At 68.1% G+C, this 56483-nt stretch carries 53 protein-coding genes (2 of these 53 cut by a window edge); 29 read left to right on the top strand and 24 right to left on the bottom strand.

The features are described from left to right. Positions 1-156: the 5' end (the start) of an aminotransferase class III-fold pyridoxal phosphate-dependent enzyme gene (locus KK131_RS03770; RefSeq protein WP_214555391.1), read on the bottom strand. The gene continues 1341 nt to the left of window position 1, outside the view; only the first 156 of its 1497 coding nucleotides appear in the window; the start codon lies at positions 154-156; its stop codon lies beyond the left edge, outside the window. Positions 157-446: 290 nt separating this feature from the next. On the opposite strand from KK131_RS03770, the gene KK131_RS03765 reads away from it, so the two are divergent. The 9 genes from KK131_RS03765 to secF all read left to right on the top strand — a co-directional run bounded on the left by KK131_RS03765 (position 447) and on the right by secF (position 9822). Further along, positions 447-1376 carry an ABC transporter ATP-binding protein gene (locus tag KK131_RS03765; protein ID WP_214555390.1) on the top strand — a complete coding sequence of 310 codons (930 nt, stop codon included), beginning with the start codon at positions 447-449 and terminating at the stop codon, positions 1374-1376. Position 1377: 1 nt separating this feature from the next. Continuing rightward, on the top strand, positions 1378-2169 hold the full coding sequence (locus KK131_RS03760; RefSeq protein ID WP_214555389.1) for an ABC transporter permease: 792 nt from the start codon (positions 1378-1380) through the stop codon (positions 2167-2169). Between the two features lie 43 nt (positions 2170-2212). Continuing rightward, positions 2213-3433, top strand: a complete 1221-nt coding sequence (locus tag KK131_RS03755) for a sensor histidine kinase (protein ID WP_214555388.1) — start codon at positions 2213-2215, stop codon at positions 3431-3433. 54 nt (positions 3434-3487) lie between these two features. Continuing rightward, positions 3488-4090, top strand: a complete 603-nt coding sequence (locus tag KK131_RS03750; protein WP_214555387.1) for a response regulator transcription factor — start codon at positions 3488-3490, stop codon at positions 4088-4090. Between the two features lie 67 nt (positions 4091-4157). Further along, positions 4158-5189, top strand: coding sequence for a tRNA preQ1(34) S-adenosylmethionine ribosyltransferase-isomerase QueA (gene queA / locus KK131_RS03745; RefSeq protein ID WP_214555386.1), 1032 nt, complete (start codon positions 4158-4160; stop codon positions 5187-5189). A gap of 27 nt (positions 5190-5216) precedes the next feature. After that, positions 5217-6344 carry a tRNA guanosine(34) transglycosylase Tgt gene (gene tgt, locus KK131_RS03740; protein WP_214555385.1) on the top strand — a complete coding sequence of 376 codons (1128 nt, stop codon included), beginning with the start codon at positions 5217-5219 and terminating at the stop codon, positions 6342-6344. A 179-nt stretch (positions 6345-6523) separates the two neighbouring features. After that, positions 6524-6856, top strand: a complete 333-nt coding sequence (gene yajC, locus KK131_RS03735; RefSeq protein ID WP_214555384.1) for a preprotein translocase subunit YajC — start codon at positions 6524-6526, stop codon at positions 6854-6856. Positions 6857-6966: 110 nt separating this feature from the next. Then, positions 6967-8850, top strand: coding sequence for a protein translocase subunit SecD (secD, locus tag KK131_RS03730; RefSeq protein WP_214555383.1), 1884 nt, complete (start codon positions 6967-6969; stop codon positions 8848-8850). Positions 8851-8859: 9 nt separating this feature from the next. Further along, complete coding sequence (gene secF, locus KK131_RS03725; RefSeq protein ID WP_214555382.1) at positions 8860-9822, top strand: protein translocase subunit SecF; 963 nt, start codon at positions 8860-8862, stop codon at positions 9820-9822. Positions 9823-9877: 55 nt separating this feature from the next. Here the strand turns inward: secF and murU are convergent, their stop codons facing one another. Both murU and KK131_RS03715 read right to left on the bottom strand, forming a co-directional pair. Then, entirely contained in the window at positions 9878-10600 is a 723-nt protein-coding gene (gene murU, locus KK131_RS03720) for an N-acetylmuramate alpha-1-phosphate uridylyltransferase MurU (protein WP_214555381.1), read from the bottom strand. Continuing rightward, entirely contained in the window at positions 10597-11640 is a 1044-nt protein-coding gene (locus tag KK131_RS03715; RefSeq protein ID WP_214555380.1) for a phosphotransferase, read from the bottom strand. Before KK131_RS03715 ends, murU begins: the two co-directional genes overlap by 4 nt. Positions 11641-11782: 142 nt before the next feature. Between KK131_RS03715 and KK131_RS03710 the strand changes: the two genes are divergently transcribed. The 9 genes from KK131_RS03710 to KK131_RS03670 all read left to right on the top strand — a co-directional run bounded on the left by KK131_RS03710 (position 11783) and on the right by KK131_RS03670 (position 20231). Then, positions 11783-12271 (top strand): SUF system Fe-S cluster assembly regulator, encoded by a 489-nt coding sequence (locus KK131_RS03710; RefSeq protein WP_214555379.1) that lies wholly within the window; start codon positions 11783-11785, stop codon positions 12269-12271. 8 nt (positions 12272-12279) lie between these two features. After that, positions 12280-13746 carry a Fe-S cluster assembly protein SufB gene (gene sufB, locus KK131_RS03705; RefSeq protein ID WP_214556640.1) on the top strand — a complete coding sequence of 489 codons (1467 nt, stop codon included), beginning with the start codon at positions 12280-12282 and terminating at the stop codon, positions 13744-13746. 136 nt (positions 13747-13882) lie between these two features. Continuing rightward, positions 13883-14662, top strand: coding sequence for a Fe-S cluster assembly ATPase SufC (gene sufC, locus KK131_RS03700; RefSeq protein ID WP_214555378.1), 780 nt, complete (start codon positions 13883-13885; stop codon positions 14660-14662). Further along, the gene (gene sufD, locus KK131_RS03695; RefSeq protein WP_214555377.1) at positions 14659-15978 is read left to right on the top strand and encodes a Fe-S cluster assembly protein SufD; all 1320 of its coding nucleotides are present in this window, start codon (positions 14659-14661) and stop codon (positions 15976-15978) included. Before sufC ends, sufD begins: the two co-directional genes overlap by 4 nt. A gap of 56 nt (positions 15979-16034) precedes the next feature. Next, positions 16035-17279: a cysteine desulfurase gene (locus KK131_RS03690; protein WP_214555376.1), complete on the top strand. Its 1245-nt coding sequence runs from the start codon at positions 16035-16037 to the stop codon at positions 17277-17279. Between the two features lie 83 nt (positions 17280-17362). Further along, positions 17363-18277 (top strand): acyltransferase, encoded by a 915-nt coding sequence (locus KK131_RS03685; protein WP_214555375.1) that lies wholly within the window; start codon positions 17363-17365, stop codon positions 18275-18277. 1 nt (position 18278) lies between these two features. Next, on the top strand, positions 18279-19214 hold the full coding sequence (panE, locus tag KK131_RS03680; protein WP_214555374.1) for a 2-dehydropantoate 2-reductase: 936 nt from the start codon (positions 18279-18281) through the stop codon (positions 19212-19214). 157 nt (positions 19215-19371) lie between these two features. Further along, positions 19372-19920: a GNAT family N-acetyltransferase gene (locus KK131_RS03675; RefSeq protein ID WP_214555373.1), complete on the top strand. Its 549-nt coding sequence runs from the start codon at positions 19372-19374 to the stop codon at positions 19918-19920. After that, positions 19917-20231: a non-heme iron oxygenase ferredoxin subunit gene (locus tag KK131_RS03670; RefSeq protein WP_214555372.1), complete on the top strand. Its 315-nt coding sequence runs from the start codon at positions 19917-19919 to the stop codon at positions 20229-20231. Before KK131_RS03675 ends, KK131_RS03670 begins: the two co-directional genes overlap by 4 nt. Positions 20232-20282: 51 nt before the next feature. Here the strand turns inward: KK131_RS03670 and KK131_RS03665 are convergent, their stop codons facing one another. After that, on the bottom strand, positions 20283-21065 hold the full coding sequence (locus tag KK131_RS03665) for a MipA/OmpV family protein (RefSeq protein WP_214555371.1): 783 nt from the start codon (positions 21063-21065) through the stop codon (positions 20283-20285). Between the two features lie 139 nt (positions 21066-21204). Here KK131_RS03665 and KK131_RS03660 point away from each other — a divergent pair, with 139 nt between their 5' ends. Both KK131_RS03660 and KK131_RS03655 read left to right on the top strand, forming a co-directional pair. Next, a complete protein-coding gene (locus KK131_RS03660) occupies positions 21205-21906 on the top strand; it encodes an MtnX-like HAD-IB family phosphatase (protein WP_214555370.1) in 702 nt (233 codons plus the stop codon). A gap of 46 nt (positions 21907-21952) precedes the next feature. Then, the gene (locus KK131_RS03655) at positions 21953-23356 is read left to right on the top strand and encodes an aminotransferase class III-fold pyridoxal phosphate-dependent enzyme (RefSeq protein ID WP_214555369.1); all 1404 of its coding nucleotides are present in this window, start codon (positions 21953-21955) and stop codon (positions 23354-23356) included. An 83-nt stretch (positions 23357-23439) separates the two neighbouring features. Here the strand turns inward: KK131_RS03655 and KK131_RS03650 are convergent, their stop codons facing one another. Beyond that, a complete protein-coding gene (locus KK131_RS03650) occupies positions 23440-24672 on the bottom strand; it encodes a beta-ketoacyl-[acyl-carrier-protein] synthase family protein (RefSeq protein ID WP_214555368.1) in 1233 nt (410 codons plus the stop codon). Beyond that, complete coding sequence (locus tag KK131_RS03645) at positions 24672-24944, bottom strand: acyl carrier protein (protein ID WP_214555367.1); 273 nt, start codon at positions 24942-24944, stop codon at positions 24672-24674. Before KK131_RS03645 ends, KK131_RS03650 begins: the two co-directional genes overlap by 1 nt. A gap of 68 nt (positions 24945-25012) precedes the next feature. On the opposite strand from KK131_RS03645, the gene KK131_RS03640 reads away from it, so the two are divergent. Both KK131_RS03640 and KK131_RS03635 read left to right on the top strand, forming a co-directional pair. Beyond that, entirely contained in the window at positions 25013-26083 is a 1071-nt protein-coding gene (locus KK131_RS03640) for a GNAT family N-acetyltransferase (protein WP_214555366.1), read from the top strand. Continuing rightward, complete coding sequence (locus KK131_RS03635) at positions 26076-26957, top strand: hypothetical protein (RefSeq protein ID WP_214555365.1); 882 nt, start codon at positions 26076-26078, stop codon at positions 26955-26957. Before KK131_RS03640 ends, KK131_RS03635 begins: the two co-directional genes overlap by 8 nt. A gap of 2 nt (positions 26958-26959) precedes the next feature. Here KK131_RS03635 and KK131_RS03630 read toward each other — a convergent pair whose 3' ends face one another. The 10 genes from KK131_RS03630 to KK131_RS03585 all read right to left on the bottom strand — a co-directional run bounded on the left by KK131_RS03630 (position 26960) and on the right by KK131_RS03585 (position 36536). Next, complete coding sequence (locus KK131_RS03630; protein ID WP_214555364.1) at positions 26960-28171, bottom strand: DegT/DnrJ/EryC1/StrS family aminotransferase; 1212 nt, start codon at positions 28169-28171, stop codon at positions 26960-26962. Between the two features lie 20 nt (positions 28172-28191). Continuing rightward, entirely contained in the window at positions 28192-28587 is a 396-nt protein-coding gene (locus KK131_RS03625; RefSeq protein ID WP_214555363.1) for an EamA family transporter, read from the bottom strand. Continuing rightward, a complete protein-coding gene (locus KK131_RS03620; RefSeq protein ID WP_214555362.1) occupies positions 28584-28961 on the bottom strand; it encodes an EamA family transporter in 378 nt (125 codons plus the stop codon). Before KK131_RS03620 ends, KK131_RS03625 begins: the two co-directional genes overlap by 4 nt. Positions 28962-28963: 2 nt before the next feature. Further along, entirely contained in the window at positions 28964-29800 is an 837-nt protein-coding gene (locus KK131_RS03615; protein WP_214555361.1) for an alpha/beta fold hydrolase, read from the bottom strand. A 66-nt stretch (positions 29801-29866) separates the two neighbouring features. Continuing rightward, a complete protein-coding gene (locus tag KK131_RS03610) occupies positions 29867-30859 on the bottom strand; it encodes an HlyD family efflux transporter periplasmic adaptor subunit (RefSeq protein ID WP_250887131.1) in 993 nt (330 codons plus the stop codon). Further along, positions 30856-31608 (bottom strand): ABC transporter ATP-binding protein, encoded by a 753-nt coding sequence (locus tag KK131_RS03605; RefSeq protein WP_214555360.1) that lies wholly within the window; start codon positions 31606-31608, stop codon positions 30856-30858. Before KK131_RS03605 ends, KK131_RS03610 begins: the two co-directional genes overlap by 4 nt. Positions 31609-31613: 5 nt before the next feature. After that, positions 31614-32744 (bottom strand): ABC transporter permease, encoded by a 1131-nt coding sequence (locus KK131_RS03600; protein ID WP_214555359.1) that lies wholly within the window; start codon positions 32742-32744, stop codon positions 31614-31616. Between the two features lie 133 nt (positions 32745-32877). Then, the gene (locus KK131_RS03595; RefSeq protein ID WP_345777216.1) at positions 32878-34332 is read right to left on the bottom strand and encodes an efflux transporter outer membrane subunit; all 1455 of its coding nucleotides are present in this window, start codon (positions 34330-34332) and stop codon (positions 32878-32880) included. 60 nt (positions 34333-34392) lie between these two features. After that, positions 34393-35850, bottom strand: a complete 1458-nt coding sequence (locus tag KK131_RS03590) for a sensor histidine kinase (protein WP_214555358.1) — start codon at positions 35848-35850, stop codon at positions 34393-34395. After that, entirely contained in the window at positions 35847-36536 is a 690-nt protein-coding gene (locus KK131_RS03585; RefSeq protein WP_214555357.1) for a response regulator, read from the bottom strand. The genes KK131_RS03590 and KK131_RS03585 overlap by 4 nt, the downstream gene beginning before the upstream one ends. A gap of 347 nt (positions 36537-36883) precedes the next feature. Between KK131_RS03585 and KK131_RS03580 the strand changes: the two genes are divergently transcribed. Continuing rightward, entirely contained in the window at positions 36884-39106 is a 2223-nt protein-coding gene (locus KK131_RS03580; protein WP_214555356.1) for a M1 family metallopeptidase, read from the top strand. 44 nt (positions 39107-39150) lie between these two features. Further along, a complete protein-coding gene (locus KK131_RS03575) occupies positions 39151-40026 on the top strand; it encodes a hypothetical protein (protein ID WP_345777217.1) in 876 nt (291 codons plus the stop codon). A gap of 42 nt (positions 40027-40068) precedes the next feature. Here KK131_RS03575 and KK131_RS03570 read toward each other — a convergent pair whose 3' ends face one another. From KK131_RS03570 to KK131_RS03560, 3 genes are all read right to left on the bottom strand, one after another. After that, positions 40069-40608 (bottom strand): GNAT family N-acetyltransferase, encoded by a 540-nt coding sequence (locus KK131_RS03570; RefSeq protein ID WP_214555354.1) that lies wholly within the window; start codon positions 40606-40608, stop codon positions 40069-40071. Between the two features lie 5 nt (positions 40609-40613). After that, a complete protein-coding gene (locus KK131_RS03565; RefSeq protein WP_214555353.1) occupies positions 40614-41087 on the bottom strand; it encodes an SET domain-containing protein in 474 nt (157 codons plus the stop codon). Between the two features lie 98 nt (positions 41088-41185). After that, the gene (locus KK131_RS03560; RefSeq protein WP_214555352.1) at positions 41186-41533 is read right to left on the bottom strand and encodes a helix-hairpin-helix domain-containing protein; all 348 of its coding nucleotides are present in this window, start codon (positions 41531-41533) and stop codon (positions 41186-41188) included. Positions 41534-41738: 205 nt separating this feature from the next. On the opposite strand from KK131_RS03560, the gene KK131_RS03555 reads away from it, so the two are divergent. The 5 genes from KK131_RS03555 (at position 41739) to KK131_RS03535 (ending at position 46948) form a co-directional block, all read left to right on the top strand. Beyond that, the gene (locus KK131_RS03555; protein ID WP_214555351.1) at positions 41739-43163 is read left to right on the top strand and encodes a M20 family metallopeptidase; all 1425 of its coding nucleotides are present in this window, start codon (positions 41739-41741) and stop codon (positions 43161-43163) included. A gap of 22 nt (positions 43164-43185) precedes the next feature. Continuing rightward, positions 43186-43917, top strand: coding sequence for a YggS family pyridoxal phosphate-dependent enzyme (locus tag KK131_RS03550; protein WP_214556637.1), 732 nt, complete (start codon positions 43186-43188; stop codon positions 43915-43917). Between the two features lie 181 nt (positions 43918-44098). Next, positions 44099-44806 carry a C40 family peptidase gene (locus KK131_RS03545; RefSeq protein WP_214555350.1) on the top strand — a complete coding sequence of 236 codons (708 nt, stop codon included), beginning with the start codon at positions 44099-44101 and terminating at the stop codon, positions 44804-44806. Positions 44807-44943: 137 nt separating this feature from the next. Further along, positions 44944-45561 (top strand): rhomboid family intramembrane serine protease, encoded by a 618-nt coding sequence (locus KK131_RS03540; protein WP_214555349.1) that lies wholly within the window; start codon positions 44944-44946, stop codon positions 45559-45561. A gap of 25 nt (positions 45562-45586) precedes the next feature. Further along, on the top strand, positions 45587-46948 hold the full coding sequence (locus KK131_RS03535) for an amino acid permease (RefSeq protein WP_214555348.1): 1362 nt from the start codon (positions 45587-45589) through the stop codon (positions 46946-46948). Between the two features lie 46 nt (positions 46949-46994). Here the strand turns inward: KK131_RS03535 and rapA are convergent, their stop codons facing one another. The 5 genes from rapA to KK131_RS03510 all read right to left on the bottom strand — a co-directional run. Then, on the bottom strand, positions 46995-49835 hold the full coding sequence (gene rapA / locus KK131_RS03530; protein ID WP_214555347.1) for an RNA polymerase-associated protein RapA: 2841 nt from the start codon (positions 49833-49835) through the stop codon (positions 46995-46997). A 103-nt stretch (positions 49836-49938) separates the two neighbouring features. Continuing rightward, a complete protein-coding gene (locus tag KK131_RS03525; protein WP_214555346.1) occupies positions 49939-50616 on the bottom strand; it encodes a Fe2+-dependent dioxygenase in 678 nt (225 codons plus the stop codon). A gap of 38 nt (positions 50617-50654) precedes the next feature. Next, positions 50655-52988 (bottom strand): catecholate siderophore receptor Fiu, encoded by a 2334-nt coding sequence (locus KK131_RS03520; protein WP_214555345.1) that lies wholly within the window; start codon positions 52986-52988, stop codon positions 50655-50657. A 362-nt stretch (positions 52989-53350) separates the two neighbouring features. Next, the gene (locus KK131_RS03515; protein ID WP_214555344.1) at positions 53351-55480 is read right to left on the bottom strand and encodes a M13-type metalloendopeptidase; all 2130 of its coding nucleotides are present in this window, start codon (positions 55478-55480) and stop codon (positions 53351-53353) included. 111 nt (positions 55481-55591) lie between these two features. Then, positions 55592-56483: the 3' portion of a M14 family metallopeptidase gene (locus KK131_RS03510; protein WP_250887132.1), read on the bottom strand. Its footprint extends 950 nt past the window's final position; 892 of the gene's 1842 nt are visible here — the last part of the coding sequence; its start codon lies off the right edge, out of view — the gene reads right to left on this strand; it ends in the stop codon at positions 55592-55594.

The raw sequence follows: 56483 nt of genomic DNA, 5'->3' as shown, positions 1-56483 counted from the left end.
GCGCAATTCATGGTGGCGTGCCACCGCTTCGGCGATCGCCTGGCCCAGCAGGGGATCGTTCGCCGCCATGCGCTCGATGCTGGCGTCGTCCAGGCCGGTGGTCCGCGGCTTGCCGCCGAATTCGCGCAGTTCGCGCAGCTGGTTGATCACACCCATGATGAATCCTCCGTAGCTCCGCCGGAGCGGCATGCCGTGCCGGGTGGCGGGATTGGTGAATGCGTGGCGGGAAGCGCGAAAGCGGGCGCTTCCTCAATGTTTTCAGGCGTTTCACGCCGCTGGACGAGCGCTTCCGGTGCGCCTTTATCCCTCACAGGATACCTTGCGGCGGCGATGGCCGTAACCCCGTGCCAGGGCCACGGGTGACGGCTGTCATTCCGGATGGCTGACGCCGGCGACTGCCGGCCGCGGCTGGCCACGCGCAGGATGCACGGCACCGGAGGACTCCCATGCCACATTCCCACGCCCCCATTGCCCGCCTCGATGGCGCCATCAAGCGCTACGGCCGGCTCACCGCGCTGGATGGCGCCGACCTGCGACTGCACCGCGGCGAATTGCTGGCGTTGCTCGGCCCGAATGGCGCCGGCAAGACCACTGCGATCGGCCTGCTGCTGGGGCTGATCCGTGCCGATACCGGCATCGTCGAATTGTTCGGCCAGGACCCGCAGCGGGTCGAGGCGCGCCGCCGTATCGGCGTGATGCTGCAGAACGCCGAATTGCCGCCCACGCTGCGGGTAGGCGAGCTGCTGCGGCTGACCGCCAGTTATTACCCGGCGCCGCGAGCCCTGGCCGAAAGCGCCGAACTGGCTGGCGTTGCGGATCTGCTCGGCCGGCCCTACGCGAGACTCTCCGGCGGCCAGCAGCGGCGCGTACAGTTCGCGCTGGCGCTGTGCGGCCGGCCCGAACTGCTGTTCCTGGACGAGCCGACCGTGGGCATGGACATCGAGGCGCGGCAGAAACTGTGGGCGGCGATCCGCCAGCTGGTCGCCGAGGGCTGCTCGGTGCTGCTGACCACGCATTACCTGGAAGAGGCCGAGGCGCTGGCCGATCGCGTCTGCGTGATGTCGCGCGGGCGAATGATCCACGAAGGCACCGTCGAGGAACTGCGTGCGCGGGTGGCGCTGAAGCGCGTCCGCTGCCTCAGTTCTCTGCCGATCGACACGGTGTGCGGCTGGCCCGAGGTCAGTGAGGCGCGCCGCGAAGACGGACGCCTGCATATCGGCACCGCTGCGGTCGAAGCCGTGGTGCGCCGCCTGCTCGACGCCGACCCGCAGCTGCGCGAACTGGAAGTGCAGCGCGCCGGCCTGGCCGAGGCGTTCACCGAACTCACCCGCACCGCCGACGAGGCCGCGGACACCGACCAGCGCGAGGCTGCCTGACATGCAAACCGCCATTTCCGTCTCCGCATCGGCACCTGCCATCGACATGCCGCGCCGCCGGGTGCTCGGTGCCTATCTCGAAGAGGCGCGCAGCGAATGCCTGCGCTACATGCGCGCGCCCGGCTTCATGCTGCCGATCATGCTGTTCCCGGCGATGTTCTACCTGCTGTTCGGCGTGCTGATGGCGAAGTCGAACGGTGCCGACGCGGCGCGCTACCTGCTGGCCAGCTACGGCGTGTTCGGCGTGATGAGCCCGGGCCTGTTCGGTTTCGGCGTGTCGCTGGCGCTGGAGCGCGACGGCGGGTTGCTGACCTTCAAGCGCGCGCTGCCGATGCCGCCCGGCGCCTACCTGCTGGGCAAGATGCTGATGGCGATGGTGGCTGCCGGAGTGGTGATCCTGTTGCTGCTGGCGATGGCGTTGTCGCTGGGGCATGTAACGCTGAATCCTTTCCAGGCCATCGTCTTGCTGCTCACCGGCATGCTCGGCGTGCTGCCGTTCTGCGCACTGGGCATGTTCGTCGGCACCCTGATCAAGGGCCAGGGCGCACCCGGCATGCTGCAGCTGATCTACCTGCCGATGTCGTTCATGTCCGGCCTGTGGATCCCGTTGCCGATGCTGCCGAAATTCCTGCAGCAGATCGCGCCGGTGTGGCCGAGCTACCACCTGGACATGCTGGCGCTGGCGGCAGTGGGCATGAACAAGGGGCCGCTGCCGGGCCATGTGCTGGTGCTCGTCGGTTTTGCCGCGGTGCTTGTTCTGATGGCGGCGCGGCGCCTGCGCCGGCACGGTTGAAGTAGCATGCCGTGCAGATCCGATCCCCAGTGGTGACCACGCCATGAGCCCCGCCTTCATCGCCCGATGGTTCGCGCCGGCGCCCGATTCCGCGGTGGCCGACGACCTTCGCCGGGGCAAGTCGCCGTGGGCTGACAGCGTGCACCTGCTGTGGTCGCTGTGGATCTTCATCACGCCGCTGTTCGACCATGGCCTGCGCGGCTACACCCTGACGTGGCTGCTGTGCACGCTGGGTTCGTACCCGGTGTTCCTGTTGTTGTTCGCCAGGCTGCAGCTCGCTCCGCGGCGGAGCGCACATCTCTATGCGTGGGGCATGGCAGCGCTGTGTTTCGGCCTGCTGCGCTGGTATCCCAGCGGCCTCAGCTACTTCGTGTACGCCTGCGTGATGCTGAGTCATTGCGACATACGGCACTTTCGCAGCTACGTGATCCAGGTGGTGCTGCTCAACGCCATCTACGTGGCGCTGGCCTGGTGGATCGGCTACCCGCAATCGCTGCTGGTGATCATGCCGGTCACGGTGTTCGTCATCTGCACCATCGTCACGGTCGAGCAGATCCACCAGGAGAAGGACGCAGCCCTCAGCCTCTCGCACGACGAGGTGCGCCGGCTCGCCGCCACGGCGGAGCGCGAACGGATCGGGCGCGATCTGCACGACCTGCTCGGCCATACCTTGTCGCTGATCACGCTGAAGCTGGAGCTGTCGCGCAAGCTGTTCGACCGCGACGTCGATGCGGCCAAACGCGAAGTGGAGGAGGCCGAGAAGGTCGCGCGCCACGCGCTGGCCGAGGTGCGCAGCGCGGTCACCGGCATCCGCGCCACCGACCTGGCGGCCGAACTGGCGGCGGCACGCCTGTTGCTGGAATCCTCCCACGTGCATCTGGAGTACGGTTCGCCGCCGCTCGACATGCCCGGCGAGATCGAGCGCGGCCTGTCGCTGGTGCTGCGTGAGGCGGTCACCAATGTCGCCCGTCATGCCGATGCCAGCTGCGTGCGGATCGAGCTGGCACGGGAGCACGCCGCCGTCTGCATGCAGATCAGCGACAACGGCCGCGGCGGCATCGCCGGCGACGGCAATGGCATGAGCGGCATGCGCGAGCGCGTGCGTGCCATGGGCGGCAGCCTGAGCGTCGAGTCGCCGCGCGGAAACGGCACGCGTCTGCGGGTGGTCGTGCCGGTGCCGGTGTTGCGCCTGGTGGAGGCCCCGCGGCATCCGCCGGCAGCCGCGTCGTCGGCACAGGCCACACCCGGCTATCCTGCGGCTTGAGCGGCGCGGTGCCGTCCTCCGCCAGCCTTCCTTTTTCGACGAGCAGGTGATGGCATGATTCGCGTATTGCTGGCCGAAGACCAGGCGATGGTTCGGGGGGCGCTCTCGGCCCTGCTCAAGCTTGAATCCGACATCGAGGTGCTCGGTTCGTCCGCGGACGGCGAAGCGGCGTGGCGGGACATTCAAAGGCTCAAGCCCGACGTGCTGGTCACCGACATCGAGATGCCCGGCCTGACCGGGCTGGAGCTGGCGCAGCGCATCCAGCGCCAGGAGCTGCCGATCAAGGTGGTCATCGTCACCACCTTCGCGCGGCCCGGGTTCCTGCGCCGTGCGCTGGATGCCGGCGTGTCCGGCTACCTGCTGAAGGATGCGCCCGCCGAGAACCTCGCCGAGGCCTTGCGCACGGTGCACCGCGGCGGCCGCGCGATCGATCCGCAGCTGGCGCTGGAGGCATGGTCCGAAGCCGACCCGCTGAACGACCGCGAGCGCCAGGTGTTGCGCCTGGCCGGCGAGGGCCAGTCTGCCGGCGACATCGCCGCGCAACTGAACCTGTCGCATGGCACCGTGCGCAATTACCTGTCCGAGGCGATCGGCAAACTCGGTGTGGCCAATCGCATCGAGGCTTATCGGTTGGCGCGACAGAAGGGCTGGCTGTAGGCCGCCGCGCAAGAACCGGCTCGCTGCGGGATAATGCCCCGCTTACTTGCGCTGGCCGAATACCCTCTTGAAGAAGTCCGATTTCGATTTTGAACTGCCGCCCGAGCTGATCGCGCAGGCCCCGTTGCCCGAGCGCTCGGCCAGCCGCATGCTGCTGCTCGACGTGGCGGCGCAGTCGCGGCAGGACCGCATGTTCCGCGAGCTGCCCGACTTCCTGCGCCCCGGTGACCTGCTGGTGTTCAACGACACCCGCGTGCTGCCGGCGCGGCTGTACGGGCGCAAGGACACCGGCGGCGCGGTGGAGATCCTGATCGAGCGGGTCACCGGCGCGCACGAGGCCACGGTGCAACTGGGGGTCAGCAAGAAACCGAAGGAAGGTGCACGGATCGAGCTGGCCGACGGCAGCCATGCGGTGGTGCTGGGCCGCGACGAAGGTTTCTTCCGGCTGCATTTCGAGGCGCCGGAACCGCTGGAAAAACTGCTGCTGAAGCTGGGCGAGATGCCGTTGCCGCCGTACATCGAGCGGCATGCCGACGCCAGCGACATGGAGCGCTACCAGACCGTGTTCGCGCGCGAGCCCGGTGCGGTCGCCGCGCCCACCGCCGGCCTGCATTTCGACGAGGCGATCCTGGCCAAACTGCGCGAGCGCGGCATCGAGTTCGGCTATATCACCTTGCATGTGGGCGCCGGCACGTTCCAGCCGGTGCGCGTGGACGACCTGAAGGACCACCACATGCATCGCGAGTGGCTCAATGTCGGCGCGCACCTGATCGGGCAGATCCGCCGTACCCGCGCGAACGGCGGGCGGGTGATCGCGGTCGGTACCACCGTGGTGCGTGCGCTGGAAAGCGCGAGCAAGGACGGCGAGCTGCACCCGTTCGCCGGCGAGACGCAGATCTTCATCTTCCCCGGCTACCGCTTCACCAGCATCGACGGCCTGATCACCAACTTCCACCTGCCGCAGTCGACCCTGCTGATGCTGGTGTCCGCGCTGGCCGGGCGCGAGTTCGTCCTCGACACCTACCGGCATGCGGTCGAGCAGCGCTACCGCTTCTTCTCCTACGGAGACGCGATGCTGATCCTGCCGCGGGGCGGCTGAGCGGCGGCAGCGGTTAGACTTCAGCGGATGACTGCCATGAATTTCGATCTGCACGCCACCGACGGCGCCGCCCGCCGCGGCCGCCTCACGTTTGCCCGCGGCACGGTGGAGACGCCGGCGTTCATGCCGGTGGGCACCTACGGCTCGGTCAAGGCGATGACTCCGCGCGACGTTACCGAGATCGGCGCCGAGATCATCCTGGGCAACACGTTCCACCTGTTCCTGCGGCCGGGGCTGGAGATCGTCGAACAGTTCGGCGGGCTGCATCGCTTCATCGGCTGGGACAAGCCGATCCTCACCGATTCGGGCGGCTTCCAGGTGTTCTCGCTGGCGCACAAGCGCAAGATCACCGAGGAAGGCGTGACGTTCGCCTCGCCGGTGGACGGCTCGAAGGTGTTCCTGTCGCCGGAAGTGTCGATGCGGATCCAGAAGACGCTGGATTCGGACATCGCGATGATCTTCGACGAGTGCACGCCGTATCCGGCTACCGAGAAGGTGGCGTCGGACTCGATGGAACTCTCGCTGCGCTGGGCCGGGCGCTCGCGCCAGGCTTTTGGCGACCTGAACAACCCGAACGCGCTGTTCGGCATCGTGCAGGGCAGCGTGTACGAAAATCTGCGCCGGCGTTCGGCGGCGGGCCTGGTGGACATCGGTTTCGACGGCTATGCGGTGGGCGGCCTCGCCGTGGGCGAGCCGGAGGCCGAGCGCAACCACACGCTGGACTTCACCGTGTCGCTGCTGCCGGCCGACAAGCCGCGCTACCTGATGGGCGTGGGGCGGCCGGAGGACATCGTCGAAGCCGTATGCCGCGGCATCGACATGTTCGACTGCGTGATGCCCACGCGCAACGCGCGCAACGGCTTCCTGTTCACCGCCGCGGGCACGCTGCGCATCCGCAACGCGAAGTACGCCGCCGACACCGGCGTGATCGAGGAAGGCTGCGACTGCTATGCGTGCAGCCACGGTTTCAGCCGCGCCTACCTGCGCCACCTCGACCGCTGCAACGAGATCCTCGGCAGCCAGCTCGCCACCATGCACAACCTGCGCTACTACCAGCGCCTGATGGCCGGTCTGCGCCAGGCGATCGCCGGCCGCACGCTGGAGGCGTTCGTGGCGGAGTTCTACGCCCGCCGCCAGGGCGCCGTGGTTTCGTAGGGGTGCGAGCCCCCGGGGCCTTGCATCGGACGTTGGCCGCCCTCAGTAGTGATCGGCCGGCCGGCTGCGGCGGTGCCAGGGGTACCGTGCACGGCCCGGGGGTGCATGGCATAATCGAGAATCTTTTATCGGGCGTTCAGCTGAAATCTACGGCGGCGCCATAACTTGCGAGACAAACCATGAGTTTTCCGATCTCTCCCGTGATCGCCCAGGCCGCTGCTCCGCAGCCCGCCGGCGGCGGCATGTCCATGATCATCATGATGGTGGTGCTGTTCGGCCTGATGTATTTCATGATGATCCGCCCGCAGATGAAGCGGCAGAAGGAGCATCGCGCGCTGATCGCCGGCCTGGCCAAGGGCGACGAGGTGGTCACCAACGGCGGCATCGCCGGGCGTGTGGAAGAGGTGGGCGAGACGTTCATCACGGTCGAGATCGCGGCCAACGTGAAGGTCAAGGTGCAGAAGGGCGCAGTCCAGCAGGTGTTGCCCAAGGGCTCGCTGAAGTCCGTCTGAGGACGGGTTCGGAGCGCCCCGGCAGCTTGCGGCGGTGCCCTCCCACGCGGCTATTTCCCGATTGTTGCTACCGCCGCGGCCTGCTGCCGCGGCTTTGATGGATGCAAGGCATGAGTGATTTTCCTCGCTGGAAGTACGCGCTGGTCGCGCTGGTGATGTTGTTCGGCATCATCTACGCGTTGCCGAATGCATTCCCGCCGGTGCCGGCCGTGCAGGTCACCGCCAACCGCGACGCGCCGCCGATCAACCAGGCGGTGCAGCAGAAGGTGGAGGCGGCGCTGACGGCGAAGAAGATCGCGGTCACCGACGTGTTCGTCGAAGGCGATCACCTGCTGGCCACGTTCGCCAACTCCGATGTGCAGAAGAGCGGCCTGGACGAGATCAAGGCGACGCTGGGCGACGGCTACACGGTGGCGTTCAAGCTGCAGTCCAACGTGCCGAGCTGGCTGGGTGCGATCGGCGCCCGCTCGATGCCGCTGGGCCTGGACCTGCAGGGCGGCGTGCACTTCCTGATGCAGGTCGACCAGAAGGATGCGATCGAGAAGCAGGAAAACAGCTACGCGGACGATATCCGTTCCCTGCTGCGCGACAAGAACATCCGCTATGAGTCGGTCACCCGCAGCGCGGCAAGCGGCCAGGGCATCGCGGTGATCCTGCGCTCGGACGCCGACCGCAAGACCGCGTCCGACGCGATCGCCAATGAATACACCGACCTCAACGTGGCCGATGGCGCCAGCACCGGCGACCGTTTCGTGCTGAACGTGGTGATCAAGCCGGAAAAGCTGCGCGAGCTGTCGCGCAGCGCGATCACCCAGAACCTGGGCACGCTGCGCAACCGCATCAATGCGCTGGGCGTGTCCGAGCCGCTGATCCAGCAGCAGGGCGACAGCCGCATCGTGGTCGAGCTGGCCGGCGTGCAGGACCCGACCGAGGCGAAGAAGCTGATCGGCGCGGTCGCCACCCTGCAGTACCGCCCCGGCATCGGCCAGCCCGGCGATGCCCGCGCGGTGGAAGCGGCGCGCACCGGCAACATCCCGCCGGACGCGAACCTGTACTACATGCGCGGAGACAACCGGCCGGTGCTGGTGAGCAAGCAGATCATCGTGACCGGCAACCAGCTGGTGGACGCCTCGTCGGGCATCGACCAGCAGAGCGGCACGCCGAAGGTCGACGTCACCCTGAACGCCGCCGGCGCCAAGAAGATGGGCGACTTCACCAATGCCAACGTCGGCAAGCCGATGGCGGTGCTGTACGTGGAGCAGGTCTACGAGACGAAGGTGATCGACGGCAAGGAAGTGCGTGTGCCGAAGGTGACCGAGACGGTGATCAACGACGCCACCATCCAGAGCCCCTTCAGCAAGCAGTTCCAGACCACCGGCCTGGGCAGCCCGAAGGAAGCCTCCGACCTGGCGCTGCTGCTCAAGGGCGGCGCGCTGGCCGCGCCGATGGACATCGTCGAGGAAGGCGTGATCGGCGCCAGCCTGGGCCAGGACAACATCGACAAGGGCTTCAAGGCGGTGCTGCTCGGCCTGGCCCTGGTGCTGCTGGCGGCGGCGGTCTACTACAAGCTGTTCGGCCTGGTCGCGGACATCGCGCTGTTCTTCAACCTGGTGATCCTGCTGGCGGTGATGTCGCTGATCGGCGTCACCCTGACCATGCCGGGCGTGGCCGGCATCGTGCTGACCCTGGGCATGGCGATCGACGCGAACGTGCTGATCTGCGAACGCGTGCGCGAGGAACTGCGCAACGGCTCAAGCCCGCACGCCTCGATTCGCGCCGGTTACGAGAAGGCGTGGTCCACCATTCTCGACGCCAACGTCACCCACCTGATCGCCGCCCTGGCGCTGACCACGATGGGTACCGGCGCGATCAAGGGCTTCGGCGTGACGCTGCTGATCGGCATCCTGACTTCGCTGTTCACCTCGGTGACGCTGACTCACGCATTCACTGCGGCGATCCACGGCCACCGCAAGCTCAAGACGCTGTCGGTCTAAGGAACCCCCATGGAAATTTTCAATCACGACAGCAACATCCACTTCCTGGGGATGCGCAAATACACCATTGCCATCGCTATTTTCCTGATGGTGGCCTCGATCGGGCTGATCGCGTTCAAGGGTCTCAACTACGGTCTGGATTTCACCGGCGGCGTGTCGATGGTGGTCGACTACAACCAGTCGGTGGAAATCTCCGAGGTGCGCGGCGCGCTGGAGAAGGGCGGCATCCACAATGCGATGGTGCAGAGCCTGGGTGGTACCCGCGAGGTGTCGATCCGGTTGCAGCCGAAGGACGACCCCGGCGCCGTCGACGCTGCCGGCAAGTTCAATCTCGACCGCATCGCCGCCGACGTGATCAAGGTGCTGCACGTGGCCCGTCCGGACGCGAAGTTGAAGAGCCGCGACTACGTCAGCGCTCAGGTGGGCCAGGAGCTGCGCAGCGACGGCACGGTGGCCGCGGTGTTCGTGATCCTCGGCATCATGTTCTACCTGTGGATCCGCTTCGAGCGTCGCTTCGCGATTGCCGCAGTGGCTACCGAAGTGCACGACACGCTGGTGACGCTGGGCATCCTTGCGCTGGTGCAGCGCGAGTTCGACATGACCGTGCTGGCCTCGGTGCTGGCGGTGATCGGCTACTCGATCAACGACAAGGTGGTGGTGTTCGACCGTATCCGCGAACTGTTCCGGCTGGCGCGCAAGGCCGAGCCGGAGGAGATCCTCAACCGCTCGATCAACAACACGCTGTCGCGAACCATCATCACCTCGCTGTTCACCGGCATCACCATGGGCGCGCTGTACTTCTTCGGCGGCACCGCGGTGCACGGCTTCGCCATCACCATGCTGATCGGCATCGTGGTCGGCACGCTGTCCTCGATCTTCGTGGCCAGCCCGATCCTGCTGTGGCTGGGCGTGTCGAAGAAGGACCTGATGCCGGTGACCAGGGAAAACCCGGAACTGGCGCGACGTCCGTAAGCGCACCGACTCTGTCGAAACACAGCGGCCCGGTTTGTACCGGGCCGTTTTTCGTTCAAGTCATCCGTGCGCGCCATCCGCGCAGTTCCGCTTCCAGCTGTGCCAGCCGCTGCGGCGTACCCACGTCGGTCCACGCCCCCCGGTAGTGGCTGCCGCTGACCGCGCCATTCGCCATCGCCGCGCGCAACAGCGGCGTGAGCCGGAAGCGTGGCGGCTGCATTTCCGTGCCGGCAGCGTTGCCGATCACCTCGCGCCAGCCACGCAGCAACTCCTGCCGATACACGCCGATCCCGCTGAAGGTCAGCCGCGCGTCGCCCTCGTCGTGCACGATGCCCTGCGCATCCAGCGCAAAATCGCCCAGCGGGTGCTGCGGCGGGTTGTCGACCAGCAGCAGATGGGCAAGACCGGCGGGCTCGTTGGGCAAGGCGGCAAAATCGGCGTCGCACCAGATGTCGCCGTTGACCGCGATGAACGGCGCGCTGCCCAGCAGCGGCAGCGCATTCAGCATGCCGCCGCCGGTTTCCAGCGGCGTCGGGCCCTCGTATGCATAGCGGATGCGCAGGCCCCAGCGCGAGCCGTCGCCCAGTACGTCAGGAAACTGTTCGGCCAGGTGCGAGGTGTTGATCACCACGTAATGCACGCCGGCCGCGGCGAGTTTTTCCAGGTGCCGCACGATCAGCGGCTTGCCGCCCACGCTCAACAGCGGCTTGGGCGTGCGGTCGGTCAGCGGGCGCATGCGTTCGCCGAGGCCGGCGGCGAAGATCAGCGCGTGCCTCATGCGGCCACCGGCAGGCGCAGGTCGCGTGCGCCGACATGGCGCCGCAGCAGCGCTACGAAATCGGCCAGCTCGGGGTAGCGCCCGGCCACGTCGACCACGTAGCCGTACACGCGCGGCAGGTCGTCGAGGTAGCCGTGCTTGCCGTCGCGGTAGTACAGCCGGCAGAAGATGCCGAGCACCTTGATGTGGCGCTGCAGGCCGATCAGGTCGAACCAGCGCAGGAAGCGTTCGCGGTCGACGTCCGCGGCGATCAGCCGCGTGGCCTGCAGGCGCCGACGGTAGCTTTCGGCCCAGGCTTCCACGCGGGCGCGGTCCCACACGATGTAGCAGTCGCGCAGCAGCGAGGCGAGGTCGTAGGTGATCGGGCCGAACAAGGCTCCCTGGAAGTCGATGATTCCGGGGCTCAAGAGCCCCGGCGCGATGATGCCGGGGTTGTCGCTCGCGACGATCAGCAGGTTGCGGCTGTGGTAGTCGCGATGCACGAAGCAGCGCGGTTGCTCCAGCGCGTTCTTCAGCAGCACGGTGAACGCCGACTCCAGCACGTCCCACTCCTCGCACTGGGGCGTGTAGCCCAGGTGCCGCCGCAGAAACCACTCCGGCATGATCTCCAGCTCGCGCTGGAGGAAGGCGTGGTCGTATGGCTGCATGCCGGCGGTGTCCACGTCGCGCTGCATGCGCAGCAGGGCGTCCATCGCGTCGCCGTACAGCGCATCCACCGTGTTGTCGTTCAGGGCGGGCAGGTACAACTGCGAGCCGAGATCCTCGATCAGCAGGAAACCCTGTTCGAGGTCCTGTGCCTGCACCGCCGGCACGTGCAGGCCGGCGGCGGACAGCCGGGCGCCGATTTCCAGCCAGGGCCGCGGATCCTCCTGCGCCGGCGGCGAGTCCATCACCACCCAGCTGTGTCCGGCGTGCCGGGTGCGCCAGTAGCTGCGGAAACTGGCGTCGGCCGAGGCGGATTCCAGGGTCAGGCTGGCGTCGTCCAGCACGTGGCGGGTCCAGGCGAGGCGGGCGGCGGCGCGGTCGGGGATCGGAGTCATGGCAACCATGGGCAGCGGGATGGCGCCAGCTTAGCGATCCGCCGGCGTCGTGACGAGGCGGTGAACACCGCGGCATTGACCGCGCGGCGTCGAATCAGTACCATTTTAGTCCCGATTCAAATAGCCAGCCCGAGCGCCCCCCATGCTCCGCGTCAGCCGACTGACCGATTACGCCACCGTGGTGATGACCTGCATCGCCGCGCACCCGACCGAGGTGCTCAGCACGGTGCAGATCGCCGACGAGGCGCGGCTGGAACTGCCTACGGTAAGCAAGCTCCTGAAGGCGCTCAGCCATGCCGCGCTGGTCGAGTCGTTCCGCGGCGTCAACGGCGGCTACCGGCTGGCCCGGCCGGCCGGCGAGATCTCGCTGGCCGAGATCGTCGAGGCGCTGGAAGGCCCGATCGGCATGACCGAGTGCAGCGTGGCCGAAGGCCAGTGCGATCGCGAGTCGCAATGCGGCGTGCGCGGCAGCTGGCAACTGGTCAACAACGTGCTGGACAACGCACTGCGCGCGGTCAGCCTGGCCGACATGCTCAAGCCGCAGCCGCCACGGCCATCGCGCAGGATCACCGCCGTGCCGCTGAGCGAGATCGCCATGCCGGCGAAAGCCCGCCGGATCACCACCGAATGAACGAGATCATGAACAACCAGAGCAGCACCGCCGCCACGCTGCGCGACAACGCGGGCGTGGCCGAGGTCCTTGGCCGCAGCTACAGCGCCGGTTTCATCACCGAGATCGAGATGACCGGCCTGCCGCCGGGCCTGGACGAGGGAACCATCCGCGCGCTGTCCGCGATCAAGCACGAGCCCGAGTGGATGACCGAGTGGCGGCTCGAGGCCTACCGGCACTGGCTGACCATGCCCAAGCCCGACTGGGCCAAGCTCAACATCGACCCGATCGACTACCAGGCGATCAGCTATTACGCCGCACCCAAGGTGGCGCCGAAGTCGCTGGCCGAAGTGGACCCGGCGCTGCTGGAAACCTACGAGAAGCTGGGCGTGCCGCTGCACGAGCGCGCCGCGCTGGCCGGCGTGGCGGTGGATGCGGTGTTCGACTCGGTCTCGGTCGGCACCACGTTTCGCAAGCAACTGGCCGATGCCGGCGTGCTGTTCTGCTCGATGAGCGAGGCGATCCGCGAATACCCGGACATCGTGCAGAAATACCTCGGCAGCGTGGTGCCCACCGGCGACAACTTCTTCGCCGCGCTGAACTCGGCGGTGTTCTCCGACGGCAGCTTCGTGTTCATCCCCAGGGGCGTGCGCTGCCCGATGGAACTGAGCACCTATTTCCGCATCAACGCGCAGAACACCGGCCAGTTCGAACGCACCCTGATCGTGGCCGAGGAAGGCGCCCACGTCTCCTACCTCGAAGGCTGCACCGCGCCGAAGCGCGACGAGAACCAGCTGCATGCGGCGGTGGTGGAACTGGTCGCGCTGGAAAAGGCGCAGATCAAGTACTCCACCGTGCAGAACTGGTATCCCGGCGACGAGAACGGCGTGGGCGGCATCTACAACTTCGTGACCAAGCGCGGCGACTGCCGCGGCGACGATTCCAAGATCAGCTGGACCCAGGTGGAAACCGGCTCGGCGATCACCTGGAAATACCCCAGCGTGGTGCTGCGCGGCGACCGTTCGGTCGGCGAGTTCTACTCGGTGGCGCTGACCCATCACTTCCAGCAGGCCGACACCGGCACCAAGATGATCCACCTCGGCAAGTACACCAAGTCGAAGATCGTCTCCAAGGGCATCAGCGCCGGGCGCAGCTCGAACAGCTACCGCGGCCTGGTGAAGATGGAGAAGGGCGCCGAGGGCGCGCGCAACTACACCCAGTGCGACAGCCTGCTGATCGGCAAGAAATGCGGCGCGCACACCTTCCCGTACATGGAAGTGAAGAACCCCACCGCGATCGTCGAGCACGAGGCCACCACCTCGAAGATCTCCGACGACCAGATGTTCTACTGCCGCGCGCGCGGCATACCGGAAGAGGACGCCGTGTCGATGATCGTCGACGGCTTCTGCAAGCAGGTCTTCCGCGAGCTGCCGATGGAGTTCGCGGTGGAAGCGAAGAAGCTGCTCGAGGTGTCGCTGGAAGGCGCCGTTGGTTGATGTTTTCCCTTCTCCCTCCGGGAGAAGGTGCCCGCAGGGCGGATGAGGGTACGGGCGGAGCGTGTATTCCGTTCCAGCCGAACCCTCACCCCAACCCCTCTCCCGGCGGGAGAGGGGCTCAAGACCAGGAACAAACATGCTGAAAATCGAAAACCTGCACGCCCGCGTCGAGGGCAAGGAAATCCTCAAGGGGCTCAGCCTCAGCGTGAACGCGGGCGAAGTGCACGCGATCATGGGGCCGAACGGCGCCGGCAAGTCGACGCTGGGCAACGTGCTCTCCGGTCGCGACGGTTACGAGGTAACCGCCGGCACGGTGACCTACAACGGCATCGACCTGCTGGCGCTGGCGCCGGAAGCGCGTGCCGCGGCCGGCGTGTTCCTGGCGTTCCAGTACCCGGTGGAGATTCCCGGCGTCAACAACACCTATTTCCTGCGTGCGGCCTTGAACGCGCAGCGCAAGGTGCGCGGCGAGAAGGAACTGGACTCCATGCAGTTCCTCAAGCTGGTGCGCGAGAAACTGAAGGTGATGCAGATCTCCGACGAGCTGCTGCATCGTGCCGTCAACGAAGGTTTCTCCGGCGGCGAGAAGAAGCGCAACGAGATCTTCCAGATGGCCGTGCTGGAGCCGCAGCTGGCGATCCTCGACGAGACCGATTCGGGCCTGGACATCGACGCGCTGAAGCAGGTCGCGCAGGGCGTCAACACGCTGCGTTCGCCGGGGCGCGCGTTCCTGATGATCACCCACTACCAGCGCCTGCTCGATTACGTGGTGCCGGATTTCGTGCACGTGCTGGCCGACGGCCGCATCGTCGAGAGCGGCGACAAGTCGCTGGCGCTGAAGCTGGAAGAGCACGGCTATGCCGGCATCGGCTCGAGCCATCCGGCGGGCTCGCATCAGGCGGGAGCCGTGGCATGAGCCAGCCGGCATCCCTGCCGTTGGTTGCGTCGCTGCTCGACGCCCCGCTGCCGGACAGCGGCATCGCCTGGCTGGACGCGGCGCGGCGCGAGAATCGCGCGGCGTTCGCCGCCGGCGGCCTGCCCGATACGCGGGTCGAGGCGTGGAAGTACACCGCGTTGCGCGGACTCGGCCAGCGCAGCTTCGCCGCTGGCGATGCCGCCGCCGCAACGCGTGTCGTCGATGCGGCGACGTTCGCATTGCCCGGCGTCGACGGGCCGCGGCTGGTCTTCGTCAACGGCGTGTTCCGCGCCGACCTGTCGGCGTCCGATGCGCTGCCCGACGGGCTTTCGCTGCAGCCGCTGTCGCAGGCGCTGCGCGGCGATGCGGAGCCGCTGCGCTTCGCGCTGTCGCGGCCGGCCCTGGTCGGGCATGTCCGCGAAGCCGCCGATGCGTTCGTGCGGATCAACGCCGCCAGCGCCGGCGACGGCGTGGTGCTGCGGGTCGCCGCCCACGCGAAGATCAGTGCGCCGGTGCACATGGTCTTCGTCGGTGCCGCGGCCGAAGCCGAACTGGCTTGGCATGCGCGCAACCTGATCGAGCTGGGCGAGGGCGCCTCGCTGAGCCTGGTCGAGCACTACGCGAGCAGCGGCGAACAGGCCCAACTGGCCACCCTGGTCAGCGATATCGTGCTGCGCGATGGCGCGCAGCTTCACCACGCCGTGCTGCAGAACGCCGCGCCCGGCGCGAACCTGATTCGCCGCAGCAGCCTGCGCCTGCACGCACGCGCACAGGCGTTGCTGCACGTGCTGGAGCTGGGCGGCGCGCTGGTGCGGCACGACCTGCAGGCCGAGCTGGTCGGCGACGCGGCGCAGCTGCATACCCGTGGCGCGTTCATGCCGCACGGCCGCCAGCATGTCGATACCCAGTTGGCGATCCGCCACCAGGCGCTGCACACCACCTCCACGTCCAACTGGCGCGGCGTCGCCAACGACCGCGCGCGTGGGGTATTCCGCGGCGCGATCGTGGTGGCCCCCGGCGCCGACGGCAGCGATGCCAGCCTCAACAACAAGAACCTGCTGCTGTCGCCGACCGCCGAGATCGACACCAAGCCGGAGCTGGAAATCTACGCCGACGAAGTGAAGGCCGCGCATGGCGCCACCGTGGGCCAGCTCGACGAACGCGCTCTGTTCTACCTGCGTTCGCGCGGCATCCCGTTGGCCGAGGCGCGTGCGTTGCTGACCGCCGCGTTCTGCCGTGCCGTACTGGACGACCTGCCGAACGAGGCGCTGCGCAAGCATCTGTCGGGCTTGCTGATCGCGCAATTGCCGGCTTGATCTTTTTTCTCCCTCCCGCCTGCAGGGAGAGGGAGCCACCTACGGAAACGCCGAAGATGAACGCACAAGCCAGCACGCCCACCGTCTTCGACGTCCAGCGCATCCGCGCGGATTTCCCGCTGCTGGCGCGCAGCGTGCACGACAAGCCGCTGGTCTATCTCGACAACGCCAACACCAGCCAGAAGCCGCTGTCGGTGATCGAGGCAGTGGACGCGCATTATCGCCGGCACAACGCGAACGTGGCGCGCGCGGTGCACCAGCTCGGCGAAGAGGCCACCGCCGCCTACGAAGGCGCGCGCGACAAGCTGGCGGGCTTCATCAACGCGCCGTCGCGCAACGAGGTGATCCTCACCTCCGGCACCACCCAGTCGGTCAACCTGGTTGCCTACAGCTACGCGCTGCCGCGACTGAACGCCGGCGATGCGATCCTCACCACGGTGATGGAGCATCACGCCAACATCGTGCCGTGGCAGCTGGTGGCCGCGCGCAGCGGCGCTACGGTCAAGGCCGCGCCGATCGACGAGCGCGGCGAGCTGATCGTGGAGAAGTACGTCGACATGCTGACGCCGGAGGTGAAGCTGGCCTGCGTCACCCACGTCTCCAACGTGCTGGGCACGGTCAACCCGGTGCGCGAGATCGCGCGCGAATGCAAAAAACGCGGCATCGCGCTGCTGGTGGACGGCTCGCAGGCGGCGCCGCACCGGCCGGTCGACGTGCAGGCGCTGGGCTGCGATTTCTACGCGGTCACCGGGCACAAGATGCTCGGGCCCACCGGCACCGGCGTGCTGTGGGCGAAGCGCGAACACCTGGAGGCGATGCCGCCGTTCTTCGGCGGCGGCGAGATGATCCGCGAGGTGCGCTTCAGCGGCACCACGTTCGCCGCGCCGCCGCACAAGTTCGAGGCCGGCACGCCGAACATCGCCGGCTTCGTCGGGATATCGGCGGCGATCGACTACTACGCGTCGGTGGGTTTCGCCGCGATCCACGCGTGGGAGCAGCAACTGCTGCACTACGCCACCGAGCGCCTGCGCGAGATTCCCGGCATCCGCATCTTCGGCGAGGCGGAAGAGAAGGAGCCGGTGATCTCGTTCCTGCTGGAAGGCGCCCAGGCCACCGACATGGCCACCCTGCTCGACCTGCAGGGCGTCGCCGTGCGTTCCGGCCATCACTGCGCGCATCCGCTGATGCAGTTCTACGGCGTGCCCGCCACGCTGCGCGCCTCGCTGGCGTTCTACAACACGCGCGAGGAGATCGACGCGTTCATCGTGGCCCTGCTCAAGGTGCGCAAGCTGCTGATGTGAAGCCGGCGGCGTCAACCGACCGCATCGCTCTTCCATTGCCGGCAGGGCATCATGTTCCCCAGCTTTCCACCAGTGACCGACCCATGCTCGCCACGCTGCCCCGACCGCTTCGCATCCCGTTGGCGATGCTGCTGCTTGCCCTCAACATCCTGCTGCACGTCGCGCCGCTGTTCGCGTTCACCCTGGTCAAGGTGATCGTGCCGGTGCGTGCGGTGCGGCTGGCCTGTTCGCGCGTGCTGGTGGTGATCGCGGAGAGCTGGATCGGCGTCAACAACGTCCTGTTCGGCGTGTTCACCCGCATCCGCTGGCAGGTGGAAGGGATGGACGGCCTGCGCCGCGACGGCAATTACTTGGTGCTGTGCAACCACCAGAGCTGGGTGGACATTCCGGTGCTGCAGAAGGTGTTCAACCGGCGCATCCCGTTCCTGCGTTTCTTCCTGAAGAGCCAGCTGATCTGGGTGCCCTTGCTGGGACCGGCGTGGTGGGCGCTGGATTTTCCCTTCATGAAACGCTACTCGAAGGAAACCCTGCTCCGGCATCCCGAGCTGCAGGGCAAGGACCGGGAGGCCACCCGCCGCGCCTGCGAGAAATTCCGCCACATGCCGGTCTCGGTGATGAACTTCGTCGAAGGCACCCGCTTCACGCCGGCCAAGCACGATGCGCAGTCCTCGCCCTACCGCCACCTGCTGCGGCCGAAGGCCGGCGGCCTGGCGTTCGTGCTCGACGCGATGGGCGACGCGCTGCACGCGATCCTCGACGTCACCATCGTTTACCCGCAGGGCCGCCCCACGATGATGGATCTCATCGCCGGCCGCGTGCGCGATATCCGCGTGCACGTGCGCGAGCTGCCGATCGACGCGGCACTCGTGGGCAGCTACGACGAGGACGCGGCGTTTCGCGGACGGGTCAAGCTGTGGGTGAATACGCTGTGGAGCGAGAAGGACGTCCAGGCCGGACGCATGCTGATGGCGGCGGATGCCGCACCGACAGGAGATTGACATGCGCATTCTGATCGTTGGCGCTGGCGCCACCGGTGGTTATTTCGGCGGTCGCCTGCTGCAGCACGGCCGCGACGTGACGTTCCTGGTGCGCGAAAAGCGTGCAGCGCAGCTGGCGCAGCAGGGCCTGCAGATCCGCAGCGCCACCGGCGACGCCGAGCTGCCGTCGCCGCCCACCGTGCTGGCGAGCGGCTTGCGTACTCACTACGACCTGATCCTGCTGAGCTGCAAGGCGTATGGCCTGGAGCAGGCGATGGCCGACATCGCGCCGGCGGTGGGACCGCAGACCGCGATCCTGCCGCTGCTCAACGGCATGCGCCAGCTCGATCTGCTGGACGCGCGCTTCGGTGCGCAACACGTGCTGGGCGGGCAGTGCGTGATCGCCGCTACGCTGGATGCGCAGGGCGCCGTGCGGCATCTCAACACGTCGCACAGCCTCACCTTCGGCGAGCGCGACAGCAGCGCTTCCGGGCGCATGCAGCAGCTCGCGCAGGCGCTTTCCGACGCGGGTTTCGACGCGCGTCCCAGCAGCACGGTCCTGCAGGACATGTGGGACAAGTGGATCTTCCTGGCCACGCTGGCCGGGATCACCTGCCTGATGCGCGGCTCGGTCGGCGATATCGTGGCGGCGCCCGGCGGCACTGCCGCGGCGCTGGACCTGCTGGAAGACTGCCGTGCCGTGGCGGAACGATCCGGCCACGCACCAGACGAGAAGACCCTGCAACGCGCCCGCAGCGTGCTGACCGAGGCCGGTTCCACGCTGACCGCCTCGATGCTGCGCGACCTGCAGCACGGACATCCGATCGAGGCCGACCACATCATCGGCGACCTGCTGGCCCGCGCCGACCGGTCGCGCGACGAACGCTCGCTGCTGGCGACCGTATATGCCCACCTGAAGGTCTACGAGGCGGGCAGGGCGTCGATGCCGCCGGCGTGACAGGCCCTCCGTGGGCAGGCTCCAAGAGGCTTTGCGGAACCGGCAGGCCGGGCAAGCCGGCCGCCAGACGCTCCCGGTGTCGAAGCCCATGCGCAGACGGGGTGGTGGCTGTTCCAGGTCATGGTGGGCAGAACCGGCGAAGCCTTATCATCCGCGTATGACCACACAATCTTCTCCCGCCTTCCGCGCGGCGACCCTCGCCGACGTCGATGCCATCGTGGCCCTGGTCGAGTCGGCCTACCGCGGCGAGTCCGGCCTGCGCGGCTGGACCACCGAGTCGCACCTGCTGGATGGCCAGCGCACCGACGCGGCCGATGTGCGCGCGCTGATCGAGCGGCCCGACAGCCGCGTGCTGCTGGCCGAGTCCGCCGGCCGGCTCAAGGCCAGTTGCCATGTCGAGCGGCAGGGCGAGGCCGGCTACTTCGGCATGTTCGCCGTCGACCCGGCCGAGCAGGGCAGCGGCCTGGGCAAACGGGTGCTGGCCGAAGCGGAGCGGATCGCGCGCGACGAGTGGCGTTGCCGCTGCATGCGCATGACGGTGATCGTGCAGCGCGAGGAGCTGATCGCCTGGTACGGCCGGCGCGGTTACCGGCGCACCGGCGAATACCAGCCGTTCCCGTACGGCGACGCGCGCTTCGGCATCCCGCGCCGCGACGACCTGCGTTTTGAGGTGCTGCGCAAGGATTTCGACGGGATCGCCGCATGAACGGCTGGGTCAGGGTCGGCACCCGCAGCGACTTCCTGCCGGGCGAATTCAAGGTGGTGTGGGACGGCGACACGCCGATCGCCGTGTACAACATCGACGGCGCGCTGTACGCGGTCGAGGACGCCTGCACTCACGACGGCGGCGACCTGGCCGGCGGCGAAGTGTTCGGTTTCGAGGTGGAGTGCCCGCGCCACGGCGCACGCTTCGACCTGCGCACCGGCGCGGTGACGAAACCGCCGGCGTACGAGCCGATCGCCAGCTTCCCGGTGCGCGAGGAAGACGGCGCGATCTGGACGCGCGACGACCGCTGATATCCGTCGAGCCTCGCCGTGATGACATGCCGGCCCTGCCGGCGCGCGGCTTCACAGGTGGTACATGAACGCCAATGATTCGGACAGTTGCGTGCGCGAGCCGTAACGGGTGACCAGCGGACTGTCGGCGGCACCGCCGAGCAGGCGCCCGTAGACCAGCACCAGCGCCACGCCGGTGTGCTTGCTGGTGGGCATGAACAGGTCGTACTCCAGCGAGGCCAGCTGGCTGCCGGCGCCGGGCTGCCACGCCGGCACCGACAGGGCGCGCGCCGCTTGCGGGCCGATACCGAAGAAGCGGTTCATCGCCGGCGCGTTCATCGCCTGCCAGTGCAGCGCGACGGCGTGTTCGAGCAGGCCGGCCGGCGGCAGATCCCATTCGGCATACAGCTCGAGATAGGCGCCTGCGCCGTTGATGTCGTGGCCGAGGTTGCCGCCCACGTCGATCTGCCGGGTGAGCTGCCATTCCAGGTAACCGCCCAGGTTGATGCGCGGCGGCAGCGACGCGATCTTTCCGCGCAGGTTGCCGAGGTCGTCGCGCGAACGCCCCCACTGGTAATCGCCATGGATGCCGCCGTGCCACGCCGTGCCGCGGATCAGATCGATCTGCAGTCCGTCCAGCGTGGAGAAACTGCCGCGGCCGGGCAGTTCGATGTCCAGGTACGGCACCGGCTCGCTGTGCTGATTCTTGGCGCCGGGCCAGCTGGGCATGCGCTGCATGCCGGCACCGACGGCGAACACGGCCGGGTCGGTCGCCGCGATGCAGCCCAGCGGCCACGGCAGGCACGCTGCCAACAGCAGGCAAAGTCGCAACAGAGTGGGGCGGTGGTCGCGCATGGGACAGCAGCATAGGTGCTGCCGACGTGCTTCGGCAGACGACGCGGCGCGTGCACTCAGCATCCGTTCGGAAAGGGGAAAGGGCGCCGAAAGACAGCTTTCCTACGCTGCGCCCTATCGTCATTCGAGCGTGCCATCGATGCCCGTTTCCGGCTGGACCATCCTGTGCGATTTCGACGGCACCGTTTCCGTCGAGGACGTGATCGATTCGCTGCTCGACCGTTTCGGCCGCCCCGGCTGGGAAGTGCTGGAGCAGGACTGGCGCGCCGGCCGCATCGGTTCGCGCGAATGCATGGCCGGGCAGGTCGACCTGCTGCAGGTGAGTCGCGCCGAACTCGACGCGCACCTGGCCGAGATGTGGATCGACCACGCGTTTCCGGGTTTCGTGGCGAAGGCGCGCGAGCTGGACGTGCCGATCCGCGTGGTCAGCGACGGCCTCGACTACGCGATCCACCGGATTCTCGCCCGTTATGGCCTGGATGACCTGCCGCTGGCGGCGAACCACCTGGCACCCGGCACGCCGCCGAAGCAGTGGCAGCTGACTTCGCCGTTTCAGGCCGAGGGTTGCCGCAGCGGTACCTGCAAATGCGCTTGCGTCGCCCAGGCCTGCGCGGGCGGTGCGAAGACTCTGCTGATCGGCGATGGCGCGTCGGATTTCTGCGCCGCCGATCACGTCGACTTCGTGTTCGCCAAGCATCGCCTGATCGAGCATTGCCGCGCCGCCGGCATTCCCTACGTGCCGATCACCGGCTTCGAGGATGCGCTCGAGTTCCTGCCGCAGCTGCTCGACGGCAGCCTGTTCGACCGTCCCTCCGTGCCTGCGCTGGCGACGTCGGCCTGACCGGCGCCGGCCTGTGCGATCCCTCTCCCCCGACTCCGGACTTCCGATGAATGTTTTCGACAAGAACGCTTCCGTCGTGATCGACGACGCCCAGCTGCTCGCCGACGAGGCGAAGTACAGTTCGTTCGGCGACACCGTGCACTACGTGGACCCGCCGAAGATCTTCCGCACCTGCGAAGGCAGCTACATGTACGACACGGCCGGCGTGCCGTTCCTCGACCTGCAGATGTGGTATTCCGCGGTGAATTTCGGCTACCGCAACCCGCGCCTGGACAACGTGCTGAAGCGGCAGATCGACATCCTGCCGCAGGTGGCCAGCCAGTACCTGCACCAGACCCGCATCGAGCTGGCCAAGACGGTGGCGCTGGACGCAAAGAAGAAGTTCGGCCTGGACGGCCGCGTGCATTTCAACGTGGGCGGCGCGCAGGCGATCGAGGATTCGCTGAAGATCGTGCGCAACGCCCGCAACGGCAAGAGCCTGATGTTCGCGTTCGAAGGCGGCTACCACGGTCGCACCCTGGGCGCCTCGTCGATCACCTCCAGCTACCGCTATCGCCGCCGCTTCGGCCACTTCGGCGAGCGCGCGATGTTCATCCCGTTCCCGTACCCGTTCCGCCGCCCGAAGGGCATGACTCCCGAAGAGTATTCCGACGACTGCGTGCGCCACTTCGCGCGCCTGTTCGAGACCGAATACAACGGCGTGTGGGACCCGAAGGTGAACCAGGCCGAATACGCCGCGTTCTACGTCGAGCCGATCCAGGGCACCGGCGGCTACGTGATCCCGCCGATAAATTTCTTCAGGGACCTGAAGAAGGTGCTCGACCAGTACGGCATCCTGCTGGTGGTCGACGAAATCCAGATGGGTTTCTGGCGCACCGGCAAGCTGTGGTCGATCGAGCATTTCGGCGTGACGCCGGACGTGCTGGTGTTCGGCAAGGCGCTCACCAACGGCTTGAATCCGCTGTCCGGCCTGTGGGCGCGCGAAGAGCTGATCAACCCGACGATCTTCCCGCCGGGCTCGACCCACTCCACGTTCAACTCCAACCCGCTGGGCACCGCGCTGGGCCTGGAGGTGATCAAGATGGGCCACGAGCTGGACTACGAGTCCAGCGTGCCGAAGAAGGGCGCGCACTTCCTCGAAGGCCTGCGCGACCTGCAGAAGCGCCACAAGGAAATCGGCGACGTCGACGGCCTCGGCCTGGCGCTGCGCGCGGAGATCTGCACGGACGACGGCTTCACGCCGAACAAGGCGCTGCTGGACAGGATGGTCGACATCGGCCTGGCCGGCGATCTGGAGCACAACGGCAGGAAGATCGGCCTCGTGCTCGACGTGGGCGGCTGGTACAAGAACGTGATCACGTTCGCGCCGTCGCTGGAGATCACCCATGAGGAGATCGACCTGGCGATCGCGCTGCTGGACCAGTTGCTGACCAAGGCCAAGAAGGGCTGATGTCGGCCGCATGTGGGTTGCGCGCGAAAGAAACCCGGCGACTTGTCGCCGGGTTCTTTTGTTTGTCGCGGGGTGAAGCCCTGTTACGGCGCGCGCTTGAGCGCCAGCACCGCGTTGAGTCCGCCGAACGCGAACGAGTTGCTCAGTGCGGCACGCACCGGCATCGGCCGGCCGACGTTCGGCACGTAGTCCAGGTCGCAGGCCGGGTCGACCCGGTCCAGGTTCGCAGTAGGCGGCACCACGCTGTCGCGCAGCGCCCCGATCACCGCCACCAGCTCCAGTGCGCCGGAAGCGCCCAGCGCGTGGCCGTGCATCGACTTGGTCGAGGACACCGCGAGGCGTTCGGTATGCGCGCCAAAGGCGAGCCGGATGGCGCGGCTCTCGGTGACGTCGTTGGCCTGGGTGCCGGTGCCGTGGGCGTTGACGTAGTCGACGTCCTGCGCTGCGAGTCCGGCATCGTCCAGCGCCTGCCGCATCGCGGCGGCGGCGCCGTCGGCGCTGGGCATCACGATGTCGGTGGCGTCGGCGGTCATGCCGCTGCCGGCCAGTTCGGCCAGGATGGTGGCACCGCGCGCCTGCGCATGTTCCATGGATTCCAGCACGAAGATGCCCGCGCCCTCGCCGAGCACCAGGCCGCGCCGGTTGACGCTGAACGGGCGGCAGGTATCGTCGGCCAGTACGCGCATGGCTTCCCACGCCTTCAGCGCGCCGTAGGTGAGGCAGGCTTCGGTGCCGCCGGTGATGGCGGCGTCGGCAAGGCCCCAGCGGATCATCTGCGCCGCCTGGATGATCGCGTGGTTGGCCGAGGCGCAGGCGCTGGCCACGGCGAAGGTGGGGCCGCGCAGTCCCCAGGCGATGCTGATCTGGCTGGCCGAGGCGTTGGTCATCAGCCGCACGATGGTCAGCGGATGCGCGCGGGCGGCGTTTTCCCCGTACAGGCGCCTGCTCTGTTCGTCCTGGGTGGTCTCGCCGCCCACACCGGTGCCGACGATCACCGCGGTGCGCAGGCCGAGCTGGTCCTGGCGGAAGTCCAGTCCGGATTGCGCGACCGCCTCGCGCGCCGCGTGCAGCGCGAATTCCGAGGTGCGGTCGAGCATCGGCAGGGTGCGCTCGTCGATGTTCGCCGCCGGGTCGAAGCTGTCGGGCACCTGCGCGGCGACCTTCACGCGCAGCCGTTCGGCGTCGGGGTGGTGCAGCGGGCCGATCGCGCTGCGGCCTTCGCGCAGGCCCCGCCACAGCGCCTCGGCGCCGACGCCGAGCGGGCTGATCGCGCCCATGCCGGTGATCGCCACGCGGCGCAAGGTGGGGCTTTGCATCACTTCGAGCCCTCGCCGGCGGCAGCCTTGTCGGCCAGCGCCTTTTGCACCGCATCGACCAGGTTCTGCGCGGTGTCGCTGTCGAAGTTGGCGCCCTGCTGGTCGGGGAAATTGATGTTGAAGTGTTCCTCGATGTCGAAGATCAGCTCGATCGCCTCCAGCGAGGCGACGCCCAGATCCTTCAGGGTGGACTCGGGCTTCACGTTGGCCACGTCGGTCTTGGCCTGCTTGGCGACGATCTCGAACACTTGCTGCTGGATGGTGTCGTTCATGGCGGAGAGATCCCTGGCGGCTGGCGGCAATGTCATGTCCCATGCAGTCTAGACAGGCTGGCTTACGCATGCCTTTCATCGCACAACTCGAACCCGATGCCCTGCTCGGAGCCTTCATGGCGCACCCGCCGGCCGGCTTCGCGGCCGGCCATTCGGCGCAGGGCATGCCGGTGTTCGTGGCGCCGTTCGACCTGCTGACCACGGCCGACGACGCGCTGCGCCGGCGCATGGCCGGCCTGCCGGGGTACCGGCGCTGGGGTCGCCTGTTGCGCTGGCGCACGCGCTTCGCCGGCACCACCGTGTCCGAATACGCGCCGTTGCCATCGGGCGTGGACCCCGTCGCGTTGGCGCAGGGGCTGAAGGCGGCATATGGGCGCGAATGCCGGCTGCTGATCGTGAAGGACATCGCCCGGGATTCGCCGCTGCTGGACGACGCCGACAACGCGTATGCGCGCGCCTTCGCGAGCGCCTGCGCGGCGGCCGGCTTCGTGCTGCTGGAGGGCCAGGCGCTGGCGTGGGTGCCGATCGACTTCGGCTCGAACGACGAGTATCTGGCGCGGCTGTCGTCCGGGCGCCGGAAGAACATCCGGCGCAAGCTGCGCTCGCTGGCCGATCTGCAGATCGAGACGGTGCCGACCGGCGATGCGCGCTTCCACGACGAAACGACACTGGCCGCGTTCCAGGCGCTGTTCGACAACGTGTACGCGCAGAGTGAAATCCACTTCGACCGGCTGGACGCGGCGTTCTTCCGCGCCGTGCTGCAGGATGGCGGGAGCGGCGGCGTGGTGTTCGTCTATCGCCATGCCGGGAAGATGATCGGCTGGAACCTCTGCTACGAGTACGCCGGCAGGCTGGTCGACAAGTACGTCGGCTTCGCCTACCCGCAGGCGCGCGAGCACAACCTGTATTTCGTCAGCTGGATGCACAATCTCGACTATGCGCGGCAACGCGGGCTCAGCCATTACGTGGCCGGCTGGACCGATCCGCAAGTGAAAGCCTTCCTCGGCGCCCGCATGACCTTCACCCGCCACGCGGTGTATGCGCGCAATCCCTTGCTGCGGGCGTTGCTGCGCCGCCTGGGCGGCCATTTCGAGAGCGATCGCCGCTGGCAGGCTGCCTCGGAGGCCAACGATGAGTAATCTGGCCAATCGCCCGGTGGTACTCGACATCGACCGTTCGGTCGGGCCGCTCCCGAATCGCCTGGTGCTGCCGCTGGAGCATTGGCAGGAAGCGGTCCGCTTCGGCTGCTCGCTGGCGACGATGCGGCGCTTCGGCGCCATGCTGGACGAATTGCTGCCCGCCGACTACGGCACGGTGTTCACCGGCAGCGGCGACTTCCATCACCTCAGCTGGCCGCTGATCGCGCGCCTGCGGCCCGGTACGCCGTTCCAGGTCGTGGTGCTGGACAACCATCCGGACAACATGCGCTTTCCGTTCGGCGTGCATTGCGGCTCGTGGGTGCGCCGGGTGGCGATGCTGCCGCAGGTCAGCCATGTGCACGTACTCGGCATTACCTCGACCGATATCGGCGCGGGGCACGCGTGGGAGAACTACCTCACACCACTGCGCCGCGGCAAGCTGAGCTACTGGAGCATCGGCGTGGACACCGGCTGGTCGGGCCGGCTCGGTCTGGCGCAGGCCTTCCGCAGCTTCGACACGCCGGCGGCGATGGTCGATGCGTTCGTGGAGTCGCAGCGCACGCACGCCACGCCAAGCTACCTGTCGATCGACAAGGACGTGTTCGCCCCCGTCGTGGCGCATACCAACTGGGATCAGGGCCGGCTGCTGACCGAGCACGCCCTGGAACTGATCGGCAGCCTGCGCCACGGGCTGGTCGGCAGCGACATCAACGGCGAGGTGTCGCATTACCGCTACCGCACTTGGTGGAAGCGCCGGTTGTCCGCGCTGGATGCGCAACCGGCCGTCGATCCGGCGCAGTTGAACGACTGGCAGGCGCAGCAGCACGCGCTGAACCTGCAGCTTCTGGCCGCCATCGCGCGGCGCTCCGGTTGAGCTCAGCGCAGTACGGCTTCCAGCGCACCGCAGACTGCCTCGAAATCCGCGTCGGTCATCCATGGACTGTTGCCGATGGTGAGGCTGCGTGCGGCGAAATCACGGGCCTGCGGCACATCCTGCGCAGGCACGATGCCGGCGAGATAGGCGTAGTCGGGCAGGGCGTGGATGAACAGACGGCTGACGCCGTAGCCGGATGACCACAACTGATCCAGCGCGGCATCGCGACTTTTTTGATCGGGTAGCAATAGCAGTAAAAACGGCCAGGTGCCATGTGCACCAGCGGGATCGTCGAGCAGCTCGACGCCGCCGATCTGGCGCAGTCGCGGCAATCGCCGCCGTGCCTGCGCCGACAGCCGGTCGAGGAACGCCGGCAGACGGTCGGCGGCGCGTGCGCCGACGGCCTGGCGCCAGCGGCCGACGCGATGCAGCGGAATCGTCAGCGGGAAGTCGTCGCCCACGGCGGCGACCGGATCGCCACGGCGCAGGGCACGACGAAGGGGGTTGCCATACGCCAGGCGCAAGCCCCACGGCCGGTACAGCGCGGCGTAGCCGAGCAGTTCGATGCGGCGCTTCCATTCCATGCCGGAGTTGTGCGGCACGAGGCGTGCGGCGGTGCGCGCCAGCCGCTCGCGCAGCGACGGGTCGCGCGCCAGCAGCAGTCCGCCTTCGTAGATCGACAGGCCCTTGCCTGCGGCCAGGCTGAAAAATCCCACGTCGCCGGCCAGCCCCACACTGGCGCCGTTGCGGCGTGCGCCCAGCGCCTGCGCGGCGTCCTCGATCACGTACGCGCCGACCTGGCGCGCGACGGCGAGCGTATCGTCGACGTCGGCGACGCGGCCGGCCAGGTGGGTGGGCATGATCGCCAGCGTGCGCTCGTCGCAGGCGGCGCGCAGCGCGGCGGGGTCCATGTCGTAGTGGCCTGGCTTCAGATCGCACAGCTGCAATTCGAGCCCAGCCTGCTGCACAGCGATCGCCACCAGCGGACAGGTGAACGCCGGCACCACCACGCGGCGGCGCTGCGGCTGCAGCTCGCGCAGCGTGGTCAGTGCGATCAGCAGCGCAGCGGTGCCGGAACATTCCAGTTGCAGCGGCGGCGTGCCCAGCAGCGCGGCGACGCCGTCGGCCAGCGTCGGTGCGCCCGGGCGCAGATCGCCCAGCCGCAGCGGCAGGCCGGCGGTGGGCGGCAGTTCGTGGAGGCGGCGGGGCAGCATGGGCGCAGCTTAGCCGGTGCTCAGGCTGTGGCGACTTCCGGCGCGTGCTCGCGGCTCTCGGCGAGCCCCAGGCAGACGATGCCGGCGATGATCGCGACGGCACCCAGGACGCGGGCAAGGTCGAGGCGCTCGCCGAACAGCCAGATCGACAGCAGCATCACCGACACCACCTCCAGGTGCGAGGCGGCGAAGGCGGGGCCGATCGGCGCGTGTTTCAGCAGCGCCATCCAGGTGAAGAACGCGCCGACGTAGCCGACCACCGCGCCGTACACCCACGGCTGGCCGAACACGCGCAGCAGCCACGCCAGGCTGGCTTCCACCGGCAGCGCCTGGCTGCCGGCGTACTTGAAGCTGATCTGCGCGAGGGTGTCGAAGCCCATCAGCAGCAGGAAGCCGAACAGGTAGAAGCGCTTCATCCGCCGACTCCCACGATAGCCACGCCGAGCGTGACCAGCAGGATGCCGACGACGCGCAGCCGGGTCAGCTTCTCGCCGAACAGGAAACGCCCGGCGAGCATGATCGCCACGATGTTGATCGAGCCCAGCAGCACGCCTTCGGACAGCTGGACCAGCGACAGGAACGCGATCCACACCAGGAATTCGACCACGTAGCTGCCGATGCCGAGCCACAGCCAGGGCCTGGATGCCATGTGTTTCCAGCGCGCCAGGCCGTCGCCGGCGGCCTTGTCGCCGGCGGCCGCCTTGAACGCCAGCTGGCCGCCGGTGTCGAGCATGATGTTGAGCAGCCACAGGCCCGCAACGAGGGTGGAGATGGAGCCCTCCGCCGGCATCGTCAGGCCGCGGCGCGCTGCGTGCCGTTCGACGCGGCGATACCGTCGAAGAACGCGGCCGAGCGATCGATCAGGGTGCGCCGTTCCTTGTCGATGGTGATCATGTGGTAGCTGTCGTCGAGCAGCAGCAGTTCGGCCGGCGCATTGACTTCGCGCATCACCAGCGCGGCGTTCTTCGGGCTGGCGACGTCGTCGTCGCTGGCATGGGCGACCAGGCAGGGCGAGGTGACCTGGCGCAGCTGGCGGCGCACGCTGGCGGCCAGGCCGTACATCTCGGCCAGCGAGTACCACGGGTTGCCGGGCAGGCCGGCAGCGGCGCTGTCGCCGCTGAGCATCGCGGTGCTGACCTGCGCACGCAGGCGTTCGTCGCGGATGCCGTAGGGCGGCTGTTCCATGAAGCTGCGGGCGCGGCCGATGCCGAGTTTCTTCAGCAGCGGCAGCAGGAACGACAGCCGCGCCAGCGGCGGGATGCTCCAGCCGTCGTAGCGGAAGGTGGCGCCGTATACGCCCACGCCGGCGATCTGCCGCGGCCGGTCCGCGGCCAGTTTCAGCGCCAGCAGCGCGCCCATCGACAGGCCGCCGACGAACAGCTGGTCGACCTTGCCGAGCATCGCGTCGGCGGCCTGCTCGACGCTGGCGTACCAGTCGCGCCAGCCGGTGGCGAGCAGGTCGTCGACGTCGCCGCAGTGGCCGGCCAGCTGCATGCCGTGCACGGTGAAGCCTGCGCGGTTCAGGCCCTTGCCGAGCAGCTTCATTTCCATCGGCGTGCCGGTGAGGCCGTGGATCAGCAGCACGCCGCGGCGCCCACCCTCGAAGAAAAAGTCAGTCTGCTGGATCACGCGGTTGCCCTGTGGGATGGATCGCGGCGGTTTTCATGCGAACCATGTTCGCAGCCGGCGGTTTCCTCAGTCTTTCGGCACGGCGACCGGCGCCGCGACGTGGCCGAAGCGCACCATCACGCGCTGGCCGATGCGCAGGTCGCGGGTCTGGTCGGGCTGGTCGAACGCCAGCACGCATTCCACCGTCCGCGCGTTGGCGCGCACTTGCGGGTCGTTTTCCAGCGTGGCCGGCCCGTAGACTTCGCCGACGCGCAGTACGTGCGCGCTCCAGCGGGCATGCGCGCCGCCGCTGTCGGCGGCCACTTCGGCCGGCATGCCCGGGCGGATCGCCGCGGCGAAGCTGTCGTTGAGTTCGGCGCGGACGATCCGCGGTTTCTGCGGCAGCAGGGTGAAAAGGGGGCCGGACGCAGGCGACACGCTGGCGCCGGGCTGGGCCGATACCTGCACCACGTCGGCGTCGAACGGGGCGAGCAGGCTGCGCTGCTTCAGTTCGTAGCGGGCCTCGTCCAGTTTCTGGCCGGCCATGCCCAGTGCCGCGCGGGCGGACTGCCGATCGGCATCGACCTGTGCCGCCGCTTCGCGCGCATCGTCGGCGCTCTGGCCGTCGCCGGCACCGGCGGCGGCCGCGGCGGCCAGTCGCTGGGCGCGCTGCTTCGCCGCAACCTGTTTGATCCCGAGCAGCTTCAGCTGCGCCTGCGCCTGCTCGAACTGCGCTTGTGCCGCCTCGACCGCCAGCCTGGCCGGCTCGGCGTCCAGCGCCGCCAGCAACTGGCCCTGCTTGACGTGGTCGCCTTCGTGCACGGCGACCGTGGCGAGCGTGCCTTCACGCGGCATCGACAGGTTCAGCAGGCCACCTTCGATATCGACCTTGCCGCGCGCGACGGCGACGTAGGCGGTCGCGGGCTGCGCGGTGGCGCCGCTCGGTGCGTCGGCGGAGCGCGAGCAGGCGGCCAGCAGCCACGTCAGCGTCAGCGCGAGGCAGCCATACCCGAGCCGCCGCATGCCGGTCGAATGCCGTGATGGACGGGCGGCGGGCGGCTTCATGACGAGCGGCTTCATGACGGAATTTCCTTGCTGTCGATGCGCGGCGCATGATTGCGCCGGTCGCTGAGGATGCGGCCGTCTTCCATCGCCAGCACGCGGTCGGCGTGGACGACCAGGCGCGGGTCGTGGCTGACGCACAGTACCGTGGTGCCGTGGGCGTGGGCGATCCGGTGCAGGATGTCGATGATGATCTGGCCGTTGGCGGCGTCCAGTGCGCTGGTCGGCTCGTCGGCGAACAGCAGCTCGGGCTGCTTGGCCAGCGCGCGGGCGATCGCCACGCGCTGCTTCTCGCCGCCGGACAGCTCGGACGGGCGCAGCCGCATGCGGTGCGCCAGGCCGACCTCCTCCAGCGACTGCTGCGCGCGCCGGCGCGCCTCGTCGCGCGACAGCCCCATGTGGTTCAGCGGCAGCTCGACCTGCTCGAACGCGGAGAGCGCGGGGAACAGGTTGAAGCCCTGGAACACGAAGCCGGTGTGCTGCAGGCGGAAGCGTTCCAGCGCGCGCAGGTCGAGCTGGCCCAGTTCGCTGCCGAGCGCCCGCACGCGGCCGCTGTCGACCTTCTGCAGGCCGCTGAGGATCGCCAGCAGGGTGCTCTTGCCGCAGCCGGATGGGCCGGAGATCAGGGTCAGCTCGCCGGCATCGATGCTGAGCGAGAAGCCGTCCAGCACCTGCGTGCGCTGGTGGCCGGAGACGAACGCCTTGCTGACGTTGTCGGCCTGCAGGGCAGGTGCGTGCGGCGGTTCGATGGCGGGGGCGGGATGCATCGCGACTATCTCAGCAGGGTGGCCGGGTCGGCGCGGCGCAGGCTGCGCATCGCGGCCAGGCCGGAGACGGCGGCGAGGCCAAGCACCAGGAGGATGCAGCCCAGCGCGGCGGGTACGTTCAGAACCACCGGCACGTCCTGGCTGCGTGCCAGCAGCATCAGCACGATGCCGAGCACGCTGGCGCCGAGCAGGCCCAGCGCGCCGACCCAGAACGCCTGCTCCAGCACCACCTTGCGCAGTGCGCCCACGCCCACGCCGAGCGCGTTGAGGGTGGCGTACTCGCGCACCGAGCCGTTGACCGCGGCGATCAGGGTCTGGCTGGTGATCACCGCGCCGACCAGGAACACGATGCCGGCCAGGAACAGCACGCCGGCGCCGGCGCCGGTATCGAACAGCCAGTAGCGCACCGAGAGCTTGGCGAAATCGCCGGCGCTCCAGGTCGTGTACGGACCGAAGGCGGTGTCGCCGCGCAGGCGCATGGCCACCGCTTCGGCCTGGGCCGGGTCGCGCAGTTTCGCCACCAGGTAGGTCGGGCCGGTGTCGGTCGGGTCGCTGTCCAGCCGGCGCGCGGTGTCCAGCGAGCACAGCACGTTGACCCCGCCGAGCGCGCGCAGGCCGCTGCTGATGCCGACCACGCGCACCTGCTGGCCGTTGATGGTGGCGGTCTGGCCGATGTCGACGCCGAGCTGGTCCTGCGCGGAGCGGTCGATAACGATCGCGTCCGGTTCGGCCAGCCGCGCGCGCAGCGCCGGCGAAAGTGCCTTGGAGAACATCAGCCCGTCGGCGGCCGGGTCGATGCCGGAGACGAACACCGAGACGCCACCGGTCTCGCGCGGCCCGCGCCAGTCGCCGTCGACCCACAGGTACGGCTCGACCCGCTGCACCGCCGGGTCCATCAGCAGGCGCGATTCCACATCGGCGTCGATCGCGCGGCCCAGGCTCACGCTCTGCGTGCCGGGGTAGCCCACCCACACGTCGGCCGACGAGCCGGTGATGTACAGGCTGGTGCTGCCGAAGATGCCCAGCACCAGCGCGATCTGCAGCAGCTGCAGCAGGCCGGCGAAACCGACCGCCAGCATCGCCGGCAGGAAGCGCCGCCACTCGTAGACCAACGTCTTGCGCGCGAGGGCGACCATCAGTGGGAGCCTCGAAAAATTGCCCTGCACTCCGTCATTCCTGCGAAAGCAGGAATCCAGCGTCTGCCTTCGATGACTTGACGGCACTGGGCCCCAGCTTTCGCTGGGGTGACGGTGTTATTCGAGGTTCCCATCAGTGCGGCGCTCCGTGGGCGTCGTCGGCTGCCGTCGACGCTGCCCGCTCCGTGCCCGGAGCGGGCAGCGGTGCGCCACCCAATGCCTTGAACAGCGCGACATAAGCGAGGCTGCGCGCGGCGCGGGCGTCGGCCAGTTCGAGCGCGGCCTGGTCGGCGGCGACCTGGCTTTCGGCGTGATCGAGCGGACTGCCCAGCTGCAGCCCGACCCGGGCCTGCACGGCCTGGTCGGCGCGCTGCAGCGCCCGCCAGGCCAGCGTGTCCTGCTGCTCGCGCTGGCGTTGCTGCTGCAGGCTGCCCAGCGCGGTTTCCACTTCGGCCACGCCTTGCAGCACGGCCTGCCGGTAAGCCAGCACGCTGGCTTTCAGCTCGTGTGCCTTGGCGTGCGTGGCGGCCAGCCGCATGCCCCAGTCGAACAGCGGAATGTCGATCACCGGGCCCACCGACGCGATGCCGTTCGGGGTGGTGGAAAAGCGGTGGTTGTTGTTGATGTCGGTGGCCCAGACCATCGAGGCGCCGAGGCCGATGCTGGGGAACAGCTCGGCGTGGGTCAGCGCCAGTTCGCCGGCGGTGCGCAGCACGTCCGCCTCGGCGCGGGCGATCTCGGGGCGTGTACGCAGCAGTTCGGCCGGGGTGCCGTCGAGCCGCCAGGCGCCCAGCTCGGGCGGCGTGCCCGCCTGCAGCCACGCCGGATCGGGATGGTTCTGCCCGAGCAGGACGGCCAGGCGCTGCGCACTGGCGTCGATCGCCTGGCGTGGCGCAGCCAGGGCGGCTTCGGCCTGCGCCCAGGCGGCCTGCGCCTGGTCCACCGCCCCGGGCGCCGCCAGCTGCAGGCGTTGCCGCGTCCGCTGCAGTTCCCATGCGTGCCGGCGCTGCCGGCTGATCCGCTGCAGCAGCTGTTCCTGCTGCTGCGCGGTGCGCAGGTCGATCCACTCGCGCACCACTTCGGCGACCAGGGTGACCCGGGCGGCCTGCAGGTCGGCCACGCCGGCGTCCAGCGCGCCCTGCGATTCGCGCCGGGTGCCCTCGGCGCGGCCGAACAGGCCCAGCTCCCAGCTGGCGTCGAAGCCGGCTACGAAGAACGAGGCGCTGGCGTCCGGATCGATCGCGTCATGGGTGCGTGCATCCAGCGCCGGCAGATAGCGCGCGTGGGCACGTTCGTGCAGGGTGCGCACGGCGCGCAGCCGTTCGACCGCCTGCGCGACGTCGAGGTTGTTGGCCAGCGCGCGCTCGACCAGCGCGTCGAGGGCGGGATCGGCGAACGCGTGCCACCAGCCGTGCAGGTCGGTCGGCGGGGCCGGGTCCGCGGCGACCGCGTGCTGCCATTGCGCGGGCACCGGCGGCGCCAGCCGGGGCAGCGGCGCGGCGCAGCCGGCCAGCCCGGACAAGACGACGCCAAACACGCACATGCGCAGCCAGCGGTCGTCGGTTGTCTTGCTCAGTCGAAGGGGCACGGTGCGCAGTTTTCCATGGCGACGATCCGAGGCAGTGGCGCGGTCGGCATTGGGTGATGGTCATCCCGCGCCATTGTCGTGGTGGAATCTTTCTTTACCCTGAGACGGGAGGTGGGCGGCCGGTGAGGAAGGCGCGGGGAAACGCACTTCCACGCACAGTCCGCGCACTTCGCCAAGCCGGTAGACCACTTCGGCGTGATGCCGCTCGGCGATGCGCTGGACGATCGCCAGTCCCAGCCCGCTGCCTTCCTCGCTGCTGCCGGCGGCGCGGAAGAAACGCTCGCTCAGCCGCGGCAGCAGTTCGGGCGGTACGCCGGGACCGTTGTCCTCGACGCCGAGGCTGGCGCCACCGTCGGCGCGCGCCTGCAGCCTGACGGTGACGGTACTGCCACGGCCGGCATAGCGCACGGCATTGTCGATCAGGTTGTCCAGCAGATCCTGCACGCTGGCGGCGTCGCCAAGCACGGACAGCGCCTGCCCGGCGCCCTCGTAGCCCAGGTCCACGCCGGCCCGGAGGGCTTCGTGGACCCGTTCGGACACCGCTTCGGGGATGAACCGGCTCAGGTCGAGCAGCGTGCGTTCGCCGGCTTCCGGCGATGGCGCCTGCGCACGCGTCAGCGCCAGCAACTGCGCGGAGGTACGTGCGGCGCGCTGGGTCAGTCGCCGGATGTGGGCGAGGGCATCGGTCACCGTCTCCGGCCGCGGGTCGGCCATGGCATGTTCGACGTGCAGGCTCAGCCCGGTCAATGGCGTGCGCAACTGGTGCGCGGCGTCGGCGATGAAGCGGTCGTGCAGGGCCAGCATGCCGCGCAGTCGACCGAACAGCGCGTCGATGGTATGCGTCAACGGCTGGATCTCCTGCGGTACGTCGGGGCCATCGATCGAGGTCAGTTCATCGGTGCGTGCGGCCAGCCGCGCGGTCAGCGGATCGAGCACGCGCAGGCCGCGGCCGACACCGAACCAGACCAGCGAAAGCACGCCGACGATCAGCAGTGTCTGCATCACGATCGCCAGCAGCAGAATTTCCCGCGCCTGCCGGTGTCGGTCGCGCAGGGTTTCGGCGACGGTGACGACCAGGCTGTCGCCGGGGTCGTTGTGCATGGCGATATGCACCGTGGCGGCGCGCAAGGTGTGCTTCGCCAACCGCGCGTCGTACAGCGCCGGCCGGGCGCCGATGGCCGGCACCTGCGTGGGCTGCGGCAGCTGCCCATTGCTGGCCAGCAGGCCGTGCCTGGTACTGCTCACGGTGAAGTAGCTGTGGCCGTCCGGATCGTATTCGAGCAGGAAGCGCGCCTGCGGGGTCAATTCGCCATCGAGCTGGTCGTTGCCGAGCATCGTCGCCAGGGTCAGTGCATCGTCGCTGAGATCGCGGTCGTGCACCCGGTTGGCGTAGGTCAGCGCCACGGCATAGGTCAGCAGCGCGTCCAGCAGCAACAGCACGCCTACCGGGACCAGCAGAACCAGCAGCAAGCGCCGGCGCAGGCTGGGGCGCAGCGAATGCGTGCGTGGCGGGCTCATGCGTGGCCGTCTCCGGCGTCGCCCATTTCCTCCAGCAGGTAGCCCAGCCCGCGGATCGTGCGCACGCCGGTGCCGCTGCCATGCAGCTTGCGGCGCAGGCGGTGGATCGCGATGTCCAGGCCGTTGTCGGTCAACTCCTGATCCCAGTCGCACAGCGCCGCGATCAGCTGGGCGCGGCTGGTGACGCGGTCCACGCGCAGGGCCAGCGCTTCCAGCAGGCCGAATTCGCGCGCGGTCAGTTCCAGCGGCGCCTGGTCGATCCATGCGCGATGCCCGGGCAGGTCCAGCCGCAACCGGCCCAGTTGCAACTCCGGCCGGCCCTGGCTGCTGGCCCGGCGCAGCAGCGCCCGCACGCGCGCCTCGAATTCGGCCAGCGCGAAGGGTTTCACCAGGTAATCGTCGGCGCCCAGGTCGAGCAGGCGGATGCGCTCGGCCAGGCCGTCACGAGCCGTCACCACCAGCACCGGCATGCCCGTGCCGCGGCGGCGCAGGCGGCGCAGCACCTCGCTGCCGTCGAGCGAAGGCAGGCCCAGATCCAGCACCAGCAGGTCGTAGTCGTGATCGCGCAGCGCCGTGTCGGCCAGGTTGCCCCTGGCGGCATGGTCCACCGCGTGGCCGCCGTGCCGCAGCGACGCGCAGATACCCTCGGCGATGGAGGCATCGTCCTCGGCCAGCAGAATACGCATCGTGTACTCCCGGGGCGCGCATGAGTGTGGTCGGTCGCCAGACCTGGCGATGACAGTTACTGAGATTGATTCTTGTCTGCGAACTGGCGGAGGCAATGGCGCAGTCGGAATCTTCGGATGCTGCGCTCATCCAGACCATTCGCGCCAGCCGCAGTTCCCGTGCTGCTGTTCGCGCTGAGCGGGATCACCCCCAACCATGCATGGCCGGCCGTACGGCCGAGTGGTCGGCGAACGAGATTTGTCTGTCGATGCCGCAGCCTCGGGATGCTGGTCGGCATGACCTCTGGCCTATGTCGCCGTGGCCGCTTGGGTGCACTCTGCGGGGATTGCTCAGGGGGAGTGGCAAGATGCGGCGAATCGTACGCAAGTGGGGGTATCTGTGCGCCATGGCCGCGTTCTGGCCCTGGCTGGCGATGGCACAGCAGGCAGCGCCGGCGGCGGCAGCCTCGGTGCCGGCCAGCGCTGCCAGCGTGGCGCTTCCCGACATTCCCTTCGCGGCCGCCGATGCCGCCGCGGTCACCGTGCCCAGCGCCGCGGATGCGTGGGGCGGCGAGCGCAGCGGCAACGAGCCGACCCTGTCCGATCGCGTGGTGAGCTATCGCATCGACGCCGAACTGGATGCGGCGAAACATGCGGTGAGCGGCAGGCAGCACATGACCTGGCGCAACCGCAGCGATCGCCCGGTAAGCAAGGTCTACTTCCATCTGTACCTCAACGCCTTCCAGAACGAGGGCAGCACCTGGTTCACCGAGCGCAAGGTACTGACCGCGCACGGCCGCTCGCGCGGCGCGGCGGCCTTGAAGAAGGGCGAGTGGGGCTGGATCGAGCTGAAGCAGGTGAGGCAGGGCGATGCCGCGTTGAAGTGGCAGTTCGTGCAGCCCGACGGCGGTCCGACCACCGACCAGACCGTGGTGCGCATCGACCTGGCCGAGCCGGTGCCGGCCGGCGGCACGCTGACCCTGGACATCGACTTCCTCAGCCAGTTGCCGCGGGTGGTCGAGCGCACCGGCTGGTTCGGCGACTTCAACCTGGTGGCGCAGTGGTTCCCCAAGATCGGCGTGCTGGAACTGCCCGGCGAGCGCAGCGCCACCGCACCGCGCTGGAACGTGCACGAGTTCCATTTCAACAGCGAGTTCTACGCCGACTTCGGCCTGTACGACGTGCGCCTCACCGTGCCCAGCGACTACACCGTCGGTGCGGTGGGCAAGCTGCAGGGCCCGCCCGAGACGGCGAACGGCAAGAGCACGTACCACTTCGTGCAGGGCGACGTGCACGATTTCGCCTGGGTCGCGGCCCGGGGCTACAAGACGCTGGACGGCAGCTGGCAGGGGCCGGGCAGTCCGAAGGTCGACGTGCGGGTGATCTATCCCGGCGAATACGCGGCCAGCGCCGGACCGGTGCTCAAGGCCACCACTGATTCGCTGACGTTTTTTTCGAAGTCGCTGGGCGCCTACCCGTACGAGACGGTGACGGCGGTGGTGCCGCCGTACAACGCGTCGGAGGCGGGCGGCATGGAATACCCCACGTTCTTCACCGCCGAGGGCTACGCCAAGGTCGAGCCGGGTACGCTCACGCAGTACGCGATCGATTTCGTCACCATCCATGAATTCGGCCATGGTTATTTCTACGGGCTGCTGGCCTCGAACGAATTCGAGGAGCCGATGCTCGACGAGGGCATGAACGAATACTGGGACGGCCGCATGACGCGCGAGAGCGGCGAGAAGATCGTGCTGGCATCAGGCTGGATGAAGCGCCTCGGCATCACGCCGGCGATGACCGGCTTCGAGGCGGAGCGACTCAGTGCCGGACTGCACCTGCCGCCCGATCCGCTGGGCGCAAACGCCTGGGATCGTCTGTCCAGCAGCAGCTACGGCACGGTGTATTCGCGCACCGCCACCGCCATGCACGACCTGGAGGAGTGCCTGGGCAAGCCGGCGCTGGAGCGCGCGATGCACGAGTACTACCGGCGCTGGCGTTTCCGCCATCCGTCGTCGGCCGACCTGCGCGCCACCCTGGCCGAGGTCTCCGGCAACCCGAAGGCGGTCAACGCAATCTTCGACCAGTACGTCTACGGCACCGCGCAGATCGACGACCGGGTCGCCAGCATCGACACCGCCGAAGTGCTGCCGCAGGCCGGCAGCACGCTGAAGGACGGCAAGCGCAGCGAGCTCGACAGCGACGCTCTCGACAAGCAGGTCGACAAACAGCGCGAGGCTTGGGACAAGGCCCATCCGAACGCGAAGCCGGGCAGCGGACCGTTCCCGTGGCACAGCACCGTCACCGTGCGCCGCGACGGCGTGCCGGTGCCGCAACTGCTGCGGGTGAAGTTCGCCGACGGCAGCAGCGAGGACGTGCATTGGAACGACGGCCGCCGCTGGGCCCGCTTCGATTTCACCAGGCCGTCCAAGGCGGTCTCGGCCACGCTCGATCCCGAGCAGAAGATCTACCTGGATGCGAACAAACTCAACGACAGCCGGACGACCAAGGCCGACGGCAGCGCCTCGCGCCGCTGGAGCGCGGATGCCGCGTCCCTGTTGCAGGTCTTCTATGCCTTGGTGGGGTCGCTGTGATGATGAACAAACGTGCTTCGCGTCGGGTGGACTTTGGCGCCGCCATGCGCGCCCCGCTGGCTGCCATGCAATGGCGCCTGCTGTTGCTGTGGACGCTGTTGCTGCTGCTGCCGACCGCGGTGGTCAGCCTGCCGTTGTGGCGCAGCCTGAGCGGGCTGCTCGACCATTCGGTGCATGCGCAGGCATGGGCCGCGCAGTTCAGCCCGCTGATGTTCGGCGACACCTTGTCGGCACTCGGCGACGATACCGGCTGGATCAGCGGCGTGGCGATCCTCGGCCTGCTGCTGACCGTGCTGCTGTCGCCGTTCCTCAACGGCATGCTGGTCGGCAGCGGACGCGCCAGCCGCGTGCTGGGTTTCTGCCACCTGCTCCAGTGCGGCATCGTCGAATATGGCCGCATGTTCCGCCTGATGCTGTGGTCGATCGTGCCCTACGCGGTGATGGCGGCACTGATCGGGGTGGCCTTCGACGCGGTGGACCGGGCCGACGCCAGGGCCGTGCTGGAATCGCAGGCGGACCGCACGTCGTACCTGGCGATCGGGCTGGCCGTGCTGCTGTTCGTGCTGGCGCAGGCCATCGTGGAGTCGGGACGTGCCGCGTTCATCGCCGACGGCAACCTGCGTTCGTCCACCCGTGCGTTCGGTCGCGGCTTCATGCAACTGCTGCGGCGGCCGTTCAGTACGCTGTTTTGCTACTTGCTGATCAGCGCGATCGGCTACGCGGTGGCGCTGGCGCTCGGCGTGGGCCGCGTGCATACCCCGGCGCTCGGCGTGACCGGCCTGGTGCTGGCGACACTGCTGGCGCAGCTGGTGGTGCTGGTGCTGGGCTGGGTGCGCGTGGCCCGCGTGTTCGCCCTGGCCGAGGTGGCGCGTTCGCTGTCGTCGTCGCGACGCGGCAGCGGTTTGCCGCAGGCGTTGTAGGCAATCGCTGCCCTGCCGGCGCACGCTGGCGGGGCAGCGGGTTCAGCCGTAGGCGCGGCGGTGTTCGCGATGCGGCGGGTAGTAGGCGAACACGTGGCTGTGGCTGCCGTAGAAATCCATGTCCTCGATGTGCTCGCCGCCGAGTCGCTCGGCGACCCGGTCGGAGGCCTCGTTGCCGATCCGCACCAGGCTGATCACGCGCTGGACGCGCAGCTGGTTCCAGGCGAAGTCGAGCACGGCATTGCCCGCCTCCGTGGCGTAGCCGTGGTGGCGATGCTCGGGCTTCAGCATCCAGCCCATTTCCAGGTCCGGCCAGCCGTCGGGGTACATCAGGCCGGCGCGGCCGATGAACTCGCCGCTGCCTTTCAGCTCCAGCGCCCACATGCCGAAGCCGCGCAGCTGCCAGTGGCCCAGCAGCATCGCCAGCGAACGCCAGGCGTTGGTGCGGTCCAGCGGTTCGCCGTCGCCGATCCAGCGCGTGCTGTCCGGGTCGGCCAGCATCGCGGCGTAGTCGTCGAAATGCCGTTCGGTCAGTGCGGTGAGGCGCAGGCGCGCCGTTTCAATGGTTGGAATATCGAACATCACGATCAACGGTGGGCGGCAGCCAGCAGTTCAGCCAGTGCACGGGTGCTGCTGGCAAGACTCTCTTGCCAGGACAACCCGGTGATTGTCTCACCTGTGACCGAATCGACAAAATCCTCGGCCTGGCCGGGCGGCAGCAGGTGCCGGTAGTCCACGGTGACCTCGCTGCCGGCGGGCAGTTCGGCCAGGGCAAACACGAAACCCAGGTGCCACAGCCCGTTCGGCGTGAAGCTGTGGTTGATGTAGCACTCGTCCGGCCAGTCCGGGGACAGCGTGTAGCGGTCCTCGAACCAGCGTGCGCTGGCGTGGAACTGCGCGCTGAGTTCCGGCGAAGCCATGATGTCGGCGTGACGGAACGTCTGCTCGATGCCGTCCGGCGCGGTGATGATGCGCCCCGCCGCCACGGTTTCGTCGAGGAACAGGCCGTTGCCGGCGCCACGGATGGCGGAGGCGGCGATGTGGTAACGCGGCAGGATCATGGCGGGACGGCGACTGGATGGGCGCGCGAGTGTAGCGCAAGCGGCGCGGCCCGCCGTGGGCCGCGCCGCCTGGCCTTCGTTCGCGCAGGGCCCTGCGATTACTCCTTGCTCGCTGTCTTCTTGCCCTTGTGCGCGGCCTTGGCCGGCACGTCCGCCGTGGCGACGGCGTCGTCGGTGTCGTCGCCGAGCTGGATCGCGCTGCGATTGCGCTCGATCGTGGCCTTGCCGATGCCCTTGACGTGGTTGAGGTCGTCGGCCTTCTTGAACGGGCCGTGGGCTTCGCGCCAGGCCACGATGGCCTCGGCCTTGGACTGGCCGATGCCATCCAGCGACTTGGCAATGGTGGCGGCGTCGGCCTGGTTGATATTGACCGGCGTGGCGGCGAGCAGCAGCCCCGGTACGGCGAGGGCGAGTGCAAGGGCGACAGCGACGAGTTTGTTGAACATGGCCTTTCTCCTTGGGCGTTGGTGACGGCATCCGGGTGCCGCCGGCGGACTATGGCGCCGTGGCGCAGGGCCGCACAGTGGGAGGCGCCGCAAGGTCGGCGTGCGCGATGGTCGCTTTCGTCTGTGGGCGGCGTCCGATCGCGTGTCGGTGTGGCCGAAGTGCGGCTGTTACAATGCCGGTCTTGTCCGCCTGATGGAGTGACCTATGGATACCGCCCGCCTTTCCCGTTTCGTCAGCGGCTTGTGGGACGACGAGATCGTGCCGCAACTGGTTGAATACATCCGTATTCCCAACAAGTCGCCGATGTTCGACAAGGACTGGGTGGCGCACGGCTACATGGACGCCGCGGTGAAGCTGATGGAAACCTGGGCGCGCTCCAAGCTGAGCCAGCTGCCGGGTGCCACGCTGGAAGTGGTGCGGCTGGAAGGGCGCACGCCGCTGATCTATATCGAGGTGCCGGGCCAGGGCGACGACACCGTCATGCTGTACGGCCACCTGGACAAGCAGCCGGAGATGACCGGCTGGGCCGACGGCCTGGGTCCGTGGACGCCGGTGATCAAGGGCGACAAGCTGTACGGCCGCGGCGGCGCCGACGACGGTTATGCGATCTTCGGCTCGCTGGCGGCATTGCTGGCGCTGCACGAGCAGGGCATCCCGCACGCACGCTGCGTGGTGATGATCGAGGCCTGCGAGGAATCGGGCAGCTACGACCTGCCGTTCTACGTCGACCACCTGGCTGCGCGCATCGGCAGCCCGTCGCTGGTGGTGTGCCTGGATTCGGGCTGCGGCAACTACGACCAGCTGTGGCTGACCACCTCGCTGCGCGGCATGACCGGCGGCAACCTCACCGTGCAGGTGCTGGAAGAGGGCGTGCATTCGGGCGATGCGTCCGGCGTGGTGCCGTCGAGTTTCCGCATCCTGCGCGAGCTGCTGTCGCGGCTGGAAGATCCGGCGACCGGCACGATCAAGCCGAAGGAGCTGTACGTCGAGATCCCGGCGCAGCGGGTCGAGCAGGCGAAACTGTCGGCCGAAGTGCTGGGCGCGGACATCTACGACAAGTTCCCATGGGTGGAAGGCATGCAGCCGGTCACCCACGACCTGGCCGAGCTGGTGCTCAACCGCACCTGGCGCCCGCAGCTGGCGGTGACCGGCATCGGCGGCATTCCGCCGCTGGAAAGCGCCGGCAACGTGCTGCGCCCGCAGACTTCGGTGAAGCTGAGCCTGCGCGTGCCGCCCACCTTGAACGGCGCCAAGGCCGGCGAGTTCGTCAAGCAGCTGCTGGAAAAGGATCCGCCGTACGGCGCCAAGGTCACTTTCACGCTGGAAAAAGACGGCAGCGGCTGGAACGCACCCGCGCTGTCGCCGTGGCTGGAGCAGGCGGTCAGCGATGCCTCGCAGAACTATTTCGGTGCCCCGGCCACCTACATGGGCGAAGGCGGCAGCATCCCGTTCATGGGCATGCTGGGCGAGAAATTCCCGAAGGCGCAGTTCCTGATCACCGGCGTGCTCGGTCCGCATTCCAACGCGCACGGCCCGAACGAGTTCCTGCACATCCCTACCGGCAAGAAGGTCAGCATGGTGGTGGCCGAGGTGGTGGCGCGCCATCACCAGCAGGGCAGCAAGGCCTGAGCGCGATCGTCGGGCCATGAGCATGGACACCGGCTGGCTGGCCGACAACTGGGCGCAGATCCGCCGCCGCGTCGACGCGGCGTGCCACGAGGCCGGCCGCGACCCGGCCGGGGTGGCCATCCTGCCGGTCAGCAAGACGTTCGGCCCGGAATTGATCCGGGCCGGGGTGGCGCTGGGCATGCGCCGCTTCGGCGAGAACAAGGTGCAGGAGATCCGCGACAAGTCCGCGCCGCTGGCGGACTGCGGCATCGAATGGGTGATGATCGGCCACCTGCAGACCAACAAGGCGAAGGACGTGGCGCGGCTGGCCAGCGAAGTGCAGTCGCTGGATCGGCTGGATTTGGCTGAAGCGCTGGATCGCCGGCTGCAGCACGAGGGCCGCGCGATCGACGTGCTGGTGCAGGTGAAGACCTCGCCCGAGCCCAGCAAATACGGTCTCCCGCCTGAACAGCTGCCGGATTTCCTGAACGTCCTGCGCGGTTTCGGCACCTTGCGCGTGCGCGGCCTGATGACCCTGGCGATCCACTCCAGCGAGCCGGCCGAAGTGCGTGCCTGCTTCCGCCTGCTGCGCGAGCTGCGCGATCGAGCTGTGGCGCAAGGTCATGATCTGACAGAACTTTCCATGGGCATGAGCGGGGACTTCCCGCTCGCCATTGCGGAGGGAGCCACCGAAGTACGGATCGGCACGGCGATCTTCGGCAGCCGGCCCTATCCGGATTCGTATTACTGGCCGGAATCGCCGCTCAAGGCATAAACGTGTCGGATCAATGGGTTGGATGAAATGTGCACGGCGTCGCCATTTTTTGAAACGCCAGAGTTCAGTTAACCCCAATCCAACATTCAGGCGGCCTCTTCTTGTTAACTTCACCGAGTCGTCACGTCATTGGCTTCTGCTGGGCGGTCGATCCTGTTAACAACTAAGGGTTTTTCCCAGCATGCCCATCAAGCAACTGACCGTCGCCGCCGCGTTCGTTTTCGTTCTGCTGGTGTCCGGCCCGCTCCAAGCCGCGAACAACCCTGCCGTCGTCGACAGCACGGTTGTCGCCCGCCGCGGTTCGCCCTTGCTGAGTCAGCTGCCGGCAATCAACCCGGCGCCATCGCTGGCGCAGTCCGTGGTTCCCGACGCTGCCTCGGTGCTTGCCGGCAACCATGCCGCGACGGAACAGGCTGCCGTGGCCGACGTCGCCACCATGGACGAGCAGGACGCGGCAGCGGCAGCCGCAAGCGCGAACATCACCGATCTGCGCAAGTCGCTGATCGCGATGGCGATGAAGCTGCGCGATACCCGCTACGTGCGCGGCGGGCGCGACCCCTCCACCGGCTTCGATTGCAGCGGCTTCGTCCGCTACGTATTCGCCCATGCGATCGGCATGCAGCTGCCGCGCAACTCCGCCTCGCAGTTCCTGGCCGGCCTCAAGGTCAATCGGGCCGACATGCAGCCGGGCGACCTGGTGTTCTTCCGCACCCATGGCAAGCGGCGCATTTCGCACGTGGGCATCTATATCTCGAACGGCCGCTTCATCCACTCGCCGGCCAGCGGCAAGTCGGTGGAGATTTCCAGCCTGCACGAGAGCTACTGGGCCAAGCGCTTCGCCGGCGCCAAGCGCCCGGAAGCGATGGCGCAGGTAGCCGACAAAGGCTGATCCGTCGTCACCGGCTTCTTCGCCAAGCCGCCGCGAGGCGGCTTTTTGCTTGCCGCGGCGGATGAACGATTGCTGTCGGGTGCGGTCAGCAGCCCGGTGCGTGGTTATGCTGTCGCTGATCCCATGGAAACCGTCCGATGCCTTTTGATTTGCCGCCCGTCACGCGCAACCTGCTGATTGCCAACGTGGCGGTGTTCCTGCTGCAACAGGTGATGGGCCAGCTTCTGATGGTGTATTTCGCGCTGTGGCCGCTCGGCTCCGGCCTGTTCGGGGTATGGCAGATCGTCACCAGTGCGTTCATGCATGGCAGCATCACCCACATCATGTTCAACATGCTCGCGCTGTACATGTTCGGCGGCACGATCGAGCGCACCTTCGGCGCGCGCGAGTTCACCGTCTACTACTTCGTCTGCGCGATCGTCGCCTCGCTGCTGCAGCTGGCGGTGCTGTGGTTCTTCCCGCCGCCCCAGTACGGCCCCACGCTGGGCGCCTCCGGCGCGATCTTCGGCCTGCTGCTGGCGTTCGGCATGCTGTATCCGCACGAGAAGGTGATGCTGATCTTCCTGCCGATCCCGATGCCGGCGTGGCTGTTCGTGATCCTCTATGCCGCGGCCGAACTGACCATGGGCGTGACCGGGATCGAGCCGGGCGTCGCCCATTTCGCCCATCTCGGCGGCATGCTGGGCGGCCTCGTGCTGATCCAGTACTGGCGCGGGCGGCTGCCGTGGAAGCCGAAGCGCCGCCTGTTACGCTGAGCGCTTTCACACCGCGAACGCACCCATGACCCAGACTCTCCAGCGCCAGCTCACCCCGCGCCACATCACCTTCATGGCATTGGGCATGTGCATCGGCGCCGGCCTGTTCCTCGGCTCGGCCAGCACGATCCAGCTGGCCGGGCCATCGCTGCTGTTCGCCTACCTGTTCGGCGGCGCGATGATCTTCATCATCATGCGCGCGCTGGGCGAGATGGCCGCGCACGAGCCGATCGCCGGTTCGTTCAGCACTTACGCGCACAGGTATCTCGGTCCGTTCGCCGGCTACCTCACCGGCTGGAACTACTGGATCCTGATGATGGGCGTGGGCATCGCCGAGAGCACGGCGGTCGGCATCTACATGAAGGCGTGGTTTCCCGAGCTGCCGCAGTGGCTCTGGGCGTTCGGCAGCGTGGCGATGATCGGCGGCTTGAACCTGATGGCGGTGAAGGTCTACGGCGAGCTGGAGTTCTGGTTCGCGCTGATCAAGGTGCTGACGGTGGTGCTGATGATCCTCGGCGGCGCCGCGATCATCGCTCTGGGCTGGGGCAACGGCGGGCATCCGATGGGGTTGTCGAACCTGTGGTCGCACGGCGGCTGGTTCCCCAACGGCGTCACCGGCATGGTGCTGGCCTTGCCGGTGCTGGTGTTCTCGTTCGGCGGCATCGAGACGATCGGCATGGCGGCGGCCGAGGCCGCGCATCCCGAACGCACCATCCCGCGCGCGGTGAATTCGGTGATCTGGCGCATCCTGATCTTCTACGTGGGCGCGCTGTTCGTGATCATGGCGATCTACCCGTGGAACGCGTTGGGTACGCAGGGCAGCCCGTTCGTCACCACCTTCGCCAAACTGGGCATTCCGCAGGCGGCGGGCCTGATCAACTTCGTGGTGATCACCGCGGCGCTGTCCAGCTTCAACTCCACCATGTTCAGCGGCAGCCGCATGCTGCACAGCCTGGCGACCAAGGGGCAGGCGCCGATGGCGATGGGTCGGCTGAGTGCGCACGGCGTGCCGGTGCGCGGGGTGCTGGTGACGCTGGTGTTCCTGCTGTTCGGCGTGCTGATGAACTACCTGGTGCCCGGGCGCATCTTCGGCATGATGATGTCGATCCTCGCGTTCAACACGGTGTGGACCTGGGGCATGGTGCTGGTGGCGCACTGGCGCTTCCGCCGGCAGCAGCCGCTGCCGCTGGCTTTCCGGTTGCGCTGGTTCCCGATGAGCAGCGTGATCTGCCTGGCGTTTCTTGCGTTCGTGCTGGTGATGCTCGGCTACAGTGCGGACACGCGCGTGGCGCTGTACGTGGGCGTGATCTGGCTGGCGCTGCTGACGGTGGGTTACCGCGTGGGCGGTATCGGGCAGCGCATGCGCGTAGCGTCGGCGTCGGCCTGAGGGCGGTTTCGCCGCGGGCTCTTCCCGCCCTCGGGGAGGGCGGGCCTCAGCGCAGCGCGAGGAAGTCCGCGCTGACCACGAAGCGCACCGCATCCAGCCGCAGGCGCGATTGCGGCAATGCGGCCAGCAGCTCGGAGCGTTCGGCGACGATGGCCGCGATTTCCGCCTCGCTGACCGACGGGTTCACCGCGCGCAGCGCCCGCAGGCGCGACAGTTCCGCATCCAGCGTCTCCGTGGCCAGGCTCACGGCCTCGTCGATGCGCGCTTGCCCGCGTGTGCCGGCCAGCGCCTCGGCACGCTCCAGCATGGGCGGCACCAGCTTGCCGAGGAACTTGCGGTAGCGCGCCACCTCGATGTTGCGGTCGCTGGCCTTGCGCAGCGCGATCTCGCTGGGCGCGAAGTCGGCGCGTTCGGCGAGCCGCGTGTCGACGGTGACCACGATAGGCAGGATCGGCAGGAAGCGCTCGGCGTCGAGCCGGCGATCGGCCACGCATTCCAGCACGAACACCGCCTGCAGCAGCGCAGTGCGCGGCGGCAGCACGTCGTCGACCATGAAGGCGGCGTTGCCCTGTTCGCCTGACAGGGCCAGGTCGAGCGCACCGGCGACCAGCGGGTGGTCGAGCCGCAGCAGCGGCAGCTCCTCGCGCGACAGCGCCACCTCGCGCGCGAACGTCACCGACTGCGGGCCGTCGGCGAAGCCGGGCAGGGCGTCGGTGGACAGGTATTGCGGGTCGAGCAGCAGCACCTGGCCGCCGAGCTCCTCGGCGTGGATGCCGAAGGCCTCCAGCAGGCGTTGCACGAAGGCGTCGCGGCCGGGGTCGTGATCCTCGCGGGCGAAGGCCTGCTGCAGCTCGTCGGCGTGCAGGTCGCGGCTGGCGGCCAGTTCCAGCAGGTGGTCGCGGCCGCCGCGGATCAGCTGGGCCATCTGCTCGTGGCTGGCGCGGGTCTCGGCCAGCAGCGCGTCCAGTTCCTGGTCGCGGTTGTCGTCGCCGCGCGCATGCTCGTCGGCCAGCCGGGTCAGCGGCTCGCCATAGCGGCGCAGCAGTTCGCGGCCGTCGGCCGGGCTCATGCGGAACGCGTCGACGCCTTCGTCGTACCAGCGCGCCAGCACGTGTTGGGCGCTGTCGGCGACGGCGAGGATATGGATGTCGATGTCGTGCTTCTGGCCGATCCGGTCGAGCCGGCCGATGCGCTGTTCGAGCAGGTCCGGATCCAGCGGCAGGTCCCACAGGACCAGCCGGTGCGCGAACTGGAAGTTGCGGCCTTCCGAGCCGATCTCCGAACACAGCAGCAGGCGCGCGCCGTCGGGCTGGGCGAAATACGCGGCGTTGCGGTCGCGCTGCACGATGCTGAGGCCTTCGTGGAAACGCGCCACGCCGACGCCGCTCTTCGTGCGCAGCGCTTCCTCCAGCGCCAGCACCTTGGCCTGGCTGCGGCAGATCAGCAGGAACTTGTCCTGCGGGTGCCGATCGAGCAGGGCGATCAGGATGTCGATGCGCGGGTCGGCGGCGTAGTCGACCTCGATCAGCGGCGACGGCTGCTGGATGTCGGCGTGGAATTCGGCCAGCAGCGCCTGGCGCGTGCTTTCGTCGAGCCGGTCGGCGTCCAGCAGGTGCCACTCGGGCAGGCGCTTCGGGAAGCCGCCCACGCCGGCGCGGTTGTTGCGGAACATCGCGCGGCCGGTGCCGTGGCGGTCGATCAGCGCAGCCAGCAGCTCGCGCGCGTTCTCCGCCCTGGACGGGTCGGCCAGCCGGGCGCTGAGCACGGCATCGCCGTGGAACGCCTCGTCCAGGGCGTCGCGCTGGGTATCGTCGAGCGGCTTGCCGTCGAGCAGGCGGTCGGCGATCTTCGACAGCGCCAGGTAGGTGTCTGCTTCGGCCAGATAGCCGTCCAAGTCGTGGTAGCGCTGCGGGTCGAGCAGGCGCAGGCGGGCGAAGTGGCCGCTGCGGCCGAGTTGTTCCGGGGTGGCGGTGAGCAGGATCACGCCGGGGATTGCCGCGGCCAGCTTCTCCACCATCGTGTAGCGCGGGCTGGCCGCTTCGGGCGACCACGCCAGGTGGTGGGCTTCATCGACCACCAGCAGGTCCCACGGCGCGTCCAGCAACTGCTGGGCGTGCTTGGGCGAATTTTCGAGAAAGCCGAAGTCGGCGATCACCAACTGCTCGTCCTCGAACGGGTTGCCGGCGTCGCCGGATTGCTCCAGCGCTTCGCAGCGCTCCTCGTCGTAGATCGCGAAGCCGAGGTTGAAGCGGCGCAGCATTTCCACGAACCACTGGTACACCAGGGTGTCGGGCAACAGCAGCAGTACGCGCGAGGCGCGCCCGGTGGCGAGCTGGCGCGCGATGATCATGCCCGCCTCGATGGTCTTGCCCAGGCCCACCTCGTCGGCCAGCAATACGCGTGGTGGCCGCCGCGCGGCGGCGATGCCGGCCACGCGCAGCTGGTGCGGCACCAGCCCGATGCGCGCGGCGCCCAGGCCCCACATCGGCGAACGGCGTGCCTCGGCACGCCGCTTGAGGCCTTCCAGGCGCAGCTCGAACTGCGCCACGGCATCGGTGCGGCCGCCGACCAGGCGGTCGTCGGCCTGGCTCACGCTCTGCTCGTCGTCGAGCTGGCCTTCGTGCAGTTCGCGGCCTTCGCCACGATAGATCAGCAGCTCGTCCCTGATCTCGACGCGCTCGACCAGGAACGCGATGCCCTTGCCGGCGACGCGCTGGCCGGCGCGGAATTCGGCGCGGATCAGCGGCGCCGAATCGATCGCGTACGGGCGCAGCACGCCGGCCTTGGCGAACAGCACCTGTACCCCGCGTCCTTCGACGCGCAGGACGGTGCCGAGGCCAAGCTCGGGTTCGGCGGAGGAGATCCAGCGTTGACCAGGAACGAACATTTTTCAGCCGGGTTGCTTCAGTGGGCCGACGATTATCCGCCGCGGGGCGCGCGCTGGGAACCATGGCCGGCTGCGGCGGCCGTTCGGCAACCGCGTCGTGCGCTCAGGTTTCGGCCCATTGGCGCAGCAGATTGTGATAGACGCCGGTCAGCTGCAGCAGCGCGGCGGCGTCGGCGCTGGTCTGGGTCAGGCGCTGGATCGAGGCGTCCAGTTCGAACAGCAGGCGCCGCCGGTTGTCGTCGCGGATCAGGCTTTGCACCCAGAAGAACGAGGCCACGCGCGTGCCGCGGGTCACCGGTACGACGCGGTGCAGGCTGCTGGACGGATAGACGATCAGGTCGCCGGCCGGCAGCTTCACTTCGTGTTCGCCGTAGGTGTCGTTGACGATCAGTTCGCCGCCGTCGTATTCGTCCGGCTCGCTGAGGAACAGCGTGCAGGAAACGTCGCTGCGCAACTGCGCATCGCTCGACAGCGCCATCACGGCGCCGTCGACGTGGAAACCGTACTGGCCGCCGCCCTGGTAGCGGTTGAAACGCGGCGGCAGGGTGCGCAGCGGCAACGCCGCCGCGTGATAGAGCGGGTTCTTCGCCAGCGCCGCCAGCACCGCTTCACCCAGTTGCCGGCGCAGCGGCGAGGCATCCGGCAACTGCTGGTTGCGTTTCACCTGCGCGCCTTGCGCGCCGACGGTCTCGCGGCCGTCGGTCCAGGCGGCCGCGTCGAGCGTGGCGCGCATCTGCGTGACCTGTTCGCGGCTGAGGACGTCGGGTATGTGCAGCAGCATGGCGGGTTCCTGAGGAGCCGGGCGGTGAAGCCTGAGGATCAGAAGCGGATGTTGGCGGTGAGCATCGCCGCGCGCGGCGTGCCCGGAGTGTAGCGATAGCCGCTCTTGTTGATCGCCGCGACGTAGTCCTTGTCGAACAGGTTGTACAGGTTCAACTGCAGGTCGACGTGCTTGTTGAGCGGGTAGCTGGCCATCGCGTCGAACACCCAGTACGCCTCGGTGTAGGCCGGCGTGCCGATCGCACCGTCGGTGCCGCGCTTCATCTCGCCGGCGTAGCGGCCGCCGCCGCCGAGGGTGAGGTTGAACGGCAGGCGGTAGGTAGTCCACGCGGTGAACGCACTCTTCGGCGTATAGGCCAGGTCGCTGGAACCGTCGTTGGCCACCGCGCTGCCGTGAAGCACCTTGGCGTCCATGACGGTGTAGCCGGCGCTGATCGCCCAGTTGCCGGTGAGCTTGCCGACCGCGCTCAGCTCGATGCCCTGCACGCGTTTCCTGCCGACCTGGTAGTACTGCAGGTCGACCGGATCCTGCACCAGGTCGTTGCTGACGGTGGTGCGGTACAGCGCGCCGGTCAGCAGCAGCTTCTCGCCGAGCAGGTCCCACTTCGTGCCCAGCTCGACGGTGCGTGCTTTCTGCGGGTCGAGGTTCGGGTTGTCGGCGCTGTTGGCCCGATCGCTCAGGGTGAGCGTGTTGCCGCCCGGCGGCTCCTGCGACACGGCGAAGTTCGCGTAGACGCTGCCGTTGGCGGCCGGCTTGTACAGCACGCCGAGCTTGTAGTTGGGCAGGTTGCCGGATGTGCTGCTGTCTACCCCGGGCAGCACGCTGCCGGCCGGCAGGGCGCCACACGCCGGACCGTTGCGGGCGCCGCAGACCACCATGCTGCTGAAGTCGGTGCTGTAGTGGTCCAGCCGCATGCCGGCGTTGACCTGCCATTGCTCGTTGAATTTCAGCGTATCGAACAGGTAGGCGGCTGCGGTATCGGTCCGGCCTTCGCTGTGCGCCCCGGTGCGGCCGTAGACCAGGCCGTTGACGTCGGCGTCCGGGCGGTACAGGTTCGCCGCCGGCCACGCGCTGCCGTTGAGCGCGCCCAGGCCGACCGTGCCGGCCTTTTCGCGGGTCAGCTCGATGCCGGCGCTGAGATTGTGCGTGATGCCGCCGGTGTCGAAATTCGCGGTGACATTGGCCTGGTTGGTGAGGATGCGGTTGGTCTGGTCCTTGAAGGTCGGCAGGCTGCGCGCGATGGTCCATGTCAAGGGATCGGCGGCATCCGGGGTGAGCAGGTTGGCGGTATCGCCGCGGAACGAGGTCAGCAGGTAGTCCTGGTGCGTGCGGCCCCAGCGCGTGGTGTTGTGCAGGACCACGTCGGGCGAGACGTCGTGTTCGACGATGGCGGTGAACATGTCCGCCTCGACGTTGTCGTGGTCGGCCCGGGTGCCGTAGAAGTTCTGCGGGTCGACCATGGCGGCGCCGGCGAGGAACGGGCGCGCCGGATCGGGGCTGCCGTAGCCGGGCAGGCCGATGGTCGGCACGCCGCCGTCGGGCAGGTTGTCCTGCCGCACGTGCAGGAAGTCGAGGTAGACGCGGGTCGGCGTCTTCAGCCCGAGCGCCAGCGACGGGGCGATGCCCCAGCGGTTGTTCTCGACCTTGTCGCGTCCCGGCACGCCGCTGTTCTGGCCCATCACGTTGAGGCGGAACGCAGAGTGTTCGCCCAATGTCTGGTTCCAGTCGGCGGTGGCGCGCCGGTGCCGGCCGCTGCCGTAGCCGATCGAGCCGGAGATGCCGTTGCCCAGCTGCGGCTGCTTGCTGACCAGGTTCACCGAGCCGGTAGGCGCGGTGCGGCCGTAGTCGGTGCCGGCCGGGCCCTTGGCGACTTCCACCTGCTCGATGTTGAACACGTCGCGCGAGATCGTGCCGAGATCGCGCACGCCGTCGACGAAGATGCTGCCGGAGGTGTCGAAGCCGCGCATGTAGATGCCGTCGCCGGTGCTGGTGTTGCCGTTCTCGCCCACATAGAACGTGCCCACGCCCGGGCTGTTGCGCAGCGCCTCGGTCAGCGTGGTGGCGCCCTGCTGCTGGAGCAATTCCTTGGTGATCACGCTGACGGTCTGCGTGGTGTCCAGCAGCGGCTGGGTGAATTTCGGCGAGGACAGCTTGTCGACGCGGTAGTCGTTGCCGGTGGTGGCTTCCACCTTCACGCCCGGCAGGTTCTTGGCGGTGGCGATCTGGGCATCGTGGGAAGATGACGCGTCGGCCGCCATCGCGGGGTGGACCAGTACCAGGCCGGTGACCAGCGTTGCGGCCGTCAGCATGCCCGCCGTCGAAGGTTGCCTGCGGGAGCCGACGGCGTGTTTGCGCGATTTGATGGGTGACATGAGGGTTCCGTTGATGAATGTTGCATGCGTGTCGACAGGGCCTGGCGGGTCTGGCGAATGCAGGTGTTTCGCAATGGCTGGATGCAGGTTTCGGATGGGTCGGGGCGCGGCTGGCTGGCTGCGTGCGTCGCGCGGACCGGCGTGGTGCCCCCGGAGCCTGGCCGTGCGTGGTTATGAAGCGCACCGGCCGGCGCAGTTGCATACGATATTTTTAATGAGAATGATTTGCAATACCTTAAATTCGGATTCGTGCCTTCGTGGCTGCGAAATCCCGGATGCCGCTCCACGAAAAAGGCCCCGCATTCGCATGCGGGGCCTTGGTGTTCACGCCGCGCTGAATTGCGGCGTGCGATGTCGCGGGCTTACCAGATCTTCACCTGCTTGTCGGCCGCACGCACCATCGCGTCGCCCGGCTTGCACTGGAACGCGCTGGCGAAGGTCGACATATTCGATGGCGCACCCATCGCGCGGAACTTCATTGGCGAGTGCGGATCGGCATTCAGATAGACCATCTGGGTTTTTTCGCGGATATCGCCGCGCCACACGCGTGCCCAGTTGAGGAAGAAGCGCTGGTCTTCGGTGTAGCCCTCGATCTTCTTGCCGGCTTCGGCCGGGTTCTTCTTCAGCGCGGTCTGCAGTGCGTCATAGGCAATGTTCAGGCCGCCGAGGTCGGCGATGTTCTCGCCCAGGGTCAGCGTGCCGTTGACGTGCAGTTCGGGGTGATCGACGAGCGGCGCGTAGTTGTCGAACTGGTCGACCAGCTTGCCGGTGCGTGCCTCGAACTGCTTCTTGTCCGCGTCGGTCCACCAGTTGACGTTGTTGCCGTCGCCGTCGAACTGGCTGCCCTGGTCGTCGAAGCCGTGGCTGGCCTCATGGCCGATCACCGCGCCGATGCCGCCGTAGTTGATCGCGTCGTCGGCGTTGGCGTCGAAGAACGGCGGCTGCAGGATCGCGGCCGGGAAGTTGATCGTGTTGTCGGTCGGGTTGTAGTACGCGTTGATCGTCTGCGGGGTCATGCCCCATTCCTTGCGGTCGGTCGGCTTGCCGATCTTGGCGATGTCGTACTCGTAGTTGAACTTGCTGGCCGCCTGCATGTTGGCGTAGTAGCTGTCCTTGCTGATGCTCAGGCCGTCCCAGCTGCGCCAGGTTTCCGGGTAGCCGATCTTGGGCAGGAACTTGGACCACTTGTCGAGTGCCTTGGCCTTGGTCTCTTCGCTCATCCAGTCGAGGTTCTGGATGCGCGTCTTCAGCGCGTCACGCACGTTGGTGACCAGCTCCTCCGCGCGGGCCTTGGCCTCGGGGGTGAAGTACTTGGCGACGTAGAGCTGGCCCAGCGCCTGGCCCATCGCGCCGTTGACCGCGTTGAGCGAACGCTTCCACTGCGGCTGCTGTTCCGGCTGGCCGCGCAGGGTCTTGCCGTAGAAATCGAACTGCGCGTCCACGAACGGTTCGGACAGGGCGGTGGCGGCGTTGGAGATGGTGTGCGCCTTCAGGTAGGCCTTCCATTCGTCGATCGGCGCGCTGGCGACCAGCTTGTCGAACTCGGCGAAGAACTTCGGCTGCGACAGCGAGAAGCCCTTGTCGACGGTGACGCCCTGCGACTTGAAGAAGGCATTCCAGTCGAAGTGCGGGGTGATCTTGTTCGCTTCGGCGACGGTCACGAAGTGATACTGGTTTTCCGGCTTGCGCATTTCCACGCGCGGGATGGAATGCTGCGCCAGGTCGGTCTCGAACTTCATCGCCAGCGCGGCCTGCTTGCCCGCGTCGGCGGCGCTGCTGCCGGTCATCTCGAACAGCTTGGCCAGATACTTGACGTAGCTGTCGCGGATGTCCTTGTACTTGGCGTCGGTGTAGTAGTCGGTGGTGGGCAGGCCCAGCCCGCTCTGCTCGGCGTAGGCGATCTGGACCTTCGCGTCCTTGTAGTCGGCGCCCGAACCGAAGCCGAACACCGCGCCGTCGCCCTTGGCGAAGGACTGGCCCAGCCATGCCGGCAGGTCCCTGCCGGACTTCAGCGCGTCGATGCCGGCGAGGTCGGGCTTGATCGGATCGAAGCCGGCCTTGTTGCGTGCGTCCATATCCATGCTGGAGTGGAACAGCCAGCCGATCTTCTGGTCGATCGAACCGGCCTTGGCGCTGTCGGCGTTCTTTTCCGCGTTCTCCACCAGCTGATGCTGGTCGGCCAGGCTCTTCTCGCGCAGCACGCTGAAGGCGCCCCACACGGTCTGGTCGGCCGGGATCGGGTTGGCCTTGACCCACTTGGCGTTGACGAAGCCGTTGAAGTCCTGGCACGCCAGCGCGCCGTCACCGAGTTCGCTGACGTCGAAGATGCTCTTGCCCGGATCGGCGGCAGCCGTGGTGCTGCTGGCGGCCGGTGCGGTGCTGCTGCTGGCTGGTGCGTTGGCGGCCGGCTCCTGCTTGCCGCAGGCGCCCAGCGCCAGGGCGGCGCTTACGGCCAGTGCCAGCGCCAGGGGCTTCAGATACTGCTTGGTCATGGGTATCCCTCTGTAGATGTTGAGTGGTGTCGTCTGGCCGCGCCGTCGGGTCCCCCCCGGAACGCGGGCATGGCCGTTCACGCTAGGTCAAACGTCATGGGTGGCACAGTGTCAAAGGTCAGGGGTGCCGTGGCTGCCAGTGGACTGGACAGGCGCCGAGAAATGCTGCAGCTGTGCGGCGTCCAAGCGAAGCACGGGGTAGGCGCCGACGTGCTGGGCGGCGTACCAGGGCGAGCGTTCGAAGAAGAACGCCAGCCGGGCGCGGGAGTCGGCGGCGAAGGCGGGATCGTCGTGCAGCCTCTGCGCGAATGCGGCCTTCAGCGCCGGGTCCTTCGCCAGCATGTCGCGCGCCAGCTGCTCGACCACGCGCGGCTCGCCGTACTCCTTGGCCTCGAACACCGCGTTGAGATAACCCCAGCGCAGCAGCGAGTCCGGCGCCTGCGGTTCGAGCAGTTCGATCGCCACGTTGGCGGCACGCTGATCCAGCGGCACGACCACCGAGCCGGCCGGCAGGGTCACCTCGCGCGGTACGGCGTGCAGGCTGAAGTCGCGCAGCATCAGGTGGCCTTCGAACGGCTTGTCGGCCCACTTCGGGTCGTCAAGCTGATAGCCCTCGGCGCGGAGCGTCTGCGCTCGTTCGGTGCGACGATAGCGGATGCCGTGGGCATCGAGCCTGTCGATGACCGCAGTCCACTGCGCCGGCACCACGTAGGCGGCCGGCGGGGCGATCGACAGGTCCGGCAGCAGGCCGTTCCAGTTGTCGATCGTGTAATTCTTCGGCTGTTCGGGGTCGTAGCGGATCCACTCGCTGTTGGAAATGTCGCTGTGGCTCAGCGTGAACGCGTAGCCCTTGAGTTCGAACTTCGTCGGTTGCGGGTCGGGCTTGAAGGTCAGCGCCACGCGCGCGTTCGCATCACGGGCACGGGCAATGGTGTCGGCATCTGCCTTCGCGGTGGCGGCGAGCAGGGCGGCGGGGTGCGCGCCGATCTGCTCCAGCATCAGC

Source organism: Rhodanobacter sp. LX-99 (assembly GCF_018599185.1).
Lineage (GTDB): Bacteria > Pseudomonadota > Gammaproteobacteria > Xanthomonadales > Rhodanobacteraceae > Rhodanobacter.
Note: the sequence above shows the minus strand (reverse complement) of the source record. Positions and strands in the feature narration are given on the sequence as shown.

Coding starts and splice junctions, on each gene's coding strand:
- KK131_RS03760 (WP_214555389.1), top strand. CDS start 1,378: ATGCAAACCGCCATTTCCGTCTCCGCATCGGCACCTGCCATCGACATG.
- KK131_RS03640 (WP_214555366.1), top strand. CDS start 25,013: ATGCCTTTCATCGCACAACTCGAACCCGATGCCCTGCTCGGAGCCTTC.
- yajC (WP_214555384.1), top strand. CDS start 6,524: ATGAGTTTTCCGATCTCTCCCGTGATCGCCCAGGCCGCTGCTCCGCAG.
- KK131_RS03515 (WP_214555344.1), bottom strand. CDS start 55,480: ATGACCAAGCAGTATCTGAAGCCCCTGGCGCTGGCACTGGCCGTAAGC.
- KK131_RS03750 (WP_214555387.1), top strand. CDS start 3,488: ATGATTCGCGTATTGCTGGCCGAAGACCAGGCGATGGTTCGGGGGGCG.
- KK131_RS03550 (WP_214556637.1), top strand. CDS start 43,186: ATGGACACCGGCTGGCTGGCCGACAACTGGGCGCAGATCCGCCGCCGC.
- KK131_RS03670 (WP_214555372.1), top strand. CDS start 19,917: ATGAACGGCTGGGTCAGGGTCGGCACCCGCAGCGACTTCCTGCCGGGC.
- KK131_RS03645 (WP_214555367.1), bottom strand. CDS start 24,944: ATGAACGACACCATCCAGCAGCAAGTGTTCGAGATCGTCGCCAAGCAG.
- KK131_RS03545 (WP_214555350.1), top strand. CDS start 44,099: ATGCCCATCAAGCAACTGACCGTCGCCGCCGCGTTCGTTTTCGTTCTG.
- KK131_RS03690 (WP_214555376.1), top strand. CDS start 16,035: ATGAACGCACAAGCCAGCACGCCCACCGTCTTCGACGTCCAGCGCATC.
- KK131_RS03535 (WP_214555348.1), top strand. CDS start 45,587: ATGACCCAGACTCTCCAGCGCCAGCTCACCCCGCGCCACATCACCTTC.
- KK131_RS03575 (WP_345777217.1), top strand. CDS start 39,151: ATGCGCGCCCCGCTGGCTGCCATGCAATGGCGCCTGCTGTTGCTGTGG.
- KK131_RS03610 (WP_250887131.1), bottom strand. CDS start 30,859: ATGAAGCCGCTCGTCATGAAGCCGCCCGCCGCCCGTCCATCACGGCAT.
- secD (WP_214555383.1), top strand. CDS start 6,967: ATGAGTGATTTTCCTCGCTGGAAGTACGCGCTGGTCGCGCTGGTGATG.
- KK131_RS03580 (WP_214555356.1), top strand. CDS start 36,884: ATGCGGCGAATCGTACGCAAGTGGGGGTATCTGTGCGCCATGGCCGCG.
- rapA (WP_214555347.1), bottom strand. CDS start 49,835: ATGTTCGTTCCTGGTCAACGCTGGATCTCCTCCGCCGAACCCGAGCTT.
- murU (WP_214555381.1), bottom strand. CDS start 10,600: ATGAGGCACGCGCTGATCTTCGCCGCCGGCCTCGGCGAACGCATGCGC.
- secF (WP_214555382.1), top strand. CDS start 8,860: ATGGAAATTTTCAATCACGACAGCAACATCCACTTCCTGGGGATGCGC.
- KK131_RS03685 (WP_214555375.1), top strand. CDS start 17,363: ATGCTCGCCACGCTGCCCCGACCGCTTCGCATCCCGTTGGCGATGCTG.
- KK131_RS03540 (WP_214555349.1), top strand. CDS start 44,944: ATGCCTTTTGATTTGCCGCCCGTCACGCGCAACCTGCTGATTGCCAAC.
- sufD (WP_214555377.1), top strand. CDS start 14,659: ATGAGCCAGCCGGCATCCCTGCCGTTGGTTGCGTCGCTGCTCGACGCC.
- sufB (WP_214556640.1), top strand. CDS start 12,280: ATGAACAACCAGAGCAGCACCGCCGCCACGCTGCGCGACAACGCGGGC.
- KK131_RS03765 (WP_214555390.1), top strand. CDS start 447: ATGCCACATTCCCACGCCCCCATTGCCCGCCTCGATGGCGCCATCAAG.
- KK131_RS03520 (WP_214555345.1), bottom strand. CDS start 52,988: ATGTCACCCATCAAATCGCGCAAACACGCCGTCGGCTCCCGCAGGCAA.
- KK131_RS03655 (WP_214555369.1), top strand. CDS start 21,953: ATGAATGTTTTCGACAAGAACGCTTCCGTCGTGATCGACGACGCCCAG.
- KK131_RS03675 (WP_214555373.1), top strand. CDS start 19,372: ATGACCACACAATCTTCTCCCGCCTTCCGCGCGGCGACCCTCGCCGAC.
- KK131_RS03755 (WP_214555388.1), top strand. CDS start 2,213: ATGAGCCCCGCCTTCATCGCCCGATGGTTCGCGCCGGCGCCCGATTCC.
- panE (WP_214555374.1), top strand. CDS start 18,279: ATGCGCATTCTGATCGTTGGCGCTGGCGCCACCGGTGGTTATTTCGGC.
- KK131_RS03590 (WP_214555358.1), bottom strand. CDS start 35,850: ATGAGCCCGCCACGCACGCATTCGCTGCGCCCCAGCCTGCGCCGGCGC.
- KK131_RS03585 (WP_214555357.1), bottom strand. CDS start 36,536: ATGCGTATTCTGCTGGCCGAGGACGATGCCTCCATCGCCGAGGGTATC.
- KK131_RS03710 (WP_214555379.1), top strand. CDS start 11,783: ATGCTCCGCGTCAGCCGACTGACCGATTACGCCACCGTGGTGATGACC.
- KK131_RS03630 (WP_214555364.1), bottom strand. CDS start 28,171: ATGCTGCCCCGCCGCCTCCACGAACTGCCGCCCACCGCCGGCCTGCCG.
- KK131_RS03555 (WP_214555351.1), top strand. CDS start 41,739: ATGGATACCGCCCGCCTTTCCCGTTTCGTCAGCGGCTTGTGGGACGAC.
- KK131_RS03635 (WP_214555365.1), top strand. CDS start 26,076: ATGAGTAATCTGGCCAATCGCCCGGTGGTACTCGACATCGACCGTTCG.
- KK131_RS03625 (WP_214555363.1), bottom strand. CDS start 28,587: ATGAAGCGCTTCTACCTGTTCGGCTTCCTGCTGCTGATGGGCTTCGAC.
- KK131_RS03620 (WP_214555362.1), bottom strand. CDS start 28,961: ATGCCGGCGGAGGGCTCCATCTCCACCCTCGTTGCGGGCCTGTGGCTG.
- KK131_RS03560 (WP_214555352.1), bottom strand. CDS start 41,533: ATGTTCAACAAACTCGTCGCTGTCGCCCTTGCACTCGCCCTCGCCGTA.
- KK131_RS03525 (WP_214555346.1), bottom strand. CDS start 50,616: ATGCTGCTGCACATACCCGACGTCCTCAGCCGCGAACAGGTCACGCAG.
- KK131_RS03715 (WP_214555380.1), bottom strand. CDS start 11,640: ATGACTCCGATCCCCGACCGCGCCGCCGCCCGCCTCGCCTGGACCCGC.
- sufC (WP_214555378.1), top strand. CDS start 13,883: ATGCTGAAAATCGAAAACCTGCACGCCCGCGTCGAGGGCAAGGAAATC.
- KK131_RS03570 (WP_214555354.1), bottom strand. CDS start 40,608: ATGTTCGATATTCCAACCATTGAAACGGCGCGCCTGCGCCTCACCGCA.
- KK131_RS03650 (WP_214555368.1), bottom strand. CDS start 24,672: ATGCAAAGCCCCACCTTGCGCCGCGTGGCGATCACCGGCATGGGCGCG.
- KK131_RS03660 (WP_214555370.1), top strand. CDS start 21,205: ATGCCCGTTTCCGGCTGGACCATCCTGTGCGATTTCGACGGCACCGTT.
- tgt (WP_214555385.1), top strand. CDS start 5,217: ATGACTGCCATGAATTTCGATCTGCACGCCACCGACGGCGCCGCCCGC.
- KK131_RS03600 (WP_214555359.1), bottom strand. CDS start 32,744: ATGGTCGCCCTCGCGCGCAAGACGTTGGTCTACGAGTGGCGGCGCTTC.
- KK131_RS03565 (WP_214555353.1), bottom strand. CDS start 41,087: ATGATCCTGCCGCGTTACCACATCGCCGCCTCCGCCATCCGTGGCGCC.
- KK131_RS03665 (WP_214555371.1), bottom strand. CDS start 21,065: ATGCGCGACCACCGCCCCACTCTGTTGCGACTTTGCCTGCTGTTGGCA.
- KK131_RS03605 (WP_214555360.1), bottom strand. CDS start 31,608: ATGCATCCCGCCCCCGCCATCGAACCGCCGCACGCACCTGCCCTGCAG.